The 57,486-nt window shown below is 60.3% G+C and carries 49 protein-coding genes and 1 pseudogene (1 of these 50 only partly in view); 19 read left to right on the forward strand and 31 right to left on the reverse strand.

The features are described from left to right. The gene (locus ACUYMZ_RS00005; protein WP_481601622.1) at window positions 1–1,098 is read left to right on the forward strand and encodes a LacI family DNA-binding transcriptional regulator; all 1,098 of its coding nucleotides are present in this window, start codon (window positions 1–3) and stop codon (window positions 1,096–1,098) included. A 706-nt stretch (window positions 1,099–1,804) separates the two neighbouring features. Here the strand turns inward: ACUYMZ_RS00005 and ACUYMZ_RS00010 are convergent. Together ACUYMZ_RS00010 and ACUYMZ_RS00015 are read right to left on the reverse strand one after the other, a co-directional pair. After that, entirely contained in the window at window positions 1,805–4,621 is a 2,817-nt protein-coding gene (locus tag ACUYMZ_RS00010; RefSeq protein WP_481601623.1) for a hypothetical protein, read from the reverse strand. A gap of 1,021 nt (window positions 4,622–5,642) precedes the next feature. Next, the gene (locus ACUYMZ_RS00015) at window positions 5,643–6,689 is read right to left on the reverse strand and encodes an Lrp/AsnC family transcriptional regulator (protein WP_481601624.1); all 1,047 of its coding nucleotides are present in this window, start codon (window positions 6,687–6,689) and stop codon (window positions 5,643–5,645) included. Between the two features lie 114 nt (window positions 6,690–6,803). Here ACUYMZ_RS00015 and ACUYMZ_RS00020 point away from each other — a divergent pair, with 114 nt between their 5' ends. From ACUYMZ_RS00020 to ACUYMZ_RS00040, 5 genes and pseudogenes are all read left to right on the forward strand, one after another. Continuing rightward, complete coding sequence (locus ACUYMZ_RS00020; protein WP_481601625.1) at window positions 6,804–8,051, forward strand: M20 metallopeptidase family protein; 1,248 nt, start codon at window positions 6,804–6,806, stop codon at window positions 8,049–8,051. After that, on the forward strand, window positions 8,044–9,390 hold the full coding sequence (locus ACUYMZ_RS00025) for an MFS transporter (protein WP_481601626.1): 1,347 nt from the start codon (window positions 8,044–8,046) through the stop codon (window positions 9,388–9,390). Before ACUYMZ_RS00020 ends, ACUYMZ_RS00025 begins: the two co-directional genes overlap by 8 nt. Before the next feature lie 293 nt (window positions 9,391–9,683). Further along, complete coding sequence (locus ACUYMZ_RS00030; RefSeq protein WP_481601627.1) at window positions 9,684–10,322, forward strand: DsbA family protein; 639 nt, start codon at window positions 9,684–9,686, stop codon at window positions 10,320–10,322. Beyond that, window positions 10,319–10,807, forward strand: a pseudogene (locus ACUYMZ_RS00035) (cytochrome c biogenesis CcdA family protein); the annotation flags it as partial. The gene ACUYMZ_RS00030 and the pseudogene ACUYMZ_RS00035, both read left to right, overlap by 4 nt. Window positions 10,808–10,927: 120 nt before the next feature. Next, a complete protein-coding gene (locus ACUYMZ_RS00040) occupies window positions 10,928–11,206 on the forward strand; it encodes a hypothetical protein (RefSeq protein ID WP_481601816.1) in 279 nt (92 codons plus the stop codon). A gap of 475 nt (window positions 11,207–11,681) precedes the next feature. On the opposite strand, the gene ACUYMZ_RS00045 is transcribed toward ACUYMZ_RS00040, so the two are convergent. From ACUYMZ_RS00045 to ACUYMZ_RS00070, 6 genes are all read right to left on the reverse strand, one after another. Next, on the reverse strand, window positions 11,682–13,985 hold the full coding sequence (locus ACUYMZ_RS00045) for a heavy metal translocating P-type ATPase (protein WP_481601628.1): 2,304 nt from the start codon (window positions 13,983–13,985) through the stop codon (window positions 11,682–11,684). After that, complete coding sequence (locus ACUYMZ_RS00050) at window positions 13,982–15,997, reverse strand: cytochrome c oxidase assembly protein (protein ID WP_481601629.1); 2,016 nt, start codon at window positions 15,995–15,997, stop codon at window positions 13,982–13,984. The genes ACUYMZ_RS00045 and ACUYMZ_RS00050 overlap by 4 nt, the downstream gene beginning before the upstream one ends. 115 nt (window positions 15,998–16,112) lie before the next feature. Next, window positions 16,113–16,709, reverse strand: a complete 597-nt coding sequence (locus tag ACUYMZ_RS00055) for a DinB family protein (protein ID WP_481601630.1) — start codon at window positions 16,707–16,709, stop codon at window positions 16,113–16,115. A gap of 153 nt (window positions 16,710–16,862) precedes the next feature. Further along, entirely contained in the window at window positions 16,863–18,311 is a 1,449-nt protein-coding gene (locus ACUYMZ_RS00060) for an amino acid permease (protein WP_481601631.1), read from the reverse strand. Between the two features lie 165 nt (window positions 18,312–18,476). Beyond that, window positions 18,477–18,941 (reverse strand): RidA family protein, encoded by a 465-nt coding sequence (locus tag ACUYMZ_RS00065; protein WP_481601632.1) that lies wholly within the window; start codon window positions 18,939–18,941, stop codon window positions 18,477–18,479. A gap of 40 nt (window positions 18,942–18,981) precedes the next feature. Next, window positions 18,982–20,214: a MalY/PatB family protein gene (locus ACUYMZ_RS00070; RefSeq protein WP_481601633.1), complete on the reverse strand. Its 1,233-nt coding sequence runs from the start codon at window positions 20,212–20,214 to the stop codon at window positions 18,982–18,984. A gap of 179 nt (window positions 20,215–20,393) precedes the next feature. On the opposite strand from ACUYMZ_RS00070, the gene ACUYMZ_RS00075 reads away from it, so the two are divergent. Together ACUYMZ_RS00075 and ACUYMZ_RS00080 are read left to right on the forward strand one after the other, a co-directional pair. Beyond that, the gene (locus ACUYMZ_RS00075) at window positions 20,394–20,843 is read left to right on the forward strand and encodes an Lrp/AsnC family transcriptional regulator (RefSeq protein WP_481601634.1); all 450 of its coding nucleotides are present in this window, start codon (window positions 20,394–20,396) and stop codon (window positions 20,841–20,843) included. Between the two features lie 50 nt (window positions 20,844–20,893). Beyond that, entirely contained in the window at window positions 20,894–21,997 is a 1,104-nt protein-coding gene (locus ACUYMZ_RS00080; RefSeq protein ID WP_481601635.1) for a branched-chain amino acid aminotransferase, read from the forward strand. An 83-nt stretch (window positions 21,998–22,080) separates the two neighbouring features. Here ACUYMZ_RS00080 and ACUYMZ_RS00085 read toward each other — a convergent pair whose 3' ends face one another. From ACUYMZ_RS00085 to ACUYMZ_RS00095, 3 genes are all read right to left on the reverse strand, one after another. Then, window positions 22,081–22,449, reverse strand: coding sequence for a carboxymuconolactone decarboxylase family protein (locus ACUYMZ_RS00085; RefSeq protein ID WP_481601636.1), 369 nt, complete (start codon window positions 22,447–22,449; stop codon window positions 22,081–22,083). A gap of 70 nt (window positions 22,450–22,519) precedes the next feature. Then, the gene (locus tag ACUYMZ_RS00090) at window positions 22,520–23,626 is read right to left on the reverse strand and encodes a flavin monoamine oxidase family protein (protein WP_481601637.1); all 1,107 of its coding nucleotides are present in this window, start codon (window positions 23,624–23,626) and stop codon (window positions 22,520–22,522) included. Then, the gene (locus tag ACUYMZ_RS00095; protein WP_481601638.1) at window positions 23,619–24,575 is read right to left on the reverse strand and encodes an alcohol dehydrogenase catalytic domain-containing protein; all 957 of its coding nucleotides are present in this window, start codon (window positions 24,573–24,575) and stop codon (window positions 23,619–23,621) included. The genes ACUYMZ_RS00090 and ACUYMZ_RS00095 overlap by 8 nt, the downstream gene beginning before the upstream one ends. A 178-nt stretch (window positions 24,576–24,753) precedes the next feature. Here ACUYMZ_RS00095 and ACUYMZ_RS00100 point away from each other — a divergent pair, with 178 nt between their 5' ends. Next, window positions 24,754–25,680: a LysR family transcriptional regulator gene (locus ACUYMZ_RS00100; RefSeq protein WP_481601639.1), complete on the forward strand. Its 927-nt coding sequence runs from the start codon at window positions 24,754–24,756 to the stop codon at window positions 25,678–25,680. Between the two features lie 54 nt (window positions 25,681–25,734). Here ACUYMZ_RS00100 and ACUYMZ_RS00105 read toward each other — a convergent pair whose 3' ends face one another. The 7 genes from ACUYMZ_RS00105 to ACUYMZ_RS00135 all read right to left on the reverse strand — a co-directional run bounded on the left by ACUYMZ_RS00105 (window position 25,735) and on the right by ACUYMZ_RS00135 (window position 32,217). Further along, window positions 25,735–26,016, reverse strand: coding sequence for a hypothetical protein (locus ACUYMZ_RS00105; protein ID WP_481601640.1), 282 nt, complete (start codon window positions 26,014–26,016; stop codon window positions 25,735–25,737). A gap of 110 nt (window positions 26,017–26,126) precedes the next feature. Continuing rightward, the gene (locus ACUYMZ_RS00110) at window positions 26,127–26,831 is read right to left on the reverse strand and encodes a GntR family transcriptional regulator (protein ID WP_481601641.1); all 705 of its coding nucleotides are present in this window, start codon (window positions 26,829–26,831) and stop codon (window positions 26,127–26,129) included. 201 nt (window positions 26,832–27,032) lie between these two features. Then, entirely contained in the window at window positions 27,033–28,052 is a 1,020-nt protein-coding gene (locus tag ACUYMZ_RS00115; protein WP_481601642.1) for an ATP-grasp domain-containing protein, read from the reverse strand. 16 nt (window positions 28,053–28,068) lie between these two features. Beyond that, window positions 28,069–29,052, reverse strand: coding sequence for a glutamate-cysteine ligase family protein (locus ACUYMZ_RS00120; RefSeq protein ID WP_481601643.1), 984 nt, complete (start codon window positions 29,050–29,052; stop codon window positions 28,069–28,071). A gap of 81 nt (window positions 29,053–29,133) precedes the next feature. Beyond that, entirely contained in the window at window positions 29,134–30,501 is a 1,368-nt protein-coding gene (locus ACUYMZ_RS00125) for an MFS transporter (protein ID WP_481601644.1), read from the reverse strand. Between the two features lie 94 nt (window positions 30,502–30,595). After that, on the reverse strand, window positions 30,596–31,348 hold the full coding sequence (locus ACUYMZ_RS00130; RefSeq protein ID WP_481601645.1) for a glutathione S-transferase N-terminal domain-containing protein: 753 nt from the start codon (window positions 31,346–31,348) through the stop codon (window positions 30,596–30,598). Between the two features lie 5 nt (window positions 31,349–31,353). After that, window positions 31,354–32,217 carry an HpcH/HpaI aldolase/citrate lyase family protein gene (locus tag ACUYMZ_RS00135; RefSeq protein ID WP_481601646.1) on the reverse strand — a complete coding sequence of 288 codons (864 nt, stop codon included), beginning with the start codon at window positions 32,215–32,217 and terminating at the stop codon, window positions 31,354–31,356. Window positions 32,218–32,387: 170 nt separating this feature from the next. On the opposite strand from ACUYMZ_RS00135, the gene ACUYMZ_RS00140 reads away from it, so the two are divergent. Next, the gene (locus ACUYMZ_RS00140; RefSeq protein ID WP_481601647.1) at window positions 32,388–33,158 is read left to right on the forward strand and encodes an IclR family transcriptional regulator; all 771 of its coding nucleotides are present in this window, start codon (window positions 32,388–32,390) and stop codon (window positions 33,156–33,158) included. Window positions 33,159–33,713: 555 nt separating this feature from the next. Continuing rightward, a complete protein-coding gene (locus tag ACUYMZ_RS00145) occupies window positions 33,714–35,009 on the forward strand; it encodes an MFS transporter (RefSeq protein WP_481601648.1) in 1,296 nt (431 codons plus the stop codon). A 381-nt stretch (window positions 35,010–35,390) separates the two neighbouring features. On the opposite strand, the gene ACUYMZ_RS00150 is transcribed toward ACUYMZ_RS00145, so the two are convergent. From ACUYMZ_RS00150 to ACUYMZ_RS00170, 5 genes are all read right to left on the reverse strand, one after another. Continuing rightward, window positions 35,391–35,603 (reverse strand): hypothetical protein, encoded by a 213-nt coding sequence (locus ACUYMZ_RS00150; protein WP_481601649.1) that lies wholly within the window; start codon window positions 35,601–35,603, stop codon window positions 35,391–35,393. A 44-nt stretch (window positions 35,604–35,647) separates the two neighbouring features. Beyond that, the gene (locus ACUYMZ_RS00155) at window positions 35,648–35,932 is read right to left on the reverse strand and encodes a fibronectin type III-like domain-contianing protein (RefSeq protein ID WP_481601650.1); all 285 of its coding nucleotides are present in this window, start codon (window positions 35,930–35,932) and stop codon (window positions 35,648–35,650) included. Between the two features lie 275 nt (window positions 35,933–36,207). Beyond that, complete coding sequence (locus tag ACUYMZ_RS00160; RefSeq protein WP_481601651.1) at window positions 36,208–36,561, reverse strand: carboxymuconolactone decarboxylase family protein; 354 nt, start codon at window positions 36,559–36,561, stop codon at window positions 36,208–36,210. Window positions 36,562–36,652: 91 nt separating this feature from the next. Further along, window positions 36,653–36,934: a hypothetical protein gene (locus ACUYMZ_RS00165; RefSeq protein WP_481601652.1), complete on the reverse strand. Its 282-nt coding sequence runs from the start codon at window positions 36,932–36,934 to the stop codon at window positions 36,653–36,655. 128 nt (window positions 36,935–37,062) lie between these two features. Next, window positions 37,063–37,941 carry a LysR family transcriptional regulator gene (locus tag ACUYMZ_RS00170; protein ID WP_481601653.1) on the reverse strand — a complete coding sequence of 293 codons (879 nt, stop codon included), beginning with the start codon at window positions 37,939–37,941 and terminating at the stop codon, window positions 37,063–37,065. 199 nt (window positions 37,942–38,140) lie between these two features. Here ACUYMZ_RS00170 and ACUYMZ_RS00175 point away from each other — a divergent pair, with 199 nt between their 5' ends. Together ACUYMZ_RS00175 and ACUYMZ_RS00180 are read left to right on the forward strand one after the other, a co-directional pair. Beyond that, window positions 38,141–39,112 (forward strand): alcohol dehydrogenase catalytic domain-containing protein, encoded by a 972-nt coding sequence (locus ACUYMZ_RS00175; protein WP_481601654.1) that lies wholly within the window; start codon window positions 38,141–38,143, stop codon window positions 39,110–39,112. Further along, window positions 39,109–40,203 (forward strand): flavin monoamine oxidase family protein, encoded by a 1,095-nt coding sequence (locus ACUYMZ_RS00180; RefSeq protein WP_481601655.1) that lies wholly within the window; start codon window positions 39,109–39,111, stop codon window positions 40,201–40,203. The genes ACUYMZ_RS00175 and ACUYMZ_RS00180 overlap by 4 nt, the downstream gene beginning before the upstream one ends. Before the next feature lie 231 nt (window positions 40,204–40,434). Here the strand turns inward: ACUYMZ_RS00180 and ACUYMZ_RS00185 are convergent, their stop codons facing one another. The 3 genes from ACUYMZ_RS00185 to ACUYMZ_RS00195 form a co-directional block, all read right to left on the reverse strand. After that, a complete protein-coding gene (locus tag ACUYMZ_RS00185; protein ID WP_481601656.1) occupies window positions 40,435–41,727 on the reverse strand; it encodes an MFS transporter in 1,293 nt (430 codons plus the stop codon). Between the two features lie 146 nt (window positions 41,728–41,873). Then, a complete protein-coding gene (locus ACUYMZ_RS00190) occupies window positions 41,874–42,656 on the reverse strand; it encodes an SDR family NAD(P)-dependent oxidoreductase (RefSeq protein WP_481601657.1) in 783 nt (260 codons plus the stop codon). Window positions 42,657–42,916: 260 nt separating this feature from the next. Beyond that, on the reverse strand, window positions 42,917–43,987 hold the full coding sequence (locus tag ACUYMZ_RS00195; RefSeq protein ID WP_481601658.1) for a YeiH family protein: 1,071 nt from the start codon (window positions 43,985–43,987) through the stop codon (window positions 42,917–42,919). Window positions 43,988–44,059: 72 nt separating this feature from the next. Here ACUYMZ_RS00195 and ACUYMZ_RS00200 point away from each other — a divergent pair, with 72 nt between their 5' ends. Then, window positions 44,060–44,989 carry a LysR family transcriptional regulator gene (locus ACUYMZ_RS00200; RefSeq protein WP_481601659.1) on the forward strand — a complete coding sequence of 310 codons (930 nt, stop codon included), beginning with the start codon at window positions 44,060–44,062 and terminating at the stop codon, window positions 44,987–44,989. Window positions 44,990–45,240: 251 nt separating this feature from the next. Here the strand turns inward: ACUYMZ_RS00200 and ACUYMZ_RS00205 are convergent, their stop codons facing one another. Next, on the reverse strand, window positions 45,241–46,734 hold the full coding sequence (locus ACUYMZ_RS00205; RefSeq protein WP_481601660.1) for a GntP family permease: 1,494 nt from the start codon (window positions 46,732–46,734) through the stop codon (window positions 45,241–45,243). Between the two features lie 431 nt (window positions 46,735–47,165). Between ACUYMZ_RS00205 and ACUYMZ_RS00210 the strand changes: the two genes are divergently transcribed. Both ACUYMZ_RS00210 and ACUYMZ_RS00215 read left to right on the forward strand, forming a co-directional pair. Then, window positions 47,166–48,056, forward strand: coding sequence for a LysR family transcriptional regulator (locus ACUYMZ_RS00210; RefSeq protein ID WP_481601661.1), 891 nt, complete (start codon window positions 47,166–47,168; stop codon window positions 48,054–48,056). A gap of 93 nt (window positions 48,057–48,149) precedes the next feature. Continuing rightward, complete coding sequence (locus ACUYMZ_RS00215; RefSeq protein ID WP_481601662.1) at window positions 48,150–49,229, forward strand: tartrate dehydrogenase; 1,080 nt, start codon at window positions 48,150–48,152, stop codon at window positions 49,227–49,229. A 1,442-nt stretch (window positions 49,230–50,671) separates the two neighbouring features. Here ACUYMZ_RS00215 and ACUYMZ_RS00220 read toward each other — a convergent pair. From ACUYMZ_RS00220 to ACUYMZ_RS00230, 3 genes are all read right to left on the reverse strand, one after another. After that, entirely contained in the window at window positions 50,672–51,787 is a 1,116-nt protein-coding gene (locus tag ACUYMZ_RS00220; RefSeq protein ID WP_481601663.1) for a Fis family transcriptional regulator, read from the reverse strand. A 379-nt stretch (window positions 51,788–52,166) separates the two neighbouring features. Then, entirely contained in the window at window positions 52,167–52,520 is a 354-nt protein-coding gene (locus tag ACUYMZ_RS00225) for a helix-turn-helix domain-containing protein (protein WP_144648897.1), read from the reverse strand. After that, a complete protein-coding gene (locus ACUYMZ_RS00230) occupies window positions 52,513–53,646 on the reverse strand; it encodes a tyrosine-type recombinase/integrase (RefSeq protein ID WP_481601664.1) in 1,134 nt (377 codons plus the stop codon). Before ACUYMZ_RS00230 ends, ACUYMZ_RS00225 begins: the two co-directional genes overlap by 8 nt. Before the next feature lie 403 nt (window positions 53,647–54,049). On the opposite strand from ACUYMZ_RS00230, the gene ACUYMZ_RS00235 reads away from it, so the two are divergent. From ACUYMZ_RS00235 to ACUYMZ_RS00245, 3 genes are all read left to right on the forward strand, one after another. Further along, window positions 54,050–54,256, forward strand: a complete 207-nt coding sequence (locus ACUYMZ_RS00235) for a ribbon-helix-helix protein, CopG family (protein ID WP_481601665.1) — start codon at window positions 54,050–54,052, stop codon at window positions 54,254–54,256. Beyond that, the gene (locus ACUYMZ_RS00240; protein WP_481601666.1) at window positions 54,253–54,621 is read left to right on the forward strand and encodes a type II toxin-antitoxin system death-on-curing family toxin; all 369 of its coding nucleotides are present in this window, start codon (window positions 54,253–54,255) and stop codon (window positions 54,619–54,621) included. Before ACUYMZ_RS00235 ends, ACUYMZ_RS00240 begins: the two co-directional genes overlap by 4 nt. Before the next feature lie 299 nt (window positions 54,622–54,920). Then, window positions 54,921–55,832 (forward strand): tyrosine-type recombinase/integrase, encoded by a 912-nt coding sequence (locus ACUYMZ_RS00245; protein WP_481601667.1) that lies wholly within the window; start codon window positions 54,921–54,923, stop codon window positions 55,830–55,832. 798 nt (window positions 55,833–56,630) lie between these two features. Here the strand turns inward: ACUYMZ_RS00245 and ACUYMZ_RS00250 are convergent. Further along, window positions 56,631–57,486 carry the end of an ATP-binding protein gene (locus ACUYMZ_RS00250; protein WP_481601668.1) on the reverse strand. Its footprint extends 1,082 nt past the window's final position, so only the last 856 of its 1,938 coding nucleotides appear in the window; its start codon lies beyond the right edge, outside the window; the stop codon is at window positions 56,631–56,633.

A 57,486-nucleotide genomic window follows, 5' to 3' on the forward strand; every position in this document is an offset into this window, starting at 1 on the left:
ATGTTCACGGACGCCCGGCCGCCCGAACATTCCGATGGACGGTCCCAATTGAACAGCAAGAACCAGCAGCCACGACGCTCGCCCGTCATTGCCGACGTAGCACGGCTGGCGGGGGTGTCGGTCCCAACCGTTTCCCGTGTTCTCACCGGCGCCGCGAAAGTGAGTGACGCCAAACGGGAAGCCGTGATGAAGGCAATCAGCCTGCTGAAATACACGCCAAGTGCTGCTGCCAGATCAGTGGCGTCCAAGAGGTCCACCGTGATTGCAGTAATGGCAGGCAATACCTCCCGCTACGGTTATGCGGAGACAATTCGGGGCATCGAGGAAGCTGCAAGGGCCCTGAGCTATACCGTGTCGATCACAGTGGTAGATTCCACGGCTGCAGATGACATGGAACGAGCTGTCGCCTTGGTTCTGGGTCAGGACCTGGCCGGAGTCTTGGTCTTGAAGTTTGACCCTCCCGGTGTTGCCGCCCTACAACACCTGCCTGACCATGTCCCCACGGTGGCCATATCCGGTGTTCGTGAGACGGGTGCCCCCCAGGCCGTACTGGACGAGTCGAGTGCAGCAGCCCAATTGACCGAGTTTCTTCTCGGACTGGGCCACCGGACCGTCCATCACGTCAGGGTTCCACCGTCACGACGGGAGGACGGACGAACTCTGGGCTGGCGCAAGGCTCTCAAAAAGGCAGGCGCCGAAATACCCGCCACCATCGACGCAACATGGGAGCCGGCATCAGGTCGGACAATCGGGCAACAACTTGCCAAGGATGGAACGGTCACCGCAGTTTTTTGCGGAAACGATGAAATTGCCATGGGAGTCATAAAGGGATTGGCCGATGAAGGAGTCCGTACACCCGAAGATGTGAGTGTTGTCGGTTTTGACGACCATCCCCTGTCCGAACTCTGGTCGCCCTCGTTGACCACGGCGCATCAAGACTTCTTTCGCCTCGGTCAGCGGGGCTTTGAGTTGCTTATGCAACAAATCTCCGGGGAACCGAACGTACGGCGCTTCTCCTCTGAGCGGCCGGCATTAGTAATCCGCCACAGCGCCGCGGCACCGAATGAGCTGCGGGGGCGGGATGATCTGACTGCGTGAGCCTTCTTGAAAGGTGCTGTTGGAAATCGAGCACTGCTGGAAAGCGGCAGCCATTCGCTTGGGTTGTGGAGTAGCATTTGCGGGGAATCTTCCTACCATAAGTGCCCCAAGGCTGTCCCGGAGGCGCCGAACGCTTGGCCTATTTGGTCGTACGGGCAATGTTGCGGGCCTTACCCGTCGCAGCCGTCGACTGTCACCTCCCCGCGTCTCCATGATTAGCGCCCTGTCTACCCCCAGCTCATCCACAGTCGAACCGGGCGTTGGAGATGCGCGCCGGAGTGTCAGGTACGGTCATAACTCGAATGCTCAACAGACAGCCGGTTGAGGGACCTCGCACCCCGGTGTGACTCCAGCCAGGTGCTTCGTCCGGGAAAGTTCAGTGCGGGGTATCCACGCATATGGAAATACAGCAGTAGTTTGCTCGGCTTCGAGGGGGCAACTGCCGGTCTGGTTGATCTTCTTGAAGGCTGTTGGTGTGGTCAGTTGTCCTTCAGTGGCGCGGTCTCCGGTGCGCCCGGCCGCAGTGGACTGCGCCGATGAAAAGGAAGCCCGTCCGGGTCGGCAGCTATGCGGGTTGCGTAGCCCGATGAGTCTCACGTCGAGATTACTTGTCTGTTGGGCCCTTTGGGTGTCGGGCTCATAATGTCGAGCGAGCAGGTAAGGCGCCCCGGGAGACCCGGGGCGCCCCTTACTTACGTGGCTTAGGTTACCGTTCTCCCTTCAAGCACTTCACGTAAGCGCTCTGTTCTTGCCCGTAGGGGGTCGCGCGCTTGTCCGAGCCCTGTCCCGGGTGGCCGTCCTGGCCGGGGTTCTCTGGAGGGATACACGTGGAGGCGCTTAGTGTGGTCAGTTCACCAACCACTGAGGGTGCGATAGTGATGGAATCGATGTTGGGCGCGTACGCACCGGGGTTGCCCAGGATGATCGGAGCATCGGCTGCTTTGAAGGTGACGGGAATAGTTCGCTCCCAGAAGCTGTCCCATGAGTAGGTGTATCGGAAGTAAGCGCCGCCTGCTGGAGCTTGCGCACCTGCTTCGGTTACCTGCAATTGACGATCCACGACCTGAGGGTTGTAACTGTGGTTACCGGAGAGTTCGGCGTTGGCGTAGCGGACAGTAAGATCGTAGTTGCCTGCAGCCGCAAAACCTTCTAAACGCGGGAATTCCAGGTAATTCTCCGCGCCGTTGCCCACCCAGCTCGTGGCGGCCGAGCCTGAGGCGTTGGTGCCCGAAGCGTTATTAAAGGTCTGCCGTGCGGCAGTGCCGTGCATGGTCGCGTCTTCAGCCTCAATCGTCGTCGCCAGGGCGTCGGAATCAGCGTCCCGTACGGTCGTGATCTTCTCCAGGCTGATGCCTGCCTCTGAAAACACTTCGATCTCGTTGATGCCCTGCGCGAGGTGGACCCGGGCGGTCGATGTCCAGATACCTTCCTTAGCTGCCGCAAAAGCCGCAGTCTCGCGTCCGTTGACCGCGATTCTGATATCCGAGGAGGCATCTGAACGGTAAGACAGAATGACGTCGTGGTACCCGGATTCCCATGCCGTGACATAAGCATCTGCCCGTTGACCGTCGCCCTGGACCACTGCATGTCCGCGGGCCTTCTCGTCGCCATAAGTCAGTGCAGCACCGCCGGTGAGGCGCAGGGTGCTGGCAGGGTAGTCGGTGGGCTCTCCGTCGGTGACATCCGTCAGGACGAATTTGTCGAGCGTGATGTCCGAGTTCGGAAGACGGTTGACGCCATCCTCACTGGCGCGCAGGGAGAGGACATGGCTGCCGGCGGTCAGGTCAATGAGTACCTCCGTGCTCCCGCGGTATTGCCATCGGCTACGGTCGTTCAGGGCAAGATCCGCCGTGTACTGCACGGTACGGTTGTGCGCCCCGTCCACGAAGAGGGCATGACGTCCAGGCTTACCGGGTGTCGCTCCGATCACCTGAAAGCGGTATGTTCCATCGCGTGGAACATCGACTGTCCAGTCTGCTTTTGAGCCGGCGGTATTGAATGAGCCGACATCCTTCCCATGGGAGGCTAGAAACTTCCAGCCATCGGCATCAGTCGGGTTCTGGGTATAGACCCGTGCTCCGGTCAAAGAAGTGTCTTCCGCCTCCGTTTGGGTGGACCACACCGGGCTGAGGGCTACATCGCGGGACTGGTCGGGAGTGATGATGACTTGGTAGGCCGCATAGCGGTCGTAGGTATCAACGGGGAGCTGGAGAGAACCACCTTCCAGAGCAACGCCATCCTCAGCATGAACAACCGCGGGAGTGCCGGTCAGCCCCTCAGCCCCGCTAAGGGTGACCTCTCGTATTTCGACGTCGACTTCATCACCGAAAATCGCTGGGTTTAGGCCGGACAGGTCAAGAGTAACGTTCTTGTCGGTGCCGCCGAGCAGGACGGTGGCGCGCTTGTTGGCCTCGTCAATAGCAGCGATTCCCTGCAACGTGTCGGGGACGTTCAGCTGTGGCGGCGTGACCTTTACGGTATTGCTACCTTGGAGGTCTGCGTACCACTTAAACATCCACCAGCCGGCGTTGGCGCCGTTGGGACGCGCTGAGTTGTCGGAGAAATTTCCGGCATAATTCCAATACGCCGTTTGTGCGTCTACCTTCGTGTCCTCGAACATTGAAAACCACTGGATGAGCTGTCCGGGCACACCCATGTCCCTGAGCATCCCGTATTCAGTGATGTTGATCGGAATTTCGGGCAATCCGACGCTTTCTTCGATCTGCCGGTACTCCTGAAAATGACCACGATAGGTAGCCAGGTTATCAATCCCCAACTCATGCCAGATCGTGATGTCGGGGAGGGTCGAGCTCGTCTTGGCGTGAGCAAGGAAGTCAGCCGTCCGGCCTGAGCGCCACGCACTGTCTCCCGGACTACCGATTCGGGCCTCCCCGAGCCCGTGTCTGTCAAAAACCTCCTGTATCTTTGCGTATACGGCGTCCCAATCCTGCAGCATGATGGTCTTCATAGCATCCCAGTTGCCGTACCATATCCAGTCGGGCTCGTTGAAGGGAATAAAGATGTACTCGGTCGGGTATTCGGATTTAGTGGCGATAGCCTCTGCCACCAACTCAACAACTTCCAAATAATCCCAAACGCCGTTACCACCTTCAACGTATGAGCCATTTTCCATGTTGTATGTCTTGGTGTCGCCTGGACGAACCCCCTTGTTATAAGGCCAATCGGGGTAGTAGTCCTGCATATAGACGTAGAGGTCTTCCCCGTGCTTGTCGAAGAATCCGTCCTCGATCTTTAGGGCATCGCCACTAGGGTGCTGAGTACCATAAGGCGCTTTCTGAGAGGTGTTGGTAATGCCAGCACCGTTGATCAAGGCCTGTGTAGGAGCGCCTTCATCCCCGAAACCGTAGAGGGTGCCGCTTGCACCTCCGTGGAAGTCCCCGGTGGCCTGCGAAAAGTCCACTGATAGATATTCTGTCGTCTCCTCTGCAGTGGCCGGTTGCACCGTGCCCAACATGGCTAGCGCTGCAACGGTAATTGCAGCAGGGCCTCGCAGTCTCTTCATTGAGCGTCTCCTTAAGGGCACACAAGCCCTGATTGAAGTGGGGGTTTGGCGACACTGACGTGAATCCTGCTGATGTCGGTGCAGCCCAGACGCGTTAATGATAGCGATTTCACGATGACGCACAATAGATATCCGGGGTTACTTTTCCTAATCCCTTGGTGCCCCGCGCTTACAACGAAACAATATGACCCCAGTTGACGGATGGAGGGCTAGAATTTCGCAGGACCGGTATGATATCGGTTTCATTATGTCGTCCCGAGAATTCGGATGAAACCCTATCATCGGTGACGGCAGCATCGTCAGGAAGACTGGTAGCAGCGAACTTTTGAACGGCACTGCATGGGACAGCCCTAGCTCCGCTAAGGATCTGGAACAGTTCAGGTTTCCAGCCGTAGCCGGTAATACGTCTGCTCCGCGCCGGGTAGTTTTCTGCTGCCGGCTGCCTCGTGTATCTGGAGCAAAAGCGATGAGGCATGCCGGCTCCCAGCATCAAGTGCCGCAAATCTCACGGCTGAGCAAACTTTCAGCCTCAACCCGTCCAGTGGTCGAGCTGCCGCGTCCAGAACCAAACGTTGCGGGGACGTCGCAGCTCCCCTGGCCCATCCGCGTAGGTGAGTGTTTGGCTTTCTAATACTCGCCGTTCGCGGAAGGTTCTTACCTGCAACCGTCAGCCGCAAGCCTCGGTGCCGGGCATGCTCGTCGATTCAGGTAGCGGAAATCCGTGTTGAAGTACTGAATTGGCAAGAGCGGTCGGACAATCATCTCGCCGATCTTCTTTCCTAGGGCTGCTCGGAGAATGATGGGGTCCGCTGCCGATCGCCCTCACTGTAGGATTTGCTGGCGTTGAACCCGGTCCCGGGAAGGGCAGGGCCTGTCCTGGGCGTACCCCGCATCTCCCGGAAAGTTATCTTGCTGACCAGAGGTCAGCCGCAGACAGTTTGACTTTCTTTCCGGCTTCAGAGCGCTTCTGGTTCACTCTTTGAGGACACGCGGTCGCCCCACCACTTACACAGGCAGGTCTTCAGCAGGCGGGCCCGCCAAGACGGTCTCCTCGGGGTTTTAGAGCTTCAGGAACGACCAGTCCGCCTGAGGCTGCGCCGTCCGGTTCAAGCAGCCACCCCATCCTTTTAGGGTTCCGCAGTGTTACCGCGGAATCAACGATGTCCAGCCAGGGAAGCTGGCTGCCGAATCGTTTCTCGATGAGGTGCAGATCGCTAATGGACCGGGTCCACAGGCTAAACAGGATGTTCGTCGAGCCCGTAGTGGAAACACATACTCGAAGTTCCGGCAGTGTCAGGAGTGCCTTGATAGTTCTCTCCAGGTCGGCGGAGGGCACCCTCGTCAGATAGGTGCAGGTGATCGGCCAGCGGGACCGGCCCTGGGCTATTTCACACCTCAAGGAAAGCGTGTGGGAACTCAGAAGACGCGAAAGCTGCCGACGGGTTGTAGCAAGGTTGCGGCCTGTCGCTCTGGCGAGCTCTGCGGCGGAGGCCCTCCCGTCCCTGGCAAGGTGCTGAATGAGCGGCCATGCGTCTCCAGGTGCGGCGGGAGTTTGATCGCCTTCACGGTTTCCGGCCAGGGCCTCGCATCGGCGGCGCTGGAGCGGGTCCAGAGCATCGAGGCGCCAAACATTACCCTCGGTGTGTAGCTGGGTAACGAAGTGCGTGCGCGGTCGGATAACACCACGCACGGAAGGCAAAACGTCAAGGGTCAGCTTTGTGACCTCTTCCACGTCTTGGGTCATCACTGTAAGCAGCAAGTCCCGGCCCCGGGCGGATTCTTCGATGGTTATGACCTGCGGCATGTTCGACAGGCGAGTCAGTATGTCCGCCTTGGTGTTGGCCTCGCAGTCCAACTCAATGTAGCTCAGCAGCACGTCTTGAGAGCGCATGGACGGATAGGCCGTTATCCACGCCGAACCAGACGCTTTGAGCCGGTTCCACCGTGCCGCGAGCGAGGCCGGTGTTCCGTCAAGAATCCGGGCCAAGTCGGCCCAAGCCGCCCGCGGCGCTATTTGCAGAGCGTTGATCAGGAGCAGGTCGCGCTCCGACAAGTGTTCGATTGGCACGAATCATCTCCTCTGAACCCGAAATATGCACGATTCTAACATTTTGGGCTCGGTAAATGTGCGTAATGTCACACTTATCGACATCCTGTAATACACCGCGGAAGGAAGATCCAGTTGACCATAATTGACCAAGCCAGTGCTCTTCGAAGCGATTTGGTTCAGCTGCGGCATGTGCTGCACTCTGAACCTGAAATAGGTCTGCATTTGCCCCGCACGCAGGAGAAGGTGCTGCAGGCACTTTCCGGACTGCCCCTGGAGATTTCAACCGGTCAGGGATGCACATCGGTGACGGCCGTCCTGCGCGGTTCACGAGGTTCCCGGAAGGGAACGGTGCTGCTGCGCGGAGACATGGATGCTCTTCCGATCCATGAACAAGTCGACGTTCCTTGGCGCTCAAAGTTTGATGGGGCCATGCATGCGTGCGGCCATGATCTCCACATGTCGATGCTGGTCGGTGCCGCCCACCTTCTCTCGGCAAAAGCTGACGATCTTGAGGGCGATGTGGTGTTTATGTTCCAGCCGGGAGAGGAGGGTTGGCACGGTGCCGATGTCATGCTGGCTGAAGGGATTCTTGAGGCGTCGGGTGAACGGGTCGATGCTGCATTTGGCTTGCACGTCTTCTCGGGTGGTCATGAAACTGGGCGGATCCTTACCCGGGGCGGGGCAATGATGGCAGCGGCAGACTCCTTGGATGTCATTGTGCGGGGAGTGGGAGGCCATGGATCTACCCCCTCCCGGGCCAAGGACCCGATTACTGTAATCGCGGAGATGGTCACGGCACTTCAGGCGATGATTACGCGTCAGTTTGATGTCTTCGACCCAGTTATCTTCAGTGTCGGTTCACTCCACGCGGGAGCCGCCCGAAACGTCATCCCCGAAGAGGCACGCTTCGCTGCGACACTGCGCACCTTCTCCTCCGCATCTCGCTCCCGAGCTATGGATTCAATCGCCTCCATGCTTAAGGGGATAGCCGCTGCGCATGGCGTGGAAGTGGAACTCGTACATGCCGAGGGGTACCCCGTAACTTTCAACGACCTGAGCGAAACTGAATTCGCCGACAGCGTCATCGACGAAATATTCGACGACCGTCGAACAGTGCTGGTGAACCCCTTCACCGCTTCAGAGGACTTTTCCCTGGTACTCGATGAAGTTGCCGGGAGCTTTATCGGGCTCGGTGCCACGCCAGTGGGAATGGACCCGGAGACAGCTCCTTTCAATCACTCGCCCTTTGCGCAATATGATGACACAGTCCTTTCGGACGGCGCCGCACTTCTGGCAGAACTTGCCACGCGGCGCTTGGCTCAGATGCCCGAGGCCCTTCCCTCAGAACCCGTTGCGTTGCAGGAGAAAGCACATGCCTAACACTGTCAGCGCTCCGGCGCAAAGCGCATCGAACCAAAAGACGCACCGCGTGAAGGCCCTCGCCGGCGTGGGAGTGGGAAACGCGTTGGAATGGTTCGACACGAGCCTCTACGGAATCTTCGCTATATATTTCGCACCTCAGTTCTTCAATTCAGCTGACCAAACGGCGGCTCTTCTGTCGGCATTGGTGGTAATGGCAGTGGGCTTTGTGGCACGCCCCTTCGGCGGATTCCTGTTCGGATGGATATCCGACCGCTTCGGACGGAAGCTCTCCATGACCCTGACCATCGCTTTGGCGGCACTCGGGAGCCTGGCCATTGGTGTCAGCCCAACCTTTGAGGCGATCGGTGTGGGGGCTGCGGTGATACTTGTGGCCGCACGCTTGGTGCAGGGGCTGGCCCACGGAGGGGAATTGCCTTCAGCTCAAACTTATATAGCTGAGTTCGCACCAAAGGAACGCCGCGGACTTTGGTCGAGCCTGATCTACACCTCGGGCACTACCGGTGTGGTAGCCGGAACACTGTTGGCTGCAATCCTGACGTCAACGATGGGCAAGGACACCATGTACTCCTATGGTTGGCGTATACCGTTTGTCCTTGCCGGGGTATCGGGCGTTTTCGCAATGTTCATGCGGATGCGTATGACCGAACCCGAGGTCTTTAGTCAGTCGCGCGGCCGCGCGGCAAAACCAAGCATCCTGAGGGGAGTGTGGGCCTACAAGCGCCAGGCAGCGCAGGTCGTGGGTCTAACAGTCGGTCTGACGGTCATGTACAACATGTGGGCCTCCTACGCCCCGGCCCATGCGATCGCTGCTCGCGGCATTGACGAGAACGAGGCCTTCTGGGCGGGCGTAGTAGCCAATGCCGTCTTCATTGCTGCCTTGCCGGTGTGTGGAATCGTCGCTGACCGCGTGGGACGCAAGCCTGTGCTCTTAGTGGGGGCTGTCGGTGGTGCCTTATTGCTGTTCCCGCTTAACTCGCTGATAGGGAACAGTGCCCTCATGCTGGCAGTCGCAATGTCCGTTGCGTTGCTTTTCATTGCCATGGCAGCGTCCATCGTGCCAGCGGTTTTCGCGGAGCTGTTTCCGACCTCAATCCGGACAACGGCAGTCGCCATCCCGTACGCCATCACAGTGGCAGCGTTTGGCGGCACTGCGCCCTATCTGCAGACGTATTTCGCGTCCGTCGGTAACCCGGATATGTTTTACGGCTACGCCGTCGCACTGCAGCTTGTCTCAGCCCTTGTGATACTGCGGCTTCCTGAGACGCGGGCCAAAGACCTGCAAGAAGAACCCGACTACCCTCCCCGGACGCTTAACTCCGATGTCCAAGCGTACTGAGGACATGATCCCGGCAACGCGGCCTGAAGGAAGAACTCAAATCTGCGCCGCCGACAGGGAGTAACGGACATCATCGCTTGCAAGCCCACATGACTTCCTGTGGTGGCCCGCCCAGCCGTGGACGGGCCACCCGGCAGGGTCGAAACAGCAGCTACGAGCGGATGCATCCAACATGTATCCTAGATATCATGTCGTCTAAAGGCCGCGTTCGGAAAGCCGTCCAACCAACCCCTTCAGGTCATTTCAGGCTCCGTTGGATCCTGTACGCATTAACTAGCATTCTGGCGGTCGCCTTGATCGCTTTCATGACGATCAACGGGAACCTGACGCAGAACGGAAAACCCAAGGACCTGGCGACGCCGCAAGATTCCGAGTCGGCGTTGGTGGCTCCGAACCCTGATACTGCTTTGGCCGTGGGCTCACCTGATGCTCCGGTCGTTCTTATCGAGTGGGCCGACCCGAAATGCCCCTACTGCGCCTTGTTCGTCCAGGAAACCCTCCCGTCCTTGATGGAGGATTACGTGAAGACAGGAAAAGTGCGTTATGAGTTCCGTGATGTGGCGATGTTCGGAGACCAATCCATAGACGCCAGCACCGCGTTCCGGGCGGCGGCCGCTCAAGGCCGGTTCCATGAGTATCTTTCGGTGCTCTACGGTGACGCGAAGGGCGTCCAACACCCTGACCTGTCGCGCGAAAAGCTCGTGTCGTTCGCTGAAAAGGCGGGGATTGCTGATCTGGACCGCTTTTCGAAAGAGCTCGGTAGCCCGTCCCTTCGCAATGAGGTTTTGACGTCAACTTCAGAAGCGCGGAAGTTGGGCGTGACAGGTGTGCCGATGTTTGTCGTTGGAGACCAGGTACTCTCGGGGGCTCAACCCTTGGAAACATTCCGAGATGTCCTCGATAACGCTCTCGGATCAGTGGCAGGCAAATGACGGTCAGTCTTGCAGGGGCTCTGGTTGGGGGCGTGTTGGCGCTTCTTAGCCCATGCTCGGCCATGGTCCTTCCGTCATTTTTTTCCTACGCTTTCACAGATCCGAACCGTTTGATTTCACGAACAGGCATTTTCTATCTCGGTCTGGTCACGACGTTGGTCCCGGTAGGCGTGCTGACCGGAGTCGGTGGCGTCTTTCTCAGCGCCCACCGGGAGGGCTTGGTCCTTGGCGCATCTGTGATTATTATCTTGCTGGGCGCAGCGCAAATTGCTGGCTTGTCTATGCCTGCCATCAAGCGGCGAGGCGTCGGAGGGACATCAGCGGCGTCGGTGTATCTATTAGGGACCGTCTACGGGCTGGCAAGCTCGTGTGCCGGGCCCGTGCTTGGTTCTGTTCTCGCTCTTGCGGCTATGGGCCGTGATGGTCTGCGCGGAGGGGTCCTGTTGGCAGTTTTCGCCGCAGGCATGACCATTCCGTTGCTCTTCCTTTCCCTCGGGTGGCGGCACGCACCTTGGGCAAAGAAGATTGCACGCCCGCGAAACCTCAGGATAGGTCCCTGGTGCAACACATGGCCGGGGGTCGCTGGCGGGTTGCTGGGGATCGGGATGGGCATATTCCTTATCGTTACGGACGGTACAGCGGCCCTGAGCGGTGTCCTCACCGCTTCGCAACAGGCGGGCCTTGAATCATCGGCTTTGGCTCTCGCCGGAAGGATACCTGACTGGTTGCTGGTCGTGGCCGCCGCGCTGGTGTTGGGCTCGGTATGGCTGGTCCCCAGAGTCGTCAGGCACTCGCGTGGAGGTGGTCCCAGGCTCGCAGCCGGTCCCGTATCCGGCACCGGGTTGTCCAATGAGATAAGTGGCCGCAAGCACGATCGGGTTTGATGCGCAAAGGGTTGACTCCAGCCTTAGGCCGTCCACGATTAGCGCAGCAGATGCGGGCTGCAACGCGCACGCCCTCAGATTCAAGTGATATTCGCCGAGTTCGTCGGTCCTTCCTCGGTTCAGGCGGATCGGTGGGGTTCTTGAGCCGACCGCCCTGACTTGCCGGTTGCGGTGACATCCGATCCGCCAACGGCCTGTGCAGGGGCGGCATGACGTTGTCCCTACCCACTCTCAGGTCGGGGCGGCATAAAATCGACACCCGCCCCAAAGGTCTGTTGGAACAAATCGGGCGCCGAAGCACCTCACAGCCGGGCGGAGCGCGGGCAGAGATCCGCTGCAGACCTTGCTCGAGGCGCTTCCAGTTCCCCAAGGCTTCCCCGCCGCAGTCTTCTGCCTTACATCCAGCGCGCCTCTCGAAGGCCATCTCAATGAAATTCATTGGCTCGGCGTGCTCTGTCCGAACGACTGCCGCCCTTTACGAAGGCAAGTCTTTTACCGTATTCCGCGTGTGCCCGAAAGGTCGGGTGTCCGTGCGTGGTGCTTGGATTCGCAGGCTGTTGTAGACGACTAAAACGGAGGAAAGTGCCATTGCTGCAGCGGCGATGAGCGGGTTAAGTAGGCCCATCGCGGCGATAGGAATTGCGGCGACGTTGTACCCAAATGCCCATAGGAGGTTGACCCGAATGGTCCTCAGGGTTTTCCTCGAGATCGTGATGGCTTCGGCGATGACGGTCAGGTCATCACGAACAAGAATGATGTCAGCTGCTTTAAGTGCGATGTTGGTGCCCGAGGCGACAGCGAGTCCCAAATCGGCTGTCGCTAGCGCGGCAGCATCATTAATACCGTCGCCTACCATGGCCACTTTCTTTCCATCACGTTGGAGGGATTCGATGACAGCTGCTTTTTTCGTAGGCAGAACCCCGGCGTGGACGTGGTTGATGCCGAGCTTGGAGGCTACTTGGTTTCCTGCCTCGGGGCTGTCTCCAGTGAGGAGAACGATCTCAAGATGCTGTGCTTTCAAAGCGGCGATGGCCGCTGCGGCTGATGACTTGATCCGGTCAGAAACGGCCAGCACGCCGATGACCGTTCCGTTCCGGGCGACCAACACGGGCGTATGTCCGCGTTGGCGTGCGCGTTCCACTGCCTGTTCGGCCTCTTGGTCGAGGGGTATGGCCCGGGAGCGCATGAGGTTGGTATTGCCGATCAGCATGTCGCTGCTACCTACCCGGGCGTGGGCGCCAAGGCCGGGTAATGCGGTGAATTCTTCTAACGGCAGGAGTTCAGGGTTGCTGGCTTTGGCTGCTTGAACGATGGCGCGGGCGATGGCGTGCTCGGAGCCTTGTTCGGCCGAACCGGCCAGCAGCCAGAGCTCTTCGCGGGAGATACCTATGGCGGAGGCGTCGTGGACGCTCATCTCCCCTGTGGTGAGGGTTCCGGTTTTGTCCAGCACCACGGTGGAGATCTGACCGGACGCTTCCAAGGCATCGTGCCCTTTTATCAGAATGCCGCGGTTGGATGCCCGGCCGATTCCCACCATGAGTGCAGTCGGCGTGGCGAGGCCGAGTGCGCACGGGCAGGCAATGATGAGTACGCTGATCCCGGTTCCGAAGGCTTCTTGAACAGGTGTCCCGGTCAGGATGTACGCGGTCATTGTTGCCAGTGCCAGGATGATGACGGCGGGTACGAACCAGGTGACTACCCGGTCCACGAGGGCTTGGAGTCGTGCTTTGCGTGCCTGCGCTTGCTCGGTCAGGGCCGTCATCTGGGCTAGTTTTGTGTTGGCGCCCACGGAGGTGGCCCTCACTACCAAGCGTCCGTCGCTGCTGATCGTACCGCCCGTGACCGGGTCCCCGGGTGCGACGGGGACGGGGACCGGTTCCCCTGTCATCATGCTGGCATCGACTGCTGCAGTGCCGTGCAGGATGGTTCCGTCGGCGGGGATGGACTCCCCGGGCAAGATCACCATTATGTCGCCGGCACGGAGGTTTTCGATAGGCTCGGTAGTTTCAGTCCCGCCGTGCAGGATACGCACGTGCGTGGCGGTGAGTGCGTTTAGTGCACCCAGCACATCTCCGGCTTTACGGCGGGATCTGGTTTCGAAATACCGACCGGCAAGCTGGAAGGTTGTCATTCCTGCCGTCACGTCGAGGTACATGGCATCTGCCCCTGCTGGAGTCGGACCGAACCCGAGCCAGTAACTGTTCTGGCCCTGATGGTCCAATCCCAGAAAAAGGCTGGCTACGGCCCACCCGAAAGACACTGCGATGCCCAGTGAAACAAGAGTGTCCATGCTCACTGCGCCGTGCCTGAGGTTGCGCATCGTTGCCTGGTGGAAGGGCCAAGCAGCCCACGAAACTATCGGCACGGCCAGGAGAACGGCGGCAAGTTCCCATCCGGGAAACCGCAAGCCCGGGACCAAGGCCATGACAATGGTGATGTCCATTAAGGGCACCGTCAGAAGTGACGAGACGACGAGACGGCGGCGTAGGGATCCGATACGGATTTCCGTTGCTCGCGCCGACCACGCGTCATCGATCCCTTTACGCAGACGGGCGCCATACCCTGCCCGCTGTATCACCTGCACAGCCAGGGCTGCGTCACGCTCCGGAAGACCGGTGATGACGGCCCGTTCTGTACCGTAATTCACGCTCGCAGTGACACCGGCGAGCTTGTTCAAGGAGCGTTCAACCCTCCCAGCGCACGCTGAGCAGGTCATCCCTGATACGTCCAGCTCAAGCGTTACCGGTCCGGGAGCAGTGTCAGTGAGGGGACGCGTCATCGGGGTGCCCCCGTGTTTTGTTCAGCCTCGGCATGCGGCCTCTGCCGCGGTGAGTTCCTCTCCGCGAGACGCTGCAACATTTCGTTGTATGCCAAGAATTCGTCGTCGTGCCCCGCATCGATGTGCCGGTCTTTGCGGCGGCCCTCCAGTACGTCCTGCCTGCGCCATTGAATAGCCAAGATGACCACCACTATCATCAACGGGATTTCTCCTCCTGCCCAAGCCACCCCACCGGCCAGGTACTGTTGGGCCGGAAGATCGGCCCAAGGAATGTCCAGGTACCGGTAGAAGTCCTCGGCAATGATCTCCGTGCTCACCATCAAGATGATCCCGAAGAACGCATGGAATGGCATGGCTGCCAGCACATAGCCAAGCTTGCCAATGGGCGGCAGCGGGCGCGGTGGGCGGTCAACACCAATGATGAGGCTGTAGTACATGTAGCCGACAATGAGGAAGTGCAGGTTCATCAATTGGTGTGCCCAGTGGTACTTCATCAGTTCGCCAAACAATGGCGTCAGGTAGAGCCCGTAGTAAGAACCGACGTACACGGCGAAGACAATGAGCGGGTTGTTGATGAACCGCAGGGCAGGCCAGTGAAGAATCCAGGTTAGCCAGTTGTGTACTCCGGAAGGAGCTCCCCGCCGAGCGGGCATGGCACGCAGGACCAAGGTGATGAAACCGCCCAGCACCAGCAAGGCGGGAATGAGCATATTCAGGCTCATGTGTACGATCATGTGAATGCCAAAATCCGAGGACGAATATGTTCCAAGTCCCGAGCTGGTTGCGATGACCGCCAACGACCACCCCAGCACCCACATGATTGTCCGGCCCACTGGCCAGGCGTCATCGCGTTTGTGAAGCTCCCGGACGGCCAGGAAGTACACGGCCACTGCTGCGGATGCCATGGCGACAAAGAGCAGGTTGGGCCGCCAGTTTGTCGTCAGAGTCAGCAGGTTTGGAGGAGTCGTCAGCTCGAAGCCGGTGAATACCTGCTGGATGCTCGTGGGAACAAAGTACTGAGGCGGAGGTTCACGCGTCATGGCTGAGGTGACCCCCGTCCAGGCGGCGGCCAGGACAACCATGATTATCAAGGGACTGTGGAAACGGCGGCTTGGCAGCTTCGCCTGGATTCGGCGGCGAAGCACAAGGATGGTCAGGACAAGAAGTGCGAGGATGAACCACCGTCCCAGAATCAGCCACCCGGTCAACGTTGCAGTCAGTGCGGTACCTGCGAGCTTGAACCATGTGAGGACGATGTCCGTGAGCACGGTTACGGGAACCGTGACGGCAGCAATCCTCACAAGCCGTTGAAGGCTCTCTTGCTGGACAGGGTGTCCTGCCAGCGTCCGGCTGCCCAGGACCAGCGCCGCGCCCAACAGGATGCTCATGGCAATGGTTTGAAGCACGGCCGCATCGCTTCCGAGATCGTGGTTGGGGCCAACCAGGACCTGGCCGGTAACCACGGGGGCCAATAGCGCAATGAAGGAAGCGCCAAGCGGGATCAGTAAGCTGGTCCACGTTCTGGCCAGGACGGCGCCGGTGAAAACGGTCAGCGCTGCGGTGAAGTTCACCGCCCAGGCCTTGGGAGCGTCACTGGCGCTGAACAGCACTGCAAATGCTCCAGGTTCACTCAGTTGGGACAGCCCCAGCCCGTTCGCGTCCAACGCCTCCAGAAATACAAGCCCTCCTGCGCAGGCGGCCCATACACTCGAACACATCCGAAGCAACTGCATCTCGAGTCCGTTAGGGACATCGTGGGCCCGTTTTGCCGGTGCGGGCCGCAGGATAAGCAGATACAGCAACGACCCGGCGCTAAAAATAGCCCCGAGCTGGCTAAGGGCATGCAGTCCGCTGGTCAACGCGGCCACGTCAAAGCCAGGAAAGGCCAGGTGGGTCTTTTCGTAGGGATTCGGGCCCAGCAGCAGGGCTACGGTAACCGGAACGGCACCGACCACGGCTGCCAGGACCCCGACCGTGCCCAATAGACGACCTGGGCCATACGTTACGTCCACTGCATCTTGCTCCCAGGCCCCGGCCTGCTCGCACTCCGCAACAGGCACTGTGCGGTTCGGTTTCCGGGAATTGTGAGGGACAGGGTGGTTCGACAGAGGCATGGCAGGTCCCCGATCACAAACGGGGGTCGAGCATGAGGTACCCATCGATCCGTTGCACTGTGTCAGTATCCGGGTCATCCGGCAAGGAACGGCCAAGGCTTTGTTCGCGTACCTCTGCAATCCACTGGTCGTGCTGGTACTCGTGGTTGATGAGTGCAGTCAGGAGGTGACCACCAACAATACTCATCTGCTCAGCCGCAGGGACCCTTCCTGATGCAATGGCTCCCAGCCTGGCGTGGACACGTTCAGCTACCACGTCACGGAATGCTCCCAGCCTCTTGATGGTGGGAAGGGCACCCCGAAATCGTTCAGGGCAAGCGGAATCCATAAGTCCGTCCAGCTCGGGATCCGGGCTGGGCTCTGCCGCGGTGAGGTTGCGTACCATGAAATGGGCCACGTGGGCCTGATGGCCAAGATGCCAGCCGATAGCACTGGAATCCTGATGCGGTCGCCACACGACTTCATCGGGGGTTAAATCTCGCCACAGTTGATCGGTGTAGGACCGCGCCCGGTCGTATTCCCTCAAGAGGTCGGCTATCGTCTTCGTGGCCACGGTTGTCCTTCCATACGGGCTCAATAGTTTGAGCGGGCAAAGCCTGTAGTTCCCCATTGGAATCTAGGAGCGGCCGGGAAGCTGCGGAAGGGGGCTGAGATGAATGTCCCCATAACCAACGGCTATCAGGGAAATTCTGACGACGCCGGCTTGGTAAGCAGGAAGTGCTGGCCAGCTGTCACAGACGGCCAGCACTTCAAGCCATTGTTGTCAGCGGCTGCTGCTCCTGATGAGTTCTGTCTCGGCGGGCTCCTTGCCGCTACGGCGGGTGTATATACGGTAGGCGACGTAGACGATGCCGACCCAGGCTGCAGAGACGATTAGTGACGTCTGACGGCTGGGGGAGATGGCGAGGATGATCAGTACCCAGGTGATGAAGGCCAGAGCGATGTAGTTGCTGTAGGGAGCAAACGGCATCCGGTATGTGATCTCCCCGAGGCGTCCTTCCTTTGCCCGTGCCTTGCGGAAGCGCAAATGGCTGATGACGATGGATCCCCAGGCGCAGATGAGACCGAAAACGGTCACAGAGGCAAAGATTTCGAAGACCTGCTCCGGCATGAGGAAGTTCAGCGCCACGCCGGCGAACATTGTGCCGAAGACCAGCATGATTGCTTTGGAGGGGACGTTGCGGCTATTGACGGTCCCGAGGAATTTGGGTGCGTTGCCTTGCAGGGAGAGGTTGTAGAAAGTCCGGCTGTTGCTGAAGACGCTGGAGTTCACGGCAGAGAGAACCGCAGTCATGATGACCAGGTTCATGATGGAGGCTGCCGCTGGGATGCCGATGTGGGTGAAGACTTCTACGAAAGGGCTGCCTTTTCCGGTTAGGGAAGTCCAGGGAAAGATCGTGATGAGGATGCTGATGGCGCCGACGTAGAAGATCAGCAGGCGCCAGAAGGTAGCGTTGACGGCTTTAGGCATGGTCTTTTCGATGTTCTCGGTTTCGCCTGCTGCGAAGCCGAGGTTTTCGATGCCGCCGAAGGCGAAGGCGACCATGACGACGGCCATGAGTATCCCGCTGACGCCATTGGGGAGGAAGCCTCCGTGTTCGACCAGGTTGCCGAAGCCGACGGGGGTCCCGTCGTTTCCGAGGCCAAAGAAGATCATGGCCAGTCCGAAGACGATGAGTCCGATGATGGCGACGACTTTGACCAGGGAGAGACCGAATTCCGCTTCGCCGTAGATGCGTACGCCGATGATGTTGACGGTGAACATGATGGCCACAGCGGCGAGGGCGGTGACCCAGATGGGCAGGTCAGGAAACCAGAATTGGGCGAATTTGCCCAGTGCATTCAGTTCAGCTGCGCTGGTGGCGAGCAGAAAGATGAACGCGTTCCAGCCGTTGAGGAAACCGGCGAAGCGGTGGATGTAGCGGTTGGAGTAGGAAATATAGCCGCCTGAGACCGGTTCTGCGACGGACATTTCACCAAGGGCTCGCATGATGAAATAAATGGCTCCTGCTGCGAGCAGGTAGGTGATGATGATGGCAGGGCCGGCGGTTTGGATGGCGCTTGCAGAGCCGTAGAAGAGTCCGGTCCCGATGGCGCCGCCGATCGCGATCATTTGCAGGTGGCGGCTTTTGAGCCCTCTTTTGAGGTTTTCTTTTTCGTAGGTGGTTGTTTTCTTGCCTACAGTGGTGCTTGCGGCACGTGTTTCAGCCATGGCAATCCTTCTTTGCAGGAAGCCTTCTTCGTTGAAGGCGGCTTTGGAGGTGATTGTGGGGCGCCGGTGCCAGCCGGTGACCCTTGGGGGGAGCTGTGCCGTCCGTGCGGACGGAAGTCTGTGCGGGGTTGTGACGGCGGCGGTGACGGCCGCCGCCGTCCTTGTTTAGTTAAATTCGACGACGGCTTCGACTTCCACCGGTGCATTCAGCGGCAGTCCGGCGACGCCGACGGCGGAACGGGAGTGCTCGCCACGGTCGCCGAGTGCTTCGGTCAGGAGTTCGGAAGCGCCGTTGGCTACAAGGTGGTGGTCCGCGAAGCCTTCCGCGCCAGCGACGAAAACCGTGATTTTGACGAGCTTTTGAACCCTGTCCAGGTCACCGAGGGCGTCACGGAGTTGGGCCAGGACATTGATGGCGCACCAGCGCGCCGCGTCCTGCCCTTCTGCAACGTCAAGGTCTTTGCCCAGCAGGCCTGTGGCGGCAAGGGAGCCGCCCTTGAGCGGCAGCTGGCCTGAGGTGAACAGCAGATGGGCTGTTTTCACCCAAGGGACGTACTTGGCTGCGGAGGGCGTGGGGTCGGGGAGCTCGATACCTAGTTCCTGCAGGCGTTCAGTGGTGCTGACAGTCATGTGTTGCCTCTTTATGTTGGTTTGGGTGTTTCCGGCAGGGTTAAAGCAAGGCGCTGGTGAGCCGGTTGATGGCCTCGTCCACGGTCCTGCGGGGGCAGCCAAGATTCACGCGCATGTAGCCGTGGCCTTCGACACCGAACTTCTGTCCCTTGTCCAGCCAGAGGCGCGCTTCGAGGAGCATGAAGCGGTCCAGCGCTTCGGCGTCCAGGCCGAGGGCCCGGCAGTCCATCCAAGCCAGATAGAGCGAATCGGCTGGAAGGACACGTACCTTGTTGGTTGCGGCGTTGATGGTGTTGGCGAAGTGGGCGTGGTTGCCGCGGAGGTAGGTCAACAGTTCCTCAACCCATGGCTCACCGTGTGTGTAAGCGGCTTCGGCGGCGATCATGCCGAGGGTGTTGACGAGCGGGAACATGTTGCGGTCATACTGTCGCAGGAACTCTGCACGGATCCGGGCGTCCGGGATAAACACGTTCGCGCTTTGCAGGCCGGGAAGGTTGAAGGTTTTGCTGGGTGCCGTGCACGTGATGCTGTTGCGGGCGAACTCAGGTCCCAGTGATGCAAACGGAATGTGCTTCTTTTCCGGGTTGATGATCAGGTCCTGATGGATCTCATCGGAGATCACCAGCACCCCGTGCTTGGCACAGATCTCGCCCATGGTCCGCAGCTCTGCCTCAGACCAGACGTTGCCGGTGGGGTTGTGCGGGTGGCTGAGGATAAAGAGCTTGGTGTCGGGGCGTATCGCCTTTTCGAACACCTCGGCGTTGAACCGGTACCCGTCCTCAGTGCGCTCCAGCGGAGCCATCGCCAGGTGGCGGCCGTTAAGGAGGACGTCATTGTGGAAGTGGGCGTAAACCGGGGGCTGGATCAGCACTGTGTCTCCGGGCGCGGAAAACGCCTGCACCGCGACTTTGAGGCTGGTGATGATGCCGGAGGTCTGGCAAACCCAGTCGGGGTCTACGTCAAACCCGAACCGGCGGGCTTGCCATCCGGTCACAGCCTCGACGTAGCTGGTGGTGGCGCCGCCGGGATAGCCGAAAATTCCGTAGGAGACGGCCTCGTGAAGTGCGTCAAGCACAACGGCCGGAGCTTTGAAATCGGTATCCGCGACCCACATCGGCAAGGGGTCGGCCGCTGCCTCATCGGGGCGCAAAAAGGCTTGGGCCGAGGCCCATTTCATGGAGTTGGACTGCCGCCGGTCCACCACCTCGTCCAAAAGTGAATGGCCGGGACGGCTCTGGGTTTCATGTTCTGCCAGAAGCGGATGGGTATTCAAGGGCTGGTTCCTTCAGTGGTGGGGTCGAACGACACGCCAGCGTCGTCTAGCCGGAGTGGGGCTTCACTCCTCAGCTGCGAGAAGTGATCTTCCTTACATGGAATAGATTAGTTCGAATTGGCCGCAATTCGTTTGCTACTTTTTACCCCTGAACGGCTGAGCATGCTAGCTTTTTGAATATGGACTCTCTAGATCGCAAGATTCTTGCTTGCCTGCAGGAAGAGGGTCGGATCACCCTCACCGACCTGGCCGACCGCGTCAATCTCAGCCTTTCCCGGTGTCAACGCAGAGTCAGGGACTTGGAGGAACAGGGAGTGATCGAAGGCTATAAGGCCGTAGTGAACGCCCCTGCCATGGGTTTCGGCTTCGAAGTCCTTGTTTTCGCGACCCTCACCAAAGCCGGGGCCGTGGATGAGTTCGACGCTGCGTTGGCAGGAATACCCCACATCATCGAAGCCCAGCGGCTTTTCGGCGAACCCGACTACCTGATCAGGGTCGCCTGCGCGGACCTGCCCGCATACCAGCGGCTTTATGACACCACCCTGACCAAGCTCCCGGGTCTGGCCGGATTGAATTCGACCATCGTCATGAAGCAGATTGTCGCCCCAAGGCCACTCCCGTTCTCTTGACCCAGCCCGCCATCAGAGCACTGCTACCTACCTACCCAGAAAGTAACCCCATGACCGATCATTCAAGCGGCACGCTGCAATTCACCGTCACTACCCATCCAAGAGCCCGCAGCGATGACAACCTTCGGAAGATTCTTGCGGCCCCCGGCTTCGGCGACCACTTCACCGACCACATGGTCGCCATCCGTTGGACAGTCGACAAAGGCTGGCACAACCCAAACGTTGCCCCGTATGGGCCACTGCAACTGGACCCCTCTGCCGGCGTGTTCCACTACGGACAGGAAATTTTTGAGGGCTTGAAGGCCTACCGGCATGAGGATGGGTCCATCTGGACCTTCCGCCCGGAGGAGAACGCCGCCCGCTTCCAGCGCTCAGCAGGTCGTATGGTCATGCCCGAACTTCCAGTGCAGCATTTTCTTGACTCCCTCAAACAACTCATCGCCGTAGACGCCCGGTGGGTTCCCTCCGGGCCGGGTACGAGCCTCTACCTCCGGCCGTTTATGTTCGCCGAAGAGGCCTTTCTGGGCGTGCGGGCATCCCAGGCTTACGTCTATTACCTGATCGCAAGCCCTGCCGGCGCCTATTTCTCCGGCGGCGTCAAGCCCATCTCCATCTGGCTCTCTGAGACCTTTACCCGAACCGGAAAGGGCGGAACTGGTGCAGCTAAAACAGGGGGCAATTACGCCGCCGGGCTCCTGCCCCAAGCAGAAGCATATGAAAACGGGTGTGCTCAGGTCCTGTTCCTTGACTCGGTCGAAGGCAAGTATGTCGAAGAGCTCGGCGGCATGAACGTGGTCCTTGTCCGCAAGGACGGATCCCTTCTCACCCCCGGTTCGGACACTATCTTGGAGGGAATCACCCTGAAATCGGTCCTTCAACTTGCCAAGGACGCCGGGAGGGAGGTCGAACAGCGGCCCGTCACCCTTGCGGAATGGCGCGAAGGTGTAGCCTCCGGGAACATCGTTGAAATGTTCGCATGCGGCACGGCCGCGGCCATCACTCCTATCGGCGAAGTGAAGTCAGCGTCGCTCACCATCGGCGATATCACCGCCCCTCCGGGTCCAGTGACCTTGGAGCTGCGCCAGCAGATCGCCGACATCCAGTACGGGCGGGCGGAAGACCGTCACCAATGGATGTATCGTCTGGACCTCTGAACCGTGGCCTCCCCTTAACCAGGAGCGACGGCGGGGTTCCGTCCTCTCCTGGCCCGGGAACCCGCCGTCGTCATTTTCATGGCTCAGGCGACTGCTTCGTCCTTATCGTCCGTAGCGGCTGCTTCGGCCTGTTTGAAGAACTTCATGGCCATGAATCCGTGGGCATACCCGCCACCAGCGCGCAGGACGCTGGTGATCATGACCGTTTCAGCGAGCTCTGCCTCCGTAGCTCCCGCCTCCTGAGCGGCTTTCGAGTGGGCTTCTATGCAGTAGGCGCACTGGGTGGTGAGACCGACGGCTACTGCAATGAGCTCCGTGTACTTGCGGGGGATGACTTTCGTGTCACTTTCGATGGCGGCGTGATCGAAAGCCTGCAAGGCCTTGAATGCCTCCGGCGCCCCGGAACGGAGGTGGCGGGCAAACTGGTTGTCGTTGTGTTCGTGATACGTCATGTTCGATCTGTCTTTCTGTGATGTAGGCCCGGCTTGCCGGTGCTGTTTGCTTCCCTGAGTCCGATGCAAATCAGGTAAAGATGATCCCCTTGGGAGCATGGTCTGGCGGTACGGACCGGCTGATCCGACCCGCGGCCTCCACGCCGGCGCGAATTGCCCCTTCGATGTGTCCGGCGTGGGCTGTGGCCGTTTCCGTGGATGCCCAGTGCACCCGGCCGAATGCCGGTTGCTGGAAGATACCCGTCCCGTAGGTGGCACAGGAGGCATTGCCGGCAACCGTTCGCGGACAAGTGAACTCTTCTCGGCTCCAATCTAGGAGCTGGACGTCCGACGGGTGCCCGGCGTCCTTGCCGAACACCCTTTCCAGCTGGTGCACGAACATCTCTTTGAGCGATTCAAGAGGCAACTGGGCGAGAGGTGCCGTCGGGGCGAAACCGAAAATGGCAGCGGGTGTTCCGCCTGGTCCGCTATGGTCGTGGAACTCGCGGAAGGGGCCTGCGTGGCTTATCGCGGCACCCGCCAACCCGGCTGAGCGCCAAAATGGCCGCTCGTAGACGGCAACGGCTTTGACCATTTCGGCCATCCACACGGCTGTGGACGCCGCCACCGAGCGCAACTCCGGTGGCAGCTCAGGAGTAAACCGGATCCGTTCGACCGCCAGTGCGGGAGGCAGCGCTACGACCACTTGATCGGCTTTCACGGTGAGGGTGCGTGCCCGGACCCGGAGATATCCCTCGTCGAGCAACGCTACCGAGCTCACCGGTTCCGACAACCGCACCGTCCCCTGTGGAAGTCTGCCCGCGAGCCCAAGAGCGAGGGCTTGGGCGCCGTTGGTGAACCTGGCTGGCGGGGCGGCAAGAGGGTTCCCGTTCAGGCGTTGGACTCCAGCGTGAGGAGATTCGTAGAGCGCATCCCCGGCAATGGATTGGGCAAAAACGGCGGTTTCCAGCCTATGAACGAGCCCGTCGACGAATGCTTCGTTGGACCAAAACCAGGTCGCACCCAGATCGATCGCGTGGGTTCCGGCCGGAATGGACAGTAGACGTCCCCCGGTACGCGGCCGGGCTTCCAAAACCAGCACTGAGGCGCCATCGCGGATCAGGGCGTCGGCAGCTGTGAGACCTGCTATGCCTGCGCCGATCACCACTGCGTCGTAGCGCGGCTGGTGTTCACTCATTTGTTCCGTTGCCTTTCAGGACAATCCGAAAACGCGCATCGCCGGCGCTGATGCGGGCGACAGCTTCGGTGGCATGGTCAAGGGGCATCAATTCCACCAGGGGTTTGACGTCATGGAGGACAGCGAAGCGCATGGCTTCCTCGGTATCGAGGGGGCTGCCAGTCAGATGGCCGCTGATGGCTTGGCTGTTCATGACCAGCTTCGTCAAAGGCACTTCAAGGTGGCCCCCGTCGACGCCGACGACCGTGAGGGTTCCCCTGACACGCAAACCGTGAAGGAGGTCGGTGACTGCAGCCGATGATGATGCCGTGCTGAGGATCAGATCAGCACCACCCATGCGATGCAGTGTCTCGCCTGCAGGTTCGGCTGAACTGTCGATGTAGTGGTGGGCTCCGAGGGCCAGTGCCACCTCCCTGCGTTCTGAACCGCGTGAGATAGCTATTACTTCATGGCCCATTTTCGCGGCGAACTGAACGGCCAGATGTCCAAGTCCACCGATACCGAAGACAGTCACCCGGCTTCCCGGAGCAAGGCCGGCCTGGCGGATGGCGTTGAATGTTGTCACCCCTGCACATCCCATGGGGGCTGCATGGGCGAAGCCAAGGCCCTCGGGGATCCGGGCCAGGGCGTCAACAGGGACGGTCACTGTTTCCGCCCAGCCGCCGGGGTAGGAAATTCCTGGAACTTTGCGTCGCGGGCAGTGGACAACGTCGCCCTTACGGCAGAAGACGCATTGTCCGCAGCTTCCTCCAAACCAGCCCACCAGAACCCGGTCGCCCACATCCCAGCCGGTGACACCGGCGCCGATTTCGGCGATCACCCCCGCGATCTCATGACCGGGAGTGATCGGTTTGTCCGGTGTTCCTTCACGGGCTGTGGCAATGTCCGCGTAGCAGACTCCGCTGGCCGCCACGGCAATCCTGACGAAACCGGAAGCGGGGGGCTTCACGGGGAGTTGCTTGGCTTCCAGAAGCGCCTCGGGCGTACTCCCAAGCATTCTTATGGCGGTCTCCCGCATTGGTGCTCCCATCAGTTGGTGTCATTGTGCCTGCCAGTTCTCCTGACCCTATGCAGGATCAACGCCCCCTTGTAGACGGGATCTTTGAATAGTGCGATAGCCTGTGCTTATGGCTGAACGATGGGCGATCGAGAATATGCGCTACTGCCAGGCTGTGGTGGAGATGCGCTCTTTCAGTGCCGCTGCCCGCGCCTACGGCGTGACGCAGCCGGCATTGTCGAACGGCGTGGCAAGAATCGAGGAACAGTTGGGGGAAAAGCTGTTTGAGCGTTCCCCCCGCGGGGTGACTCCCACCGCCTTCGGCTTACACGTCCTGCCGCTGATCGAGCAGGCGTTGGCCGCCGTGGACAAGATAGCGGCGGAGGCCAACAAATGGAACGACCGGGGCAGTGAGAGTATCCGTGTGGGCGTCTCTCCGCTGATAAATCCGCGGCTGATAGCAGCGGCGTACAGCGCCGTATGCCGCGAACCCGGAGCCTGCTCGCGCAACCTGGTACTGAGGGAGGCGAACATGCAGCAGCTCCAGGACCAACTCGTCGCCGGTGAATTGGACATCATCCTGATACCCTCCGTGCTGCCCTTGCCGCGCTTTACCCACCGGATCGTCGACTCCGAGCCTGTGGTCGTCGTCGAAAGTAAGGGAGAGGGGGGTTCTGGGCCAATGCAAGTGGCTGAGGTTGGCATCCGGCCTTTGATCATGGTTCCCGAGGCTTGCGGTTTGACCACCTTCACCCGCGACCTGTTCAGGTCCAAGGAACTGGCACTAAACGCCTACCCCGGTGAAGCATCGAGCTATCGCGTTCTCGAACTATGGGCCGACCTTGGCCTTGGCGCGGCCTTGCTGCCGCAGTCCAAGGTGACTAACACGGACGCGGTCCATCGACCGCTGCTGGATGAGGACAGGGAAGTCGAGATCTTTTACGAGGCCGTCTGGAACCCCCAGTCGCCTCTTGCCGCTGAGCTGGAGGACCTGGCAGTACACATCAGTGGTTCCCAGACTTTTACCTCGTCGATCGGTGTCGGAGTTCAGGACTGAAGGGGCCGGCGGAGGCACCCCCCACCGGCTCCTCGGCGTCTCCCTCCGGTGGTCCTAAACGGTCTCGTAAATTCGGATCTCCGGATCTGCTTTCAGGTAGGGCTGCAGGGCTGTGACCACATCCTGGGTGAAGAGTTCTGACCCGAGGTATGACTGGGCGCATTCGACGCTGCCGAAGCCGTGCAGCACTTGAACGTCAGCGTCGCGGAGCAGCAGCTCCTTGCTTTTTGCTCCGTCGATGGTGTCCAGGAACGGCTGCTTGTACTTCTCGTATACGGCAGCAGCGGACGGTCGGTTTGCTTCCTCGATCTGCAGGGTGATCTCTAGGTAGGCCATGAAGGTCCTTTCTTCAATGAGTGGCCGCGGACGCAGGCCTCACGAGGAAATCTAAGGCCGGAACCCGAGGATCACTAGAACCCTCTTGCGCATGACCCCATAAAGAAGAGTTATAGTGGCTTGTAATCATGGGTGTCCGGCGTGGCGGGGTAGAGGGCTCCGGGCAGAGACGCGTTCAGAGGCTTAACCGAGATTTCGGCAATGTGGCGGCGCAGGACATCGGCGAACGCCGCGGCGTCCCCGGCCCGTAGGTGCGTGACCAGGGCGTGATGTTCGGCTATGATCTCGGCGCACCGTTCCAGCAACTGACTACCGGCCGCAAAGAGCACAAAACGGTGCCGGTCGGCGAGCCGTTCGTACAGTTCCAGGAGGACGCCGCTTCCACCTGCTTCGACGATGCCCCGGTGGAATTGAAGAGTCAGCGCGATGAACTGCCGGACATCGCCGTCGGCGAACGCGGCCCGCTGCAAATTTACGGATTCTTCCAACGCATCTGCCAAGCTTTGGCGCAATGGTTCAGGGGCCCTGTCGACTGCCGCGGTTTCCAGTATGTAGCGGGCATCGGCCAGTTCGGCGGCCATCCGCTCAGTGACGCCGCGGACAAGTGCCCCGCGCTTCGGGTAGACCGTGATCCACCCTTCGTCCTGAAGTCTCGCCAGAGCAACGCGCACCGGGGTGCGGCTCATGCCGAGTGCGGCGGCCAGGGGGGCTTCCCCTAACATCGTCCCGGGCGCATGGGTTCCGTCAAGAACGTGGTCCCGTATCGTCTGGTAAGCACGTTCTGCCGCGCTGGAAGCCTGCACCCATTCGGTCACGTCCGTTGTCCATCCTCCCGGTCGTCGCAGATCAAGTCTCTGCACAGCAACACTACCGGCCCGGAACCTCGCGCGGGGCACTGAGATTCGATTGGGATACATGTTGTGTTGGCCAATGCTCAAGCTCTGGTCCGGCGCAGAGTGTCCATATGAGTGACCGCGCCCGGCGGTGCATCAGTGATGGAGCGGGCAAGGGCCAGGTCATGCCTCGATGGAGGTGGTGGTCGGAACAAAAGCGGGGTGCCTTGCGGTGCCGACTGTTCCCGGTAATGGAGTGCTGATCAGGCGGGACATAATAGTGGAGGACAGTTCGGTCCCGAGAAGGGCATCCGCTTTACTCATCCCTCCGGGGCAGGTGACGTTGACTTCGATCAGGCGGCCTCCAATGACGTCGAATCCAGCCACTCTTAGGCCGTGCGAATGGAGCCAGGGTGCCATGGCGGAAACGATTCGGCGGTCATCCGGGTCTGCGTCAGCCGCGGCTACGGGTGGTCCGATGCGGAAGTCCTCTGAGGACGGTGTGCGCACCGCGGCGCCAATGATTTCCCCGTCCAGAACGAAGAGACGCTTGTTTCCTGCTTCGACGTCGTCGAGAAACTCCTGGACAATGACCTGACGGGTCCCCAGCCGTGTTGCCGACTCCGCCAAGGCCGCTAGTGCCGGATCATTGCGGACCTGCCATACGTCCATGCCGGCGAACCCATCGACCGGTTTGATGACGGCTCGCCCTACCCTGCGGACGAACCCGACAACGTCGCGGGGCTGTGCCGTGACCAGCGTTTCAGGGCACAGGTCAGGGGCCAGAAAGGCGCACAGCTTTTCATGGAAACCGCGGATGCCGGCAGGGCGGTTAGTCACCGGCACCCCCGCGGCCTCCACGAGATCAAGGAGGTAAGTTGCGTGCAGATAACGATCATTGACCGGAGGATCTATGCGAAAGAGGACGAGCCCGGTCTGGGCTGCGACGTCCAGATCCCCGCGTTGCAGCACGTCGAACCATTGCCGTTCCACAACCCACGTGTGATTCTGCGCTCTCCTGCGCGGCCTGAGCAGCAGTTCGGTTGCGCGGGCGTGGACCCTGGCGTCGACGATGGAAAGATCTTCCGGCTGGCATACCCACACTGCTGCGCCTTGTTCTTGGGCGGCGGCCATAAGACCGACGGTGGCGTCGACGTCTGGTCGCAAGGTTCCGAGGGGGTCGGTCACGAACAACACGTCCATGTGATACCTCGATTCATTAAGATGCGGCAGCTACGCTGCGGGACGAGGGACTGGCGAGTTCCGCCAAGGCCGCACCAATGGCCAGCGTTTCGTCATGGCCGTCGGCGGCTTGCTGCCAGCGTTCGGCGAGCCGGTCTCGTTCCGAGTCGAGCCGCCGGAGCGCCCCCACCCGGATGCGGCTGTCGTAGACCAGCGCAGACAGCACTTCGATGAGGCGCTGCATCCTTGGGAGCTCCTGGGCGTCCGGAAACCGCACTTCAAGGTATCTGCGCCTGGGGCGGACAGGCGGAAACAACGTCGTCAGGTGTTCGGCAGGAGTGGTGCTGTCGAGGAAGACAACCGCTGCCTGCGCGAACCCGCGGTAGGCCTCGATGGGGTCGTCGCCATGGAGCAGCCGGTCATCAAAGCCGGTTCTGCCGGGGTCCGCGGCGAGCCACGTGGCCAGACGGGAGGCAGGACCGAAGGACCGCGCGAAATGGGCTGCCAGGAACGGCCCCGCAAGCAGCAACACATGCCACTGCTGGATGCCCTCGGCACCCGGCCACCAGTCCAGGCATACTTGGGTTGAAGCTGTCCTGCGCATCATGGTCCTGCCTGCGCAACCGATTCCATCAAAGTGTTTTTGCATTGCCAGGTATCTTGGGGAAGTGAGCTGGAGCGGGATGCTCTTTTCGTCACGGATGTCAACGGGGGAGTTCAGCAGGCCAAGTCCGTCAGCGGCGAAGGCCGCCTTCAAGTCGCGCTCATTCCGCCGGATGCTGGCCATCGCTGTCGGTATTGTCCCGGGCGGCACGTTCAGCTCGACTTGCCCGCCCGGCTCGAAAGAGATCGAACACGTCAATGGCGCGCCGGTAAGGGCTTGACGCATTCTCTGCAGGGACGGCACCGCGCCCGTGCCCAGGTCATAGGTGAGGAATTCATGTTCGATGCCGGCACGGACCGTCCGATGCTGCCGTGCCGATGGGAATAATTGCGCCACGCTGTAACGGGTAATGTCCATTTCCTTCTTCTCTCCCGGGGTCGGTAGTCGTGCCCTTTGATAGGGTCCCGGGCCGCTTTCTTGTCGGCCCGGGACCGACTGTCATCGAACGGACAGCTCTTCCTTCGCACCGCCGGCTGCTGTCGGGGCAGGTTTGTCCCGGAGCGCAAGTTGCCTGGGCAGGAAGACGAGGACGAGAATGGCGGCCAGCATGACTGAAGCCGCAACGATGTACATGGCCACATCAGTTCGTCCAGTGGACTGCTTGATAACACCGATCAAGTAGGGACTGACGAATCCGCTCAGGTTGCCGACGGCGTTGATCAGGGCAATGCCCGCAGCCAGGGCCGGCCCTGCGAGGACTTTCGGTGGCAGAGTCCAGTGCAGTGGGAAGAACACATTGACGCCAATCGCTGCCAGGGTCAGGGCGACCATGGAAAGCCCGGTGGAGTGGGAGAAGATGCCGGTCAGGATGAACCCCACGCTGGAGATGACCAAGGCGATGCCGATATGCCTGCGGCGTTCGCCCGTGCGGTCGGAGTTCTTGCCCATGGCGATCATGGCAACGCAGGCGACTAAGAACGGGATCGCGGAGAGGAATCCAATCACAAGTTCACTTTGGACCCCGGACTGACCGATGAGTTGCGGAAGCCAAAAGGTCAGCCCCCACTGTCCCATCAAGGCAAAGAAGTACACGGCTGCGAGGAAGATTGTCTCCGGGCGCCGCAGCGCCTTTTTAAAGTCATGTTCATGGTTGTCGCCTCGTTCTGCTTCCAGGTTTTCGAGAATGAGTGTGCGTTCTTCTCCGCTCAGCCACCGCGCCTGCTGAGGCCCGTCCGTCAGGATGAAATACAGAAGACAGCCGCAGAGGACGGCCAAGGCGCCCTCAAGCAAGAACAGCCACTGCCAGCCGGCGAAGAGGGGGCCGTCGGCAAAGAAGGTCAGGATGATACCGGCGACGGGACCGCCGAGGACGCTGGAGAGTGGGACGGACAGTAGATACATTGAGTTGATTTGAGCGCGCTTCTTGGCCGGGAACCAGAACGTGAAGAAGAGCATGACCCCCGGCATGAAGCCTGCCTCCGCCGCGCCGATGAAGAAGCGCAGGAGGTAGAACCAGAATTCGCTCTGCACAAACATGGTCAGGGCCGACAAGATGCCCCAAACGATCATGATGAACGCCAGCCATTTCCTGGCTCCCACCTTGTTAAGGATGATGTTGCTTGGTATTTCAAAGGCGAAGTACCCAATAAAGAAGATGCCCGCACCCAGACCGTACGCCACCGGAGACAAGCTCAGGTCTTCCTGCATCTGGCTTTGGGCGAAACTGACGTTGACCCTGTCCAGGTATGCAACGACGAAACAGACCGCCAAGAAGGGGACCAGCCTCACCGTGGCTTTTCGGTATGCGGATTTTTCGAGGAGGGGGTTGGGGGAAACGCCGCCTCCGTTGCCGGCATGTGGTTTCATTAATAATCCTATCGACCTAGTGCTCTGTTGATGTTGGGGTGAGCGCGGTTGCAGTCCGCAGGCGCTCCGCCGGGCGGCTTTGGCCAAACCCGGCTTAGGTCGCCAGGGCGGAATAGTCTTTCCAGGTGCTGACGGAGTGGAAACCCGGCCCGCCGTCGCGGGGGTGGGTCTTCCATCCGAAACCGTCGTGCAAGTCCAGGCCCCGTCTGATCCACTCGCTCACTGGGTCTTCTTCTTCCAAGAGGGTGAAGTCACTTCCAAGGCGTGCCCATTGAAAAGCAGCCAAGACGATGTAATCCGCATGTCCGGGCAGTTCTCCTGCAAGCCAAGGCTGTTTCGCCAGGGTCAAACGCACCGGATGAATCGCCTTACGGAAGGAATGGGCCAGAGACTCCCGGCCGGACTGTGCCTCTTCTAGGGTCGTCCCGAGCATCTGCTCGCGTGTGCGGCGGAAATAGGCCTGGTCAAACGGTGCCATGCGTTCAAAGATGTCTGCCGCGATGAGGCGAAGCACGGTTGGGTGGATGACTTTTTCAGTGAATCGTTCGATGAATCGTGTGGCACCCTGTCCGACCCTGCAGCCCAGCAGGGGTGGACGCTCCGGGAACCGGTCATCGAGGTATTCAGCGATCGTCCAGCTGTCTTCAACGAATTCCTCCCCGTGTTGGATCACCGGAACGGTACGCTGCGCACCGCCAAGTTCGCCGATTTCCGGGAACGCGATTTGTGTGGACGTGAACTGCAATCCCTTATGCGCCAGGTCGAAGCGGGTACGCCAGCTGAAGGGGCTGAAGCGCGTTCCGTCCGCCGCGGCCAGTTCGTAGAGAACAATGTCCTCAGTCACCATGACCCCTAACCCTGTTTGGCTTGACCTGCGAGGGCAAGAACCCGCTGGGACGCGCGCAGTACGGGCTTTTGCAGCATCAGACCGTCCAGCACCGCAAGTCCGCTGGTGCCGCTTTCCTCAAAGGCTGCCACGGCACGCTCGGCCCGCAGGATTTCCTCGTCGCTGGGCGTGAAGTATTCGTGGACAACCGGGATCTGCGAGGGGTGTATGCACGCCTTTCCGGTGAAACCGAGCTCGGCAGCGTGCTGCGCTGCGGAGCGGAGTCCATCCCCGTCGTCAAGACGGATGTGAGGGACATCCATAACATCCAGTTCGTAGGTCGCTGCAGCATGTGCAACCTTCGAACGGGCGTAAAGCATTGCCTGAGGGGTTCGTTTGCAACGAAGGTCCGCCGAAAGGTCAACTTCGCCGAACAACAGGCAGGCCATTCGGTCACTCGCTCCGGCGATCTCCAAGACATCTTCAAGGCCTTGGTTGGTTTCAAGAGTGACGTAGAACTTCACGTGGGAAGCCTTGCCCTGGAAAAGCTCTTCGAGCAATCTGATCTCTGCCGCGGACCGGACCTTTGTCAGCATGACCGCGTCGGGAACTTTCTCCGCCTCGGTCAATGCCAGCACATCACGCAGACCATGCACAGTATCGAGCGCGTTGATCCGCACGACCGTTTCGCTGGACGAGTCCGGAGCGGTGGCCAAAAGCTGCATGACAAGATCACGGGCTTCGTCCTTATGCCCGACTGCCACCGCGTCCTCGAGGTCGATGCAGACCACATCCGCCTCCGAGGAGAGCGCTTTCAGCGCCCGGTCGGGCCGTAAGCCAGGGGCAAACAACATACTGCGACGCGGAACAGGAATTTCACGTACGGTCATTGGTTTTTCTCCTCATGTATCGGTAGTCGGCGGCACGCGGGCGTGTGAATCAGGTATCAACAAAGGTTCATGACCTTTGTGTATTCGAAGTGGTGCCACGGCTGCAGGTGATATCGAAGAAGCTAGATGTGTTCCTCGACACATCAAAGGCCGACACCTAAAATCCCTCTATGCGGAACAGAAGCGACCAAATACCGGCAAACCTTCTCCAGACGGTTCAGAATGCGGCGCAGATACTAAAGATGCTCGAGCACGAGCCAAGCATTGGTGCTGGGTCTATCAGCCAGCGGCTGGGCCTGGGAAGGTCCACGGTCCATAGACTGCTGACCACCTTGGAACACGAAGGGCTTCTGCAGAAAGACCCGGCCGAACGCAGCTACCGGGCGGGCAGAGTTCTCATCAGTATTGGTCTGGTGACCGTAGGCGATTTGGATGTGCGGAGAAAAGCACACTCCTTCATGGAAGAACTACAGTCATGGACCGGAGAAACCGTGCACCTCCACGTACTGGAGGGGAGAAACACCCGCATCGTCGACGCCGTCGACGGCATCCACACCGTGCGCGTGGCGCCGCAACGCGGGGCCTTACTGCCCGCGCACGCAACGGCCGGCGGGAAGGCCTTGCTGGCAGCCCTTCCCGCACGCGAACTGCATTCACTCTTTCCGGCAGGGCTGCCTCGGATCACCGCCACCACAACCACCACGTGGGACGAATTCGAAGCCGAAATCGACGCCATCCGTCGACGCGGCTACGCAACCAACCGAGGAGAAAGTGAAGCCAGCGTCTGCGCGATTGCCGTGCCTGTCCGGGATAGGACCCGGCGCCTTGCCGCCTCGCTTGCACTCGCCGTCCCCTGCGAAAGAATGACTCAAGAGTGGACCAAAATGAGCCTTAACCAGTTACGGGAGCAAGCAGACCGCATCGGTCAAACGCTCATTTGATAAGACCGGAGGCCCGGCGCTCCCGCGCATGTCAGGCAGAGGCCGCCTTGGCGTCCGGGGCAATGCTCAGGATGGCTGCCGCAACCGAGTCTGGTCGTCCAAGTAACCGGCAGGTTCACGGCAGCGCGTCCATCTGACGGGGACATCCTCATCATGGAACACGGTCGCCGAATCCACGCCTAACCAATAACGTCCATGGTCAGCTAGAACCGGATACCAGACGCACCGTACGGCTACAGCAATCGCACACATCCTATGCCGTTCTTTCCTAGGTGCTGCGGCACTCCGGAAACAGTGGCCCATCGAAATCCTGGTAGCATCCGCCGCCGCGGCCCTTGCAGGCTGGCCGATAGCTCATGCCCGCTTTGCTGGTTGAAATACAGGATTTGAGGCCAATTCTGATGCCCGGATCACATCTAGGATACATGTTGTATTCTAGATGTCGGACTTTCAGGCCGTCGTTCCGACCACTAGTCGATAACGTGCTGTGAGTCCGAGGAGACGTAGTCACCGGCAGGCCGAAGCGCTGGCAAGGCCTTAGAACTAAAGGAAATCATGGCTGACCTCTATCCCGACTCAGGCACCGCCGAACCTCTAGAAGCACCACCTGTAGGTTCACGTAACGAGATACAACGACGCACCATGCGTGTGCTGATCTCCATGCAAGTAATTGGAACTGTGGGGGTTGGAATCGCCCCATCCATCGGCATTTTGCTGGCTGGGGAGGTGACGGCAAATGAGGCTTGGGCCGGGCTTGCCCGGACGGCAAGCACCTTGGGGGCTGCTCTACTGGGATTCCCACTGGGAAATCTGGCCGCCCGATTCGGGCGCCGGTTTGCACTTTCTTGGGGATGGTGGATCGCAGCGGCAGGAAGTGCCCTCCTTGTCGTCGCGGCCCAGCTGAATCAAGTTATTCCGCTGTTTATCGGCCTTCTCTTGATCGGGGCGGGCTTTGCAGTTAGCCTGCAGGCGAGGTTCGCCGCCACGGACTTGGCGGATGTCCGCCATAAAGGCAGGTCATTGGCCCTGATCGTGTGGGTCGGAACCGTGGGCTCGGTGCTGGGACCCAACCTCGGCATCCCGGGCCAGCTCATCAGCGACCGGACCGGTCTGACCGTTTACGCCAGCGCATTCCTGATTGCAGCCATCTGCCTGGCTCTGGCAGGAGTAATTGTTTTTGTATGGTTGCGGCCGGACCCTTTGATGATCTTGCAGGGAGGACAGACCGCAGGGAGCCGACCGGTACCCAAGCAAGGACGCATCCGTTTGATCCTCGCCGAACTGCGGACTAACCGAGCCGCCCGCTACGCCGTTATCGCCATCCTTAGCGGCCAAATCGTCATGGTAGCAATAATGACGATGACACCGGTTCACATGGCCCACCAAGGCGGGTCTATCACGTTGGTCGGAATCACCATCAGCCTGCATATCTTGGGCATGTACGCCTTCTCGCCAGTTGTCGGTCTTCTCGCTGACCGAGTCGGTCATCGATCGGTGATCGGCATGGGAGTCGGAATCTTCTTGGTCTCTCTGGTGATTGGGGCCACCAAACCTGACGAGATCGGATGGATCATTCTTTCTCTGATTTTGCTCGGCCTCGGATGGTCGTTTGTCAACGTTGCTGCATCCGCCCTGTTTAGTCTCGTGGTGTCACCAGAAACCCGGGCGTCATCCCAAGGTGGGGTAGATGCACTGTCAAATCTCTGCGGGGCGGCCGCAGCGTTCGCCGCCGGACCCGTACTGGCTGCAAGTAACTTTTCCATCCTCGTGACCATGGCAATAGTTGTCCTGCTGCCCCTAGGGCTTCTGACCGCACGAACGGTGGCACCACAGGGCGAAGTCAAGGCGTGATAGCCCGACATTAAGCTCTCCAGAGTGCAGCGCCGGTCCTGCCGTGGTTTGATCCAGGAAAGCCCGGTAGAGATTGCCCTCTGAGAGTGTCCATCGCAGGCAGACTCTCTGCCGTCAGTGCCACGACGAGACTATTCACTTGCGCTTCAACTCATACTGATGCTCTTCCATAGCGTTGATACCGGTTGTCTTGAGTCGATGCATCGGAGGGCTGACGCCTCAGCCCCAGATGCCGCTGTGCGCGCCCTCGGGAGGGATCTCAGCGATCCGTGCCAGGGCCCCAGCGGTCAGACTCGCCTCGGCAGCGGCCGTGTTCTCAGTCAACTGGCCGGCACTACGCGAGCCGGGGGTGGGGACGATGCAGCCCTTCGACGTCAGTAGTCAAGCAAGGGACAGTTGAGACAGCGTGATGCCCATACTCTCAGCGAGCTTTGTCAATGCGGCAGCGATGGCTACGTTGCCGTCGAAGTTCTCGGGTTTCCACCGGGTCAGTTGGCGGCGGAAACCTGTTTCATCCAGCTCTCCCAAGGAGGGCACTGCGCCGCTGAGGAACCCTCGCGCCAGCGAGATATCGGATGGACTGCGTACACTCACCGAATGAGCTGGACCTGCACGAAAGAGTCCGCGTTCTTGGTTTGCTAAGGGGTGACCAAATGTTCGGCAGTGCTGGTGCTAAGGAAACTTCGAACTGAGCTGGGCAGCGGCCGACGTGAACCGGTCACCTCCACCCGCGTCTCGAGGACTGGGCGTTCGGAGTCGAAAGCGAGCCATAGTTTGAGAAGTCCCGGATCGACAACGAAGTCGCCGTCAGCAGCTGTGTAGCCCAGTTGAGTGGCCTCCAAGGTGAAGCCGATCCTGAGGCAATCACCGGCTTCAAGCTCGATACGTCGGAAACCCGCAAGCTGCTGTGCCGGGCGGGTCACGCCACTTCTTTTTCTTCAGCCTCGCGGACGCCCTCGTCTACAGCTGTGGGCGGAAGGGCAGTTTTGGTGGCCGTGTCTATCGGGCTTACCCGGTCGTCAGGCGCAGTACTCATTTCTCCTCCTTGAGAATGTTTCGCTTCATGTGGGTCCTGCCTTTGCTGCAGCTCATGGAAGGTGACCCGGAGAGTGGCTAAGGGTGCGGCCTGTATATGGCCGCACCCTCAACCTCCAGCGCTTCTAGGGCGGCGGTTACTGCCCGCACGCCGGGAAACCGCCTAGGCAGCAGCGGTGGTTGCTGCCGATTCCTGCTCGTAGAACTTCATGGCCATGAAACCGTGAGCGAAGGCACCCCCGGCGCGAAGTGCGGAAGCGATCATCACCGTCTCGGCCAGTTCCTTCTGTGATGCTCCAGCCTTGAATGCGGCCTTCGTGTGGATTTCGATGCAGTAGGCGCACTGCGTGGTCAGCGCGACTGCTACGGCCATGAGTTCGGCATTCTTGACGGAAATTTCGTTGTCCTCACTGCGAAGCGCAGCGTTATCCAACGCATTGAAGGCATTGAACGCCTCCGGGGCGTTCTGGCGCAGGTGACGGGCGTACTTGATGTCGGTGTGTTCGTGGTAGGTCATGTACATCTCCATGATCGGGTTATAGCCACGCATCGCGTGGCGAGTGGAAACTCGCGGGGTGAATTTGTCGAAGCCGGCTAATGCTTCTGGGTTATGCGATCTCGTAAATACGCACTTCCGGGGCGGCCGCGAGCAGTGGGGACAAACCGCCGACAACGTCCCGGGTGAACAGCTCACTGTTGAGGTAGTCGTTTGCCTCGTAAACGGAGTTGAAGCCGTGCAGGACCTGTACGTCTTCTGCCCGGAGAAGCAGTTCCTTGCTGGTAGCTCCCGGGACAGTTTCCAGAAACGGCTGCTTGTATTGCTGGTAGACCCCGGCGGCAGCGGCGCGCTGCTCTTCGGGGACCTGCAGGGTGATTTCGAGATAGGCCATGGTTATATCCCAACGTCTGTACGTGAAAGCTGTGCAGCGGGAAGTTGCTGCGCTGCTACCAAACTAGACGTCTAGGCGAACGGCCGGTAGGAGACAGAACTGAATGCCCTGATAACCAGCTTGAATGCTCAGCGGGAGGCGAGGTCTTGGGCAAGCAGCTTTAAATCGGGCGCCATGGACGAGCCGGACTTCCATACAGCTTCATAAAAAATCTCGACTTCATTGCCATCGTCCACCAACGGCCGGTAGGGCACGTCCGGCGAGGTGAGCTTGGAGACGGGAAGAATGGCAGAGCCCAATCCCAAATTTACCCATTCCTCCAGGACCCGGTAGCTGGCGGGTTCTCCAGGATAGGCATGTACGGCCATTTCATGGGCTTTGAATAGGTCAGTGGTGAACCGAGTCAAACCGCAGGTATCAGGCACCATGATGAACTTATCGTCACCGGCGCTGGCCAGGTCCACCGGGGTCCCTGTCTGACACAAGGGGTCGATGACCACTAATGGCTCGGAGTCGATGATCATGTGGTCAAAGCGCGGCAAAGGGGCGACGGCAGGGATGAGCACGAGGTCGAGTTCGCCGGTCAGCAGGGCTTCGCGCAACTCCTCCATATTGGCTTCACGCAACACCAGGTCCCGGGGTTCGGGGAGTTCACGCACCGCGCTAAATGCCCGGGCAACCAAGTGTGGGCCAATCAGTGGGGAAACGCCCATCCGGATCTTGTTCTGGTCACCGGAGGTGAGCCGCTGCGCCTCAACGGCGATTGCATCAAGCCCGGTTAGTGCATTGTCGATCAGGGGCAGGATGCGCGCGCCGAAAGCTGTTTTGGTGACACCCCTTGGGGATCGGTCGAACAGGCGGGCGCCGAAGCGTTCCTCAAGCCGTGCGATGCCGTTGGAGAGGGCCGGTTGCGTCACTCCGTAAGCTTTTGCAGCTGCACTGAATGACTTTGTTTCTGCCACGGCCTGCGCGTAACGCAGTCCCTCGAGATTCAACCGGTCCAACATGAGTCGATGATATCGCACTTTCCCATAACGTCTGTTTATGAGTGTATTCAGCAGCAGCGCCTAGTATGGCGTTAGGAGCTGTTGTTAGCATGGGGTGGCCTCGAAGTGGACCCATAAACGCAAACTATCGTTCGGAGTAATCTTGACCTCGTCTGTCCGCACCATGGCCGTTAGCGAACCCAACGGGCGCCTAATGCCGATGACCGCTCCAACGCAGGCTCCTTCCGGAAATCAGGTGCGCGTCTCTGTGGTGGCCAGCGGTGTCTGCAACGCCGACATTTCTACCGCCTCAGCTGCCGGCCCTTCGGTGACTTTCCCCGTCACGCCCGGGCATGAGGTCGCAGGAGTCGTGGCCGAGGTAGGCGAAGGCGTTCATGGGTGGAAGGAAGGGGACCGGGTTACTGTCGGCTGGTTCGGTGGCAGCTGCGGCTACTGCCGATACTGTCAGCGCGGTGACGTTGTGCACTGCAAACAGCGCCGAGTTCCCGGGCTGTCTTATCCGGGCGGATGGGCAGAAAGTATCACGGTGCCGGCGGAAACCTTGTCCCGCATTCCAGAGGGGCTGGACTTTTTTGATGCAGCATCTTTTGGCTGTGCAGGGGTCACGACGTTCAATGCAGTGCGCAAGGCCCCCACCACCCCGGGGGGACGGGTTGCAGTCTTCGGCCTTGGCGGTCTGGGACACCTTGCGGTCCAGTTTGCCACCAAGCTGGGCTACGAAACCGTGGCCATCGCCCGGGGCCATGAACGTGAACAGCATGCCTACGCCTTGGGCGCTGAAATTTATATCAATAGCGATGAAACCCCTCCTGGTGCTGCACTGGCGGCAATGGGCGGGGCGGATCTGATCATCTACACCGCTTCCTCCACAAAACCGGTGACGGAACTGCTGAAAGGGCTCGCCGTGCATGGGCAGATTACGCTCATCGGCGTGGACGCCGGCGCAGTCTCCATCCCCAGCTCCCGGCTCGTTATGAACGCCCAAACCGTAACCGGCCACCTGACCGGCAGCCCGCGGGAGACCCAGGAAGCGATGAACTTCGCCGTACTCAACGGCATCAGGCCGGTCGTGGAACGAATGGATCTCGAACGGGCCTCGGAAGCTGTCGAACGCCTCCGCAGCGGCGATGCCCGGTTCCGTATCGTGCTGGAAACCGGGGTTGCGCCGTGACGGGCCCTGACATGCGTTGCGACGTTGTCGTTGTGGGCGCCGGAGTGTCCGGGCTGGCCGCGGCCTCAGCGTTGTCACGGTCCGGGGCGGCAGTGGTTTGTTTGGAAGCCAGGGACCGTGTCGGCGGACGGGCCCTCACCATGGAGAGCTTTGGGCATCATCTTGACCTCGGCGCCACGTGGTTCTGGGCAAACGAAACTGCAGTAGCCGATCTGCTTGCCGAGTTCGGACTCGGCAGCTTCCAGCAGCGGACTGCCGGCGATGCGCTTTTCGAGCGCGATTTCACCGGGCCCGTTCGTCTTGACGGCAACCCGGTTGATTCTCCCGCCCTGCGCTTCAGCCGTGGAGCACAATCCCTGGCGAAGGGACTGGCAGCGACCCTACCATCCGGCGTTCTGCACCTTAACAACCCTGTCGCGGGAGTGGAATTCACCGACAGCGGAGTTATTGTTACCGCCGCCACCGGCCTCATCGAGGCATCGGCTGTCGTCATGGCCGTGCCTCCCTCCCTCGCGGTCGAAACAATACCCTTCAACCCGCCTCTGCCCGCCCAGGCGAACGAGATCATTAGGTCAACACCGGTTTGGATGGGGTCCACAGTGAAGGCCGTGGCAGTGTTCGAAAATGCTTTTTGGCGCGAAGAAGGACTGGCGGGATCTGCTATCAGCTACGCAGGCCCGTTCCGCGAATTCCATGACATGAGCGGCCCGCAGGACGCATCCGCCGCTATCTTCGCCTTCGGCAACGCCGCAGAACTTGGACGGCTCCAGGATGTGGACGTGGAGAAGGCCTACCGCCAACAGCTCATTCGGCTGTTCGGGGACAAAGCGCGTACGCCGGTTAAGGTTCTGATCATGGACTGGAGCCGCGAAACCTATACCACCCCTGAAACACCGGACACTGCTGCATCCACTGTCTGGTTTGGACATGACCTGTACCAGCGGGGAGGTTTCCAGGGCAGGCTCCACTGGGCGTCCACAGAAACCGCTTCAGCCTTTGCCGGACACATCGAGGGTGCACTGCTCGGGGGACTGCGGGCAGCCAAAAACGCCAGGGAGTCAATAGCTGGCCCCTGTCCCGCCAGCCAGTGACGCTTGCGCCCTGGTGGATAGCACCTGCGTATGCCCCCCGCACCCTACCTGCCGGAGGACGCAGCAGGCGTCCTCATCCTGGTAGCTGGCAGGGTGCGGAAGGTTTGGTCATTCGAAACTAGCGGCTGCGCAGTGAACCTGCTCTAGAGCCGCCTCAACCAACGGCATGAGGGCAGGTCCAGGGTGTGAATGCATGGCTAATGCTGGAAAGAGCACCGACGGCGCCGAGGGCTACCGCCTTCTGCCCCATAATTTCCCGCTCAGGGTGAGAAGGGACAGAGGGACAAGTGCTGCTGCGGCGAACACCGTCAGTGTTGAAAAACTTGTGAGCGCAAGGAGCGGCCCTGCGGCGAAAGCTGCGGATGCACCCACGAGGTTGGACAGCGCGTCGATGCCTCCCTGCGACGAAGCACGGTTCCGGGTCGAGAGTGCTTGGCTGAACAACGCAGAACCTGAAACGTTGACAAAGGACCATCCGACCCCCAGCAGAATCAAGGACAGCACCATCCACTCGGTGCTTCCAGACTTCAAACCTCCGACGGCGAGGGCGGCTGCGAAGATGAAGATGCCGATCCCAACGGACAATCTGTAGCCGCAGCGGTCCGCAATGAACCCGACAAGCGGCGCGAGTGCGTACATGCCGGCGATGTGCAGGCTGATGGTTATGCCGATAAGTGTGACTGACTCGCCATGGTGGGCCAGGTGCACCGGTGTCATCGTCATGATCGACACCATCACAACTTGGGCGGAAAGGATCGCAATCACAGCAAACCGGGCCTGGGCGTTGCTGCCCAGTTCATTGAGAATGCCCCGGAACCGTCCGGGGTTCTTTGCTGCGGCGGCTGAAATGGGCAGGGCGGTCCGGTCCTTATGGAACAGGAGCGGGTCGGGCCGCAGCCATACAAATACAATTATGCCGGCAACGGCCAGAAAAGCCGCTGCGATGAGGAACGCACTGGCGAAGACTGTGAGCCCGGTAGCCTGGCTGATGATCTCGCCCGGCACACCCAGGTTGGGACCCAGCACTGAGCCGAGGGTCCCGACCCACACCACCAGGGCAAGCGCTCGGGCCTTTTGGTGCGGTGAGGCGAGGTCGGCCGCTGCGAAGCGTGCTTGAAGGCTGACTGCGGATCCGGCACCAATTAGCAGCAGGCCCACGAAAAGCGGAATAACCAGGCTCCATTGCGCGGCGGCAACCAGTAGTGTTCCACCGGCAGCTGCTGTCCACCAACCGGCGGCAAGGGCGAAGCGGCGCCCGTGGCGGGCGGCGAGATTTCCAAGGGGCAGGCCCAGCAACGCTGCTCCCAGCGTGCTTGCCGTCCGCGCTAATCCAGCCCACGCTTCGTTGTCGGTCACCTCCCCGGCCAACAGGATGCCGATTGACGGAGCCACACCGACTCCAACAGTGCCGACGACCTGCATGATGACCAAAACGAGCATGGTGAGGCGCTGTACCTTGGCCACCTCAGCGGTGTCCTGTGATGCGTAGTCGTATTCAGGGGTGGCCTGTTGCGGATCTGGCATGGTGTCCTTGTTTCCTGGCGTGAGCGTTTATGAGCAGGTTTGGCCGTGCGCCTGCAGCAAAGTCCGGCTGGCCTGAAGATGGCAACAGCACAGCCGCGGTACCTGAGCTTTTCCCTCAGGTACCGCGGCTGCAGTTGCTTGACGGGCTAGTTGCGGCCGGCCATGACCCCACCGTCGGCATTCCACACTGCTCCGGTGACCCATCCTGCCTTTTCGGACAGGAGGAAGGTAACGACGTCGGCAATGTCCTTGGCCGTTCCGACGCGACCGATCGGGTGGAAGGAATTGAAGCCGGTGATGGCGGCGTCTACTTCATCCCGCGGGATGAAGCCTTCGTAGATCGGGGTACGGACTACCGCCGGTGCCACCGCGTTGACGCGGATGCCGTGGGAAGCGAGCTCCATGCCCAGGTGCTGGGTCAGGGAGTGCAGACCGGCCTTGGCCATGGAGTACGCAGAGGAAGGCGTCGCTGCTACTGCCTGGTGTGCCCACATCGAACCCACGTTGACGATCGAACCCTGACGCCCTGCTGCGACCATGTTGGCAGCTACGGTCTGGGTGATGAAGAAAGTGGCCCGGTTCAGCGCAAGGTAGCGGTCGTAGTCTTCCTGGGTGTGCTGGAGGAACGGCTTGGGAGCGAAAACGCCTGCTGCATTGACCAGCATGGTAGCGTCTGCGTGGGCAGACGTCAGCTCTGAGCGCAGTGCCTCAACGGAAGCATCGTCGGAGAGGTCAGCCTGGATGGCGAAGACCTTGCCCTTCTGGCTGAGGGCATTGGTGGCGTCATCCAGCTTCCGCTGGTCGCGGCCGACAAGGACGGCAGTGCCGCCGGCGGCCACGATCTGCTCGGCGATGGCATAGCCCATGCCGCTCGAACCGCCGACAACGACGAGCTTGCGCCCTGAAAAGTCCTGTTCCTGTGAAGTCATGCTGTTTTCTCCCATTGCTGATGTCTGCAGTAGTACTGCGAGGGCATGATGACCGATAACGAACTGTTACTGCTCTGCCCGGATCCTTGAAGTCAAAGAGTTGTTGTGAACCCTCTGTTATTACAAACTTAGGGGGTCCGCTGGGTTGCCCGGTAGGGGCCGGCACCGAATGTGTATATAAGCAGTTGTTATATGCTGCCGTTTGTAAGGGGACCTGCCTGGGTCCTGGGGCAAGGGAGGCCGGAGCACCGGTTCGCTTGTCAGGCCAGCGGCGGGAACAAAAGGGTTCCGACCAGCGATACTGCCAGGATGATGGCGGTGGCTATCAGTGCAAGCAGCAGGGGCTTGCGGCCGACTGCGGCCAGGCTTCGGAAATGCACCCCAAGGCCAAGTGCGAACATGGCCGCGGTCAGAAGAGCGGTCTGCAGCAGGCTGGCTATTTCAAGGGCGGGTGCTGGCACAAGACCGGACGTCCGGAGCAGCATCATTGCCACAAATCCCAGCACGAACAGCGGCACGATCGGCGGCCGCTTAGACGCGGTATCTCCTGTTTGGGAGCGGCGGTGCCAGGCAATGCCGGCGACGATAGGGGCGAGCAGCAGGACCCGGGCCAGCTTCACCGTAACGGCGGCTGTAAGGGCTGTACTGCTGACAGCGCCTCCGGCGGCAACAACTTGTGCGACCTCATGGGTGGATGCTCCAATCCACATGCCCACCGCAGGGTCTGGCATGCCTAGTGCCGTCCCCAAAAACGGGAGCAAAGGGATCATCAGCGTACCGAAGAGCACCACCAGAGCAATGGCGGTGACAACTTCCCTGTCTTCAGCTTCAACAGCACTGTCAGTGGCCGCCACAGCTGCCGCTCCACAGATGGAGAAACCGGACGCGATGAGCAGTCGCTGGGTCAGCCCTATGCCCATCAATCGGCCGATCCACACCGTTGCGGCGAATGTCACTCCAACGGAAGCAACGACCACGACTAGCGCCCCTGCACCCAAGCCCAGGATCTCAGACAGGGAAAGCTGCAGCCCGAGCAACACAATGCCGGTGCGCAGCAACTTCTTGGCTGACACCGTTACTCCTGGCCCCCAGGACGCCGGCACTCCAGCAAAATTCCGCCACGCCACGCCCAGGAGGATTGCGATCATAAGCGGACTAACCCCCGGGAGCAGCTGGCGGGCAGCCAGGGCCAAAGCTGCCGCGACGATGCAAGCGGTCAAACCGGGGGCAAGCAGCCTGAGGCGTCCTGCGGGGGAGGAGATCTGACCGGATGCCGGATGCGGAGCGGCCGTCTCTGCAGCAGCGGCGGTGGGGGAGGGGAGCTGTTCCATATCTTTTACCGTGTCAGGACATGATTGCGGCCAGTAGACGCTATTCCGCTATCGGGGGCATATCATCCTGATATGCCCAACACTTCTTTACCGGCCACGCCTGTGCTGCAGTGGCTTCAGCTTCCGGCGGTCCGGCTGCTTGTGGCGGTTGCCGATTCCGGGAGCCTGAGTGCCGGTGCCCGCGCGATTGGAATGGCTCAAGCTAATGCCAGCCGGACTATTGCCACCCTTGAGCGGCGGTTGGGGTACCCGCTGTTGAATCGCTCCACGAGGGGATCGCAACTAACCACCTCAGGATCACTAACGGTGGAGTGGGCGCGGGAAATCCTGGATGCCGTTGAACGGCTGTCCGCCGGAGCTGCTGCGTTGGCGGCAACGTCGCATTCGGAACTGGTGGTTGGCGCCAGCATGACCGTCGCAGAGTTTTTGGCTCCAGGCTGGATCAGTGCCTTCCGCACCGAACATCCCGGCGTGCAAACGACGTTGCGCATCAATAATTCCCGCCAGGTCATCCAGGGCGTGCGTTCCGGAGAGCTTTCCCTGGGGTTTATTGAAAGCCCTGATGTCCCTGGAGACATTCGCAGTGTCCGGGTGGTCGCGGACAGTCTCGTCGTCGTTGTCGCCCCCGCGCATCCCTGGGCTGCGCGTACGGAGCCGCTGACCCTGAAAGAGCTGGCGGCGACGCCGCTGGTTGAGCGGGAAGAGGGGTCGGGTACACGCGCTGTCCTGGACGACGCCGCGGGGCGCAATCGGGCTGCGCCCATCGCAGAACTGAACAGTAATTCCGCGATTTGCACCAGTGCCATGGCCGGACTCGGGCCGGCAGTGCTGAGCAAGCTCCAGGTGCAGGGGCCCGTCCGCGCCGGACGGCTGGTGCAGGTTCCCGTGTCGGGCTTAGCCCTCGAACGGGAACTGCGGGCCATCTGGTTTGGGACCCCTCACCCTCCCGGTGCTGCCAAGGACCTCCTGAACATCGCAGTGAGGCCGACAGCGGTGCTGTGACGAAACGGCATTGCCTCCGCCCCGACCTGGCCCTGATTTTTGCGCCTGCAGCCCGCCCTTGACGTGCAGCTGCCGCCGCCGGCACCCTCCCGTCCAGGATTGCCCGCCTTCGATAACCCACGGATCATGGCGGCACCCAAGAGATGGGCAGCACATGCCATCAGCACGTGCTGCCCATCTCAGTGTTGTCCGGGAACCAGCAAGGCGCCCGTACCTCTCCGCCGGTCTGTCGTGCGAAGTGGCGGCGTGGCTCAGATGACGATGTCCAAGACCAGGGTCCAGATCATTCCCATCACCCCGGCGATACTGACGGGCAGGGTGTACGTCTTGAAAGCGCCGCGGGTGCTGATGCCGAACACGGTTTGCATCAGCCAGAACGTGTTGCTGGTGACATGAATGAGGACCATGCTGCCGGAAGCGGCCGCCAATGCGATGAGAACCGGGTTGACCTCAAGGGATGCGGCTATGGGGGCAAGAATACCCGCTGCTGTAATTGCGGACGTGGTAACAGAGCCAATGGCGATGTGCAGCACGGCAGCCACGACCCAGACCATGATCAATGGCGCGAACCCGCCGGGCTGGATGTACTGCTTGAGGATGTCGCCGATCCCGATGGCCTTCACGGCAGCAGCGAGGCAACCGCCGACACCCGTGACGAGGAGGATGTTGCCGCTTTCCTGGAAGCCACGGGTCAGCGTGCGCGCTGTGGCCGCGTGTCCGGCGTGGATGCGGCAGATCAACCAGGCGCCAATGAGGGCGATCAACAGTGCAACAGTCGGGTTGCCGAACAACGTCAGAATGGGGGATTCGACTCCCAAGACCCCGGCAATGGCACCACCGGAGATAAGGGCGAGACCGAGGAGCAGGGGCGAGAAGGCCAGCAGCAGGCCTGGCTGGCGTGCCTTGTCAAGTGTGATTGTGCCTCCATGCTCTATGACGTCGACAGTGCCTGAGCCGGATTCGCCCGCATGGCACGAGTTGTCCGGTTCATCGGCGCTGACGCTGGCTGAGCCGTGTGCAGCAACACTGCTTGAACCGTCGGAAGTCACGGGGTCCAGCAGATCCGCACGCACTTCAGCAGCGCGGACCTTGACCAGGGCGTTTGTCTCATCCAGGGCCGAGTTCCACAGACCCATCCGGAAGAGCACGTTCATGATGAGTATGGAAGAAACAATGGTCAGGACGGCCACGGGAACGCCGTACATGAGCATGAAGGCCACAGGAACCTCGAGCAGCGAAGACAGTGCCAAAGCTGCGACGCCCGGGATAGTCATCGTCAGTCCCACGATCAGACCCAGCATCACTGCAGACGCCATCTTGGGCAGTCCGTCCTTACCCAGCTTTTCTGCCGTGCTTTTAGCCAGGGGTGCGGTCAAAACGAGGCAGACATCGATAAACAGCGAGGCCAGGATCGTGCCGATCGTTACGCCGAAAGCGTGGGGCATGGCTTTGGCGCCAAACTTCCGGAGCAGCAGAGCGCCCAGTTTGTGAATGGCCCCCATGTATGTCAGCAGCGTCCCGGCGAGGATGCCGAAACCGATGATCAGTCCGATGTCGATCATGATGTCCCCGAAACCGGTGATCACGGCATCCACGGCGGCTTTAGCCCCAAGACCATTGACAAGGACCAGGACGATCGAGCCCACAACAAGAGCGATGACCGGATCAATCTTTAGCCGCAAGATGAGGAACACAACCCCAACGAGCGTTAAAACAGCTGACGCAATGACTCCAATGTCATTCATTCTCTATCCCATCCGGTTTCCACCCCTGAAGGGTCAACCGCAAAAATTGAAGTTGGCAAACGGCGACGTTTCAGCCAAGAGCTGCAGGGAACCAAGGGTCCCGGAAAGACCTTTCTGCCACGGACTTACTGGGCTGAGGCTGCTGAGCCCGGCAACATTGCAGGGCGGCCGGTCCGTGTGCTGCCGCGCAGCTCCGTAGCCGTGCCCGGCCCTTACTGCCGGTTGGGTGCACCTCTTGAATCGTTAGCTCTACCTTCTGCCCGTGAGACGTATCACGTCCAAGGCTAGTTTTCTATTGCCCCGATAGGAAAAAGCGATAGCGGAGCCGGTAACAACGGCGACGGAGCTGCCGGCCCGGTGAGAATGGAGGTTGCAGTCCCGCTTCTACCGGCATACTGCGACGCCCATGCAACCAGAAAAGGAGCAAAATATTGGACCTGCGTCAGGTGAGATACTTCCTGGCCGTTGCGGATCATGGAGGGGTACACCGTGCAGCGGAAACGTTGTACGTGGCGCAGCCGTCAGTGTCGCAAGCGGTACGCAGCCTGGAAAAGGAGCTGGGTGCCCAGTTGTTTTACCGGACGAACCGTGGGCTTGTCCTCACCCCGGCAGGGGAGGCCCTTATCCCGGCTGCACGCGAAGTGCTGCACAGCCTGGAACTTGCCCGCTCCGTTGTGGAGGCGGTGGGGGGCCTGCGGGGCGGGCGGCTTGTCATCAGCTCCATTTCTTCCCAGACCGTCAGCCCTTTAGCGCCGATGATTGGCCAATTCCTCGCCCGCTACCCCGATGTGCAGGTTATCGTTCGGGCTGCAGTAAACAGAGATGACGTGGTCTCCGCCCTTCGGGTTGGCGACGCCGAGCTGGGTTTGATTGCACGTCCCCTGACCGAACTCCCGCCGGCCGAACTGACCATCCACCAGGTCCAGATACAGCACTACCTCTGCCTGGCAAGGGATACAAACAGCTTTCCTCCCGGAACTGGCCCTCTGCGGCCGGACGACCTCGCCGGGGCGCCCTTGATCGTCGGACAACCGGGCACAGGAATGCGTCGTGCAGCCGACCTGATTCTCGGTGCCGCCGAAGGCAGCCGCGCTGTGGTCGAAATTGAACACCGCGAAGCCCTCATCCCACTGGTTCTGCAAAACGTGGGAATAGCTGTAGTCGCCGACGCCTTCCGAGGTGTTGCCCAGGCTGCCGGCCTGGCGATCAGGGAACTGGATGTCCGCGAGGAACTCGCCGTCGAATTGGTCCATAGGTCAGGACCCGTCAGCCCCGCCGCGCAGGTTTTCCTTGATATGGCCAAAGACGGCTTCCAAAGCTGAGCCTTCATGCCGCGCTCCGATAGGAAAAACTTATCGGAACCCAAGCTTTTAAGCCTTGGACGGACCCTCGCCTCCAAGGGTTGGATGAGTTGCATGACAAACACATATCGCATCGCAGTTATCCCCGGAGATGGCATCGGCACTGAGGTCATGCCGCCCACCCTCGCCGTGCTCGAAACAGTGGGACGCCGCCACGGGATCCAGTTCAAGTTCGACCAATTCGACTGGTCCTGCCAGCGGTATGCCGCAGAAGGATCCATGATGCCCGCCAATGGACTCGCGCAGATCCGTCATCACGACGCCGTTCTCCTGGGCGCAGTGGGCTGGCCGGGGGTCCCGGACCACGAGTCCCTGTGGGGCCTGCTCATCCCCATCCGCCAGGAATTCAAGCAATACATCAACCTGCGACCCATCAAGGTCCTTGACGGAGCACCAAGCCCGCTCCGCCCCGACATCACTGCAAAGGGAGTGGATTTCGTCATCGTCCGCGAGAACTCCGAAGGCGAGTACTCCAACGCCGGTGAACGGCGAAACCGAGGCCTGCCTGAAGAATCCGCCATCCAGGAGTCGGTCTTCACCCGCCAAGGAGTCACACGCGTCGTTGACTACGCGTTTGATCTGGCCGAGAAACGGCACGGCATGCTTACCTCGGCGACGAAGTCCAACGGCATCATCCACACCATGACCTTCTGGGACGAAATCGTCGTCGAGAGAGCTGTAAGCCATCCAACGGTCGCCTGGAACCAGGAACACGTGGACGCCCTCGCGGCCAAGCTTGTTATGGATCCTTCCCGCTTCGACGTCATCGTGGGTTCGAACCTCTTCGGTGACATCCTCAGCGACCTCGCATCAGGCATCGCAGGCAGCCTCGGTGTAGCGCCATCGGCAAACATCAACCCGGAACGCGAATTCCCCTCCATGTTCGAACCAGTGCACGGGTCAGCGCCGGACATCGCTGGCAAAGGAATCGCCAATCCCCTTGCCACCATATGGTCTGCCTCGATGATGCTGGACCACCTGGGGCACCCGGAAGCCGCAGCGGACATACTGGAGGCTGCCTTCGGCGTTCTTGCCTACACACCGGTACGAACGCGTGATCTGGGCGGAACTGCGACTACTGATGAATATGCCCGCATGGTCCTGGACCGCCTGGATGTCCTAAGCATCGCCTGAGTTGAGCCACTTGACGCCCGGCCGGCCGGCATCAAACGTGCATTTCTCCTCCAACCCGAAAGTGAATAGGTCTCGTTCCGTTCCCTGGCTGTAGCTTGCCGTGGGACCGGGTGGAATGCGAAGGAAGTAGCCCATGCATCTTCGACTCGTAGATAACTGGTGCATGCTCGGTGGCGCTAATGTCGAAATCCACAGGGAAGGACGCCGCGTATGGGCTGGGCTAGTCGACGCCGTCACCCAGGATGGGACAATGGCGTGGGTGCGCTCTCCCCTGGAGGGCAGGAAGCTCTTCCACAAATCCGAATTTCAAGTCTGGGCAAAAGAAGAGCGGACCGGCTTCCACTACCGCGTGTCGTCCGCGGCAACCAAGGGGTGTAATGCTGCTCGATGAGCTTGCGGGCAGGGGTTAGTAGCTACAGCCAAAACCTCGGTCCCTACACACTTCGTTGAACAGCGTGACCGTACCCGGCGGTCAAGGCTCTATCCCCAATCTGGGGGATAGAGCCTTGTCTTTTGAAGAAAACCTTCAGTTGGAAAGCTCTACGCGAGCGGATCGAGGACGAGATATCCGTCGATTCGCCGGATGCCATCAGCTTGGGGATCATCCGGAAGTGCGTGCCCCAGGTTTTGTGAACGAACCTCGGCTATCCACTGGTCATGCTGGTACTCGTGGTTACGAACGGGAGTTCTCGCAGCTACTTCTACTCCCGTGGTTCAACTGGCAGCGGGACGTGTTGGTGTGGGACGAGTTGGCGTCTGCTCCGGGCGCATGAAGTCCGCGTCGTAGGTTGAGTGCATGAAGGCACGGCTTGTTGATGAGCGAGACACAGTATGGGAATCGACCACCTCTGATTTTCGGGTCTTCCTGGTGGACGGTCATTCTGTGTCGGCTTTTAATCTTGATTCCGTGAGCCTTGCTGAGGCTTCAGCATGGGCCGGTGAGAACGCGCCTCCTAGCGTCAAGGTTTCCGTCGCTTTGCGAGAAGTCGATGCTGCAGGGCAGCCTGGATTACGGTGGCTAGTTGGTCAGCCGGTATGAGGAAGAGGCGCTTGAGGCGGAATAACAACCATGAGGCCAGCACGAGTTGTCCATATCATGAGTCATGAGCACGCTTCCTAAGTCCTTGTCTCCAGTTTTAGCCCTGCTTCTGGCGGGCTGTGCTGGATCGCAAGCGGGGTCGTTTCAACGTTCCATCAGCGAGGACGACTCTTGGAATGTAGGTGCGATTCATCCCAGATATGACTCGCTGAGTCCCCTGCGATGAAGACCCAAGTGTCGAAAGAGCAGTGGTAAGTGCAGATCTTCCGGCCTCGCATCTTGGGATCAGGCTCGTGCCTGGTTCGACAGAAGAGGATGCGGTACGTATCGCCGAATGCCTCGCCCGCGTTCTCTCTAATGGCGAGATATGGATCGCTTCGCCGGAATAGGCGCAATGCGTGGCCTAGTAGCCCCTGCGAAGAGGCAGCGATGGTTTGTCGTGACTTGAACTTGGTGCGTGGAGCGACGAGATGTATTCCATGTAGTTGGCCGAAGAGGCCAGTGCGTGGCGATCGATCGTGGCCGGGGCGTAGCCGAGAGCTTCGGCGATGATGGCCACCGGAGCGATTTTCGTAAGCTCGTGTAGGGTTCCGAGTCTGGCGGCCCGGCTGCTGAACGCGGCGCTGAGGCGCTGGGTGAGGGTTGAAGCGCGAAGATGCCGGCCGGGGGCGCCGCCGCGGAACACCCAGTTGCTGTTGGGGTGCGCTGCTGTTTGATCGTGGGTCGGGGTGGCTGCGAGTTCTCTCCAGGGCTCATCGAGCGGCGAGGTGAGTGCGATCTCGACGGCTCCGAAGGTGACCGTGACCAGATCCTCTGTCACCTTGACGTCGTGCCACGTCAGCTGGATGATGTCGGAAACCTGTTGGCCAAAGACCAGAACGAGGATGGCCGCTGCTCGGTCCCGCGGGCTCATGTCGGTCGTGTGGCTGAGGCCGCGGACGAGCTCTGCTTGAGCGGCTGCATCGAGTCTTGGGCTGGTGCCGCGACGGTGGGGCTGCAGCTTCAATGAGGGATCGATAAGGCTGGTTCTGGTGGCCCAGTCGAGGAAGCGTGAGGCAATGCCCCGTGTCGTTGGGCCTTCTGCCTGCCATCGGTCCAGGTGGGCTTGGGTCAGTGCTGCGAGTTCAGTGTCTCGTTCGGTGAGCCAGTTCAGCAGTTCGATGCCGACGGTGACTGATTGTTTGGCCCGCAGGAAGGTGCCTTGGGTGACCTCGTCCATCTGGTTCATCCGGCGCTGGTGGTGCCAGCGGATGTAGCGCCGGATGATGTCCCGATGGTTCTGGCTGGTGATCCGCTCGAGTGCCTGCTCGGCCCATTCAGCAAACCTTGCGCTGAGTTCATCGCGGCGCGGCAGCGCCTGGTGTTCGACGAGTAGTCCTCGGACGTATTCGCGCGTGCGGGATGCCGGTAGTTCGTCGAGGTGGGTGTGGGTGATCACAGGCGTGGCCGCCAGTTGCTGGAGGAAAGCGGTGACGTGCGGTTGCTGGATCCAGGTCATGCCACTGTTGGCCCGCTTCATGGATTTCAAGGCGGTGGCGACTGCCCGGAGCGCCGGGGAGGGTGGTTGGTTATCCGGTGGACTGAGGAGCCTGTCGACGGTGGCCGCGAGGATGCATGACCAGCATCGGTTCCCTGAGTGGAGTTCATCCTCGTTCCCGCATCCGATGCAGTCGATGTTGAGCTGGACTCCGGAGCAGCTTCGGCATGCCGGCAGCGTGTCGACGCGGCCGGGCAGGACACCCTCGTGACCGCAGGCGCAGGTGCCTCGGGTTCTTTTGGCCTGCTGGTAGCAGTAACCGCAGATTCCGCCGTCCGGCCAGCGGACCGCGATTTGATGGTGTTCACCGCAGCGTCCGCATGGTTCAGGCCATCTGACGGGGTCTCCGGCTTTTCGTGGCCTAGGCATCTTCATCCGGTGGCAGCACGCGGATCCGTCGAGCGATCGGCGCACCGGGGGCGATGCCAAGGTCCTCTGGCTTCTTCGGGGCGTTGGCGGTCTTCGCGGCGCGCATCTGCACGTAGGGTTCGAAGAGGTCGTTGGGCGTGCATTCCAGGATGTCGCAGAGCGCCGCGAAGGTCTGGGCTGGAATGCGTTCCGGCGTTCCGGTGACGAGCCGGTGGACCTGGGCGTTGGAAAGATTGATACCCCGGGATTTCAGCAGGGGGAGAAGCTCGGTGGTCTTCCAGAGGTTCCGTTGGGCCATCAGCTGCCGAAGATTCCAGCGGTAGCCAATCCGTCGCTGTTCAGCCATGGCCGTTCCCCTCATTTGTGCCGCCGCTGCGCAGCCGCTGGGCGATCATTCTCTGGATGGTCTTCTGTTTGAAGTCCGCCGACACGGAAGTATAGAGGGCCGTGGTCGAGGAGTAGCTGTGCCCGACCTGCTGCTGGATAAACAACGGGTCGTAGCCGGCCTCGATCAGGTGCGTCACGTACGAATGCCTCAACGTGTGCAGGGAAAGTTCCTCCGGGAGCCCGGCGATTTTCCTCACCCGCTGGAAAGAGCGGTCAAAATTGCGGAAAACAGTGGAGCCGGAGCGTTCCGAGGGCCACAGGCTGGCTGACCGGTCGGCGGTGGGGAAACGTTTCCGGCCGTCAGGGGAGAGCCAATACTCAAGGAGCCCGACGACCCAATCGAATTCGGGGACAGTCAGAACCGTGCGTCGGCGGGGGCCTGAGCCCCTGGTTCCCTTGGCCCAGCGCACCTGGAGCGCCCCGAACCGGCCGAAAGACTCAACGTGCGGGTTGGGCCCGAAGTCGACATATTCGAGCATCGCCAGCTCACGCCGCCGCAGCCCGTAAGCGTAAGCGACCTTGAACGCCGTCGAGTCCCTCAAGGCTGGAAGCCAGCGCTTGGATCCCTTGGCAAACTCAGTGTCCACCAAGTCGTCGGCGGCGTCGAAGAACGCCTGCAGCTCGGCCCTGGTAAACGCCCGGCGGCGTGCCGGCATCGCATCATCCGTTGTATGCCGGGGCGAGTTCCACTCGAATACGACCTGCACCGGGATGTCCGAGAAAACCCGTTCGCAGAACGCCGCCCAACCGTAGCGCCCATCAGTCAGGTATGAGCAGAACGCCCTGATAGACCCGGAATTAGCCCGCAGCGTCGATAACGCCAAACCTTTCTCGGAGCTCCGCCGGTCCGCCAGGAACTCATCCACGTGATGCGCCGACCACGTCCACGGGTACTCATTCGCATGCTCCTGAAACCGCTGGACCGTCCCGCACGAGCTCTTGATATACGACGTCGACAGCCCGCGTGCCAGCATCTGCGCCCGCCAGCCATCTAGCATCGCTTCAAAGACGCGGTCCTCGGCACGCAGCAGCCCGACATTCACGTTGGTTAGAAAGGACGGAATCCGCCCAGGTTCGATGCTCACCGACCTAACTGTACGCAAAATTCTCTCATCTAATGAGAGATTACGTCGCCGAGCCGCACGGCCTCGCGCATTCACTCGCGACAAGCCCATGGCGCTTCAGTACTGCAACGCCTACCTGACCTGCGAAAACACGAGAAAGCGGGATGGGACGGGTTCTCTCATCTACTTCTACTCGTCCTACTTAAACGCCGATAACCGATGTTATGTAAAGCTGATAGCATGACAGGACATATGGGCGTACTTTTCAGTCTAGCACTTTAGCGACGGCAGTCACCCTTCAGTGTGCGGAAATAATGGGTTCTACGTCGGCATATCTGAAGCGTCAATCGCCGACGGCATCCAGACGGGCTGCGTACCTTAGTCCGTGAATGACCTTAAAGTACCGTTTTGGTACCATGGATGTATGGCTATGAATCTGCGTGTTCCCGAAGACCTCGACCGGCGGCTCGAGAAGTTGGCCGCGGAGGAACACACCTCCAAGTCAGCTCTGCTGCTGCAGGGAGCAGAGCTGGTTCTGCAGCGCCACGAACGTCGGCGTGAGATCACCGAAGGCCTTGACTTCGTGATGAGTCATGACGCTGAGCTGCTGATCCGCCTTGAGGACGCGTGACCGCTTACCTGGATATCGAAGACGCCCTTCACGTTGTTGATGGGTACGGCTTCCACATCCGCGATGTTGGCTTGCTTGCCTCCGCGCTGGCCAGACCGGCAACAACGGTCATGGGCGTTGAGGTCTATCCCGGCCTTGGTGAGAAGGCAGCTGCGTTGTTGGAGTCCGTGGCCCGCTTCCACCCGCTGATTGATGGGAACAAACGCACCGCGTGGACGCTGATGGTGCTGTTGCTGTGGGTCAACGGATTCAAGCACGACTTCACCACCGATCAGGGTTTCGAACTTGTCGTAGGAGTCGCTTCAGGCACCATCGAACTCCCGGACTCTGCCATCGCGATTACCCAGCACCTGGCGCCACGCTAGACCAGTGGGATTCCTTTGGCCGCTGAGCCGTTGGAACCCCTGACGACCGGACGTAGCCTGTCCCCATGGCCAGTATCAGGACACGCGTCCGTTGGGACGGATCTACGTCATACTCCGTGCGTTGGCGTGAACTCGGAACCCGACGCCAACGCAGCCTGACCCTGCACACCGAACAGGATGCCCGCGTCCTGTTGCAGCATCTCAGATCCCACGGGACGCCCCCGGAACCGGCCCCACCCGAAATCTGGCCAGGATCCCCGAGCGTCGCCGACGTCGTCCAGGAACACATCAACCTGCTCGTGCGACCCTCCAGCGGGACAATTGCCACCTACCAACGGATGCTAGACCTGCACATCCGCAGCACCATCGGCCTCATTGCAGTCCCGGGCTTGGGATATCGCGAAATCATGCAGTGGATCAGAGCCCTCTCCCTCAAGGGCATCGCGCCCAAAAGCATTCACAATATGCACGGGCTGTTGTCGGCGGCCATGCACACCGCTGAAAGGCTCCACTACATTTCCCGCAATCCATGCCGAGGCATCCCTCTCCCTCCTCTTGAGCGCGCTGAAGAGGATGCCCGGTTCCTCACGCCCGCGGAATTCCGTATGCTGCTAGACGGTGTGGACGAGCACTACAAAACCTTCGTGCAGTTCCTCGTCATGACAGGAACCAGATTCGGCGAGGCGACGGCCATCAACGTGGCGGACATCGATTTGGAGTCCTCGGGCGTCGCTACCGCGCGAATTAACAAGGCGTGGAAACGCGACGGACACTCCAGCTACTATCTGGGCCCAACCAAAACAGGCGCCGGTAAACGCACACTAGGAATCAACAAAACCTTGGTAACCCTGCTCCGCCCCTTGGTGACCGACCGGCCGGGTAGCGACCTGCTTTTCACCACCACCCAGAACGCGCGCATCTCCCACAAGCCGTTTTGGCAGCACCAGTGGGTGACAGCCGTACACACCGCCCAAACCAAGGGGCTGGGAAAAACGCCACGAATCCACGATCTCCGACACACCCACGCTTCCTGGCTCATACAGGACGGAGCCATGCCGCTCTTCGCAATTTCACGCCGCCTCGGACACGCATCGGTACAGACCACCGAAAGGGTCTACGGACACCTCATGCCACAGGCACTCCGCGACGCCGCCGAGGCCACCGAACGATCAATTCAAGAACTCACAAAGCAGACTCGTAGAGCATCGTAACCCTGCCGAGGTGATCTCTACGGGGCACGTCAGGCAAGCGACTGTTGCACCGCTGGCCCCGAATTTGGCCCGGGTCGCTGCGGGCGACATCGTAGACCTATTCCTCCCAGGTCTGCGACGCCCGCACCAACAGCGCCAAGGCCTCCTTTTGGTGCAGTTGTTGAGCGATGATGATGCCACACCCAGAGCAATGATCGTTCGGGAGACCATGGCGGCCCGTCGGATCAGACTGTTCCCTTAAAACGAACAAAGACCCGAACTTAGGCCTCGGTCTTTGTTCTGAGCGATCCGCTCATTGGAGGCGATTAGAGGAAAAGAGAACCTCGAACTCCACACTTTGAGGCTTACATTCTAGCGCCCGACGCACGCAAGGCTCCACCCCCCTCGCCCAACAGTCAAGCGCTAGCCCGCGCCGCTCCCTAGAATGAGCCTGGAACCAGGCCGTCGGCCGACACCGGCGTTCGGCACTCCCCCACGGTTAGTTCCGAGTCGCGTTACGGATGTTATGTAAAGCTGAACTCTGCATATCTCATCAGATGAATCAATACGCCCCATCCCCTGATCCTGCCAAGATCTGCCGCATCGCCCAGTGGTTCCGCGGAATCTGGGCGGTCAGTTGGCCATACACTGAGATCCTTCTGGTGGCTTTGCTTCCCCAAGCCACCGCTGAAATGGGAGCCATCCGGAAAGCTCCCCGGCAGTGGCAGCGGTGGAAAACCCATCAGGATGGTCCCCGGCATTGGACAGAAGGGCTACAAGCCAAATAACCCCATTTTCACGGGCTAGTTGTCGAACCGGCTAACTCGGGACGACAATTAGCCTGTCGTTTTGCGAAAGGGACAGCACAATGCGATCGCTCAGTGCTGTGACGATTTCGGGCGGAAGCTCATTGTCAACCACAAGAATTTGAAGCTGATTGCCGTAAGAGGCCGCTATTTCAGCGAAGAGCCAGTACATGTCAAGAACCCGTTCACCGTCCAGGCCTTCCTTCCCTGAATTTGCCGATACCCCGTCCAGAACTACAAATCCTGGTAGCGCGAGTCCTCTGTCTATGGCGACCGTGTGATGAGCCAATGTGTGAGCCACGTTGACAATAGTCTTAAGCCCTTGGCTCGACAGTTCGTCGAATGTACGTCCACTGACCTCGGGGAGATAGGTTGATCTGTTGATCCGGACGGTTAGCAGGTCACCCAAAGTAGGGGCATGCAGACGCTGGAGGTAATCGAGCATCCGCGCCTCAAGGGCAGCAATGTTTTCCTCCGCCTGAACGACCGAGACATCGTGCGTTTCGATTTCCGCCTCTAGCTCTGCCTTTCGGTCGCGGAGTATGTCTAAGCGCTCCTGCTGATTCGACTGATGCGCGAAGAGTTTCAATGAGCGCTGGAGCCAAGCAACGTTTGCCTCGACCGTAGCCACTTGTGCTGCTAGAGCCTTTAGTTCGGATGCATGGCTCGACACAAATTGCTCGGTTGCGTGATCAAGCTGATCCGAAAGCTGGATCAGTCGTTCGGCACCCTCGTTGCTCTCGTCGCGCAGGCGTTCGAGGCTATCTCGCCGGTCTTCAATGAGCTGTTTGGTTTCGGCTATTTGAAAAGTAACCCGGTCCTGTTCGCGAAGTAGGGTCTCCCTATTTGGAGCGATGTCCGGCTCGGGT

This window comes from Arthrobacter sp. T572 (assembly GCF_056780115.1).

What these genes read in the sequence shown, in the direction of transcription:
- ACUYMZ_RS00145 (WP_481601648.1), top strand. Translation starts at nt 33,714, where the DNA reads ATGGCTGACCTCTATCCCGACTCAGGCACCGCCGAACCTCTAGAAGCA.
- ACUYMZ_RS00235 (WP_481601665.1), top strand. Translation starts at nt 54,050, where the DNA reads ATGGCTATGAATCTGCGTGTTCCCGAAGACCTCGACCGGCGGCTCGAG.
- ACUYMZ_RS00225 (WP_144648897.1), bottom strand. Translation starts at nt 52,520, where the DNA reads ATGGCTGAACAGCGACGGATTGGCTACCGCTGGAATCTTCGGCAGCTG.
- ACUYMZ_RS00060 (WP_481601631.1), bottom strand. Translation starts at nt 18,311, where the DNA reads ATGGCTGAAACACGTGCCGCAAGCACCACTGTAGGCAAGAAAACAACC.
- ACUYMZ_RS00220 (WP_481601663.1), bottom strand. Translation starts at nt 51,787, where the DNA reads ATGAAGCGGGCCAACAGTGGCATGACCTGGATCCAGCAACCGCACGTC.
- ACUYMZ_RS00090 (WP_481601637.1), bottom strand. Translation starts at nt 23,626, where the DNA reads ATGAGTGAACACCAGCCGCGCTACGACGCAGTGGTGATCGGCGCAGGC.
- ACUYMZ_RS00105 (WP_481601640.1), bottom strand. Translation starts at nt 26,016, where the DNA reads ATGGCCTACCTAGAGATCACCCTGCAGATCGAGGAAGCAAACCGACCG.
- ACUYMZ_RS00005 (WP_481601622.1), top strand. Translation starts at nt 1, where the DNA reads ATGTTCACGGACGCCCGGCCGCCCGAACATTCCGATGGACGGTCCCAA.
- ACUYMZ_RS00190 (WP_481601657.1), bottom strand. Translation starts at nt 42,656, where the DNA reads ATGACTTCACAGGAACAGGACTTTTCAGGGCGCAAGCTCGTCGTTGTC.
- ACUYMZ_RS00045 (WP_481601628.1), bottom strand. Translation starts at nt 13,985, where the DNA reads ATGACGCGTCCCCTCACTGACACTGCTCCCGGACCGGTAACGCTTGAG.
- ACUYMZ_RS00160 (WP_481601651.1), bottom strand. Translation starts at nt 36,561, where the DNA reads ATGACCTACCACGAACACACCGACATCAAGTACGCCCGTCACCTGCGC.
- ACUYMZ_RS00025 (WP_481601626.1), top strand. Translation starts at nt 8,044, where the DNA reads ATGCCTAACACTGTCAGCGCTCCGGCGCAAAGCGCATCGAACCAAAAG.
- ACUYMZ_RS00080 (WP_481601635.1), top strand. Translation starts at nt 20,894, where the DNA reads ATGACCGATCATTCAAGCGGCACGCTGCAATTCACCGTCACTACCCAT.
- ACUYMZ_RS00195 (WP_481601658.1), bottom strand. Translation starts at nt 43,987, where the DNA reads ATGGAACAGCTCCCCTCCCCCACCGCCGCTGCTGCAGAGACGGCCGCT.
- ACUYMZ_RS00185 (WP_481601656.1), bottom strand. Translation starts at nt 41,727, where the DNA reads ATGCCAGATCCGCAACAGGCCACCCCTGAATACGACTACGCATCACAG.
- ACUYMZ_RS00175 (WP_481601654.1), top strand. Translation starts at nt 38,141, where the DNA reads ATGACCGCTCCAACGCAGGCTCCTTCCGGAAATCAGGTGCGCGTCTCT.
- ACUYMZ_RS00065 (WP_481601632.1), bottom strand. Translation starts at nt 18,941, where the DNA reads ATGACTGTCAGCACCACTGAACGCCTGCAGGAACTAGGTATCGAGCTC.
- ACUYMZ_RS00120 (WP_481601643.1), bottom strand. Translation starts at nt 29,052, where the DNA reads ATGGACATTACCCGTTACAGCGTGGCGCAATTATTCCCATCGGCACGG.
- ACUYMZ_RS00075 (WP_481601634.1), top strand. Translation starts at nt 20,394, where the DNA reads ATGGACTCTCTAGATCGCAAGATTCTTGCTTGCCTGCAGGAAGAGGGT.
- ACUYMZ_RS00140 (WP_481601647.1), top strand. Translation starts at nt 32,388, where the DNA reads ATGCGGAACAGAAGCGACCAAATACCGGCAAACCTTCTCCAGACGGTT.
- ACUYMZ_RS00215 (WP_481601662.1), top strand. Translation starts at nt 48,150, where the DNA reads ATGACAAACACATATCGCATCGCAGTTATCCCCGGAGATGGCATCGGC.
- ACUYMZ_RS00135 (WP_481601646.1), bottom strand. Translation starts at nt 32,217, where the DNA reads ATGACCGTACGTGAAATTCCTGTTCCGCGTCGCAGTATGTTGTTTGCC.
- ACUYMZ_RS00170 (WP_481601653.1), bottom strand. Translation starts at nt 37,941, where the DNA reads ATGTTGGACCGGTTGAATCTCGAGGGACTGCGTTACGCGCAGGCCGTG.
- ACUYMZ_RS00085 (WP_481601636.1), bottom strand. Translation starts at nt 22,449, where the DNA reads ATGACGTATCACGAACACAACGACAACCAGTTTGCCCGCCACCTCCGT.
- ACUYMZ_RS00100 (WP_481601639.1), top strand. Translation starts at nt 24,754, where the DNA reads ATGGCTGAACGATGGGCGATCGAGAATATGCGCTACTGCCAGGCTGTG.
- ACUYMZ_RS00010 (WP_481601623.1), bottom strand. Translation starts at nt 4,621, where the DNA reads ATGAAGAGACTGCGAGGCCCTGCTGCAATTACCGTTGCAGCGCTAGCC.
- ACUYMZ_RS00205 (WP_481601660.1), bottom strand. Translation starts at nt 46,734, where the DNA reads ATGAATGACATTGGAGTCATTGCGTCAGCTGTTTTAACGCTCGTTGGG.
- ACUYMZ_RS00040 (WP_481601816.1), top strand. Translation starts at nt 10,928, where the DNA reads ATGGGCATATTCCTTATCGTTACGGACGGTACAGCGGCCCTGAGCGGT.
- ACUYMZ_RS00165 (WP_481601652.1), bottom strand. Translation starts at nt 36,934, where the DNA reads ATGGCCTATCTCGAAATCACCCTGCAGGTCCCCGAAGAGCAGCGCGCC.
- ACUYMZ_RS00115 (WP_481601642.1), bottom strand. Translation starts at nt 28,052, where the DNA reads ATGGACGTGTTGTTCGTGACCGACCCCCTCGGAACCTTGCGACCAGAC.
- ACUYMZ_RS00200 (WP_481601659.1), top strand. Translation starts at nt 44,060, where the DNA reads ATGCCCAACACTTCTTTACCGGCCACGCCTGTGCTGCAGTGGCTTCAG.
- ACUYMZ_RS00055 (WP_481601630.1), bottom strand. Translation starts at nt 16,709, where the DNA reads ATGGGGAACTACAGGCTTTGCCCGCTCAAACTATTGAGCCCGTATGGA.
- ACUYMZ_RS00125 (WP_481601644.1), bottom strand. Translation starts at nt 30,501, where the DNA reads ATGAAACCACATGCCGGCAACGGAGGCGGCGTTTCCCCCAACCCCCTC.
- ACUYMZ_RS00130 (WP_481601645.1), bottom strand. Translation starts at nt 31,348, where the DNA reads ATGGTGACTGAGGACATTGTTCTCTACGAACTGGCCGCGGCGGACGGA.